This is a genomic window from Maricaulis sp., assembly GCF_017642925.1.
Classification (GTDB): domain Bacteria; phylum Pseudomonadota; class Alphaproteobacteria; order Caulobacterales; family Maricaulaceae; genus Maricaulis.
Map to the genome: position 1 here is coordinate 56175 of NZ_JAEPOL010000004.1, position 52389 is coordinate 108563.

A 52389-nucleotide genomic window follows, 5' to 3' on the forward strand; every position below is an offset into this window, starting at 1 on the left:
GCGCATAATCAAACGCCGCCAGGGTTGCGCGGACATGGGGCCGGTCGGCGCGTTCCAGGCGCGGTGTCAGCAATCCGGCCGGTGCGCCCGATGCACCACCTGCCGGTCCGGCGGCGTCGAACACGACAACCTCGCTGCCGCGCCGTGCAAAGGCGCGCGCCAGGCTGGCGCCGACAATGCCGGCACCGATGATCGCAACCTTCCGCGGCTGCGGTATTGTTGCGGCGGACGTTCCGGGAAACACGGCCTCCAGACGCTCGCGCTTGCGCCCGAAGCCGGGGCGTTTGGCGACTTCGAAGCCAGCGGCCTGAAGACCCCGCCGGACGTGGCCGGCCACGGTGAACGTACCGATCCGCGCGCCCGGCGCTGACAGCCGGCCAACCTGGTCGAGCACGTCCTGGGACCACATGGCGTCATTCTTCGCCGGCGCAAAGCCGTCGAGGAACCAGGCATCCGCCCGGAAGTCCATGTCTGCCAGTGCGGCCTCGACCGCGTCGTGAACGACGGTGATCGCGAACCCGTCCTCGGGAAACACAAGGCGATGAACACCCTTCTGCCGCGAGGGCCATTGTTTCAGCAGACGCGTCGTGAGCAGCTCAAGACCCGGCCAGGCAGCAAACGCCCGGCCGGCTTCATCGCGGCTTAGCGGGTGTTTCTCGACGGAGACGAAATCCAGCCAGGCGCCAGCCGGGCGGGTCTCCCGCCAGAGCTGCCAGAGCGCCAGCGCATTCAGCCCGGTACCAAAGCCCAGTTCGCCGACAACAAAGTGCCGCCGCCCCTGCCAGGCCTCGGGCAGGCCGCACCCGGTCAGGAAAACCGCCCGTGTCTCCTCCAGACCGTCCTCGGCGGAAAAATAGACATCGCCATAATCGGCCGCGCGCGGACCGGACGGCTCGCTCCAGTCGAGCCGGGCCGGTTCGCAAACCAGGCTCTCCTCGGTCATGACCGGCCTAGAGCGTCTGGGTGAAGCGGGCGAAGGCCATCAGACCCTCCGGCCAGGGGCCGTGTCCGCTTTCCGGCTCGAAATGCCCGGCCTCGCCGGCATTGCCGAAATGAATGCCCCAGTCGCGCGCCCAAGCTTCCGCCTTGGTGATATTGCAGGTGGGATCGTTGGAGCTGGCCAGCAGCAGGCCGGCAAAGCCGAGCGGCTGGCGCGGCACCGGATCGAAGCCGTGATCGCCATAGGTCGTCTTCAGCTCGGGGCGCTCCCAGTCCGATGCACCGACCAGAAAAGCACCCGCGATCTTGCCGGTAAGTGCCGGGGCGGCATGCGCCACGGTGAGGACACCCAGCGCATGGGCGACCAGGATCACCGGCTTTTCCGTCTCGCCGACCGCATCGACCAGCCGGTTCACCCAGGTCTCGCGCTGCGGCTGGTTCCAGTCATCCTGATCCACGCGGCGCGCCGTGGACATATTGTCCTGCCAGCGCGTCAGCCAGTGGAAGGGAGACGGATTGCCCGCACCGGGCACGATGAGAATATCGCTGTCCTTGATCTTCATGACGCCGTTCTAGCGCCGATCAGGGCAAACGCCATCCCCCCAAATGAACTGGCGCGGAACCGGTGGGTTCCGCGCCAGTTGTCCTCGTGCGGCCTTGTCGATCAGCCGACTTCGGAGGGTATCTGGTCCAGGGCTGTTTCCAGCTCGGCAAAGCTGGGCTGCATCTTGGAGGGAACGCCACCGCGGCCGATCTCGACCGAAATCTGGGCAGCATTGCCGTGCAGGTGCGCCACGAGAACGTCCTGGATGATCTTGTAGAAGCTGTGTTCCTCGTCATAGACGGCCTGCATGTAGGCCGCGAAGGGGCCGACAAAGCCGTAGGCGATGAACACGCCAAGGAAGGTCCCGACGAGGGCGCCGCCGATATAACCGCCCAGAATGGCCGGCGGGCTTTCGATCGCGCCCATCGTCTTGATGACGCCGAGCACGGCAGCCACGATGCCCAGGGCCGGCAGACCGTCGGCCATGGTCTGCATGGCGTGGGCCGGATCGGCAGCTTCGTGATGGTGCTTTTCCAGCTGCTTTTCCATCGCGTCCTCGACCTGGTGCGGGTCTTCCAGGTTCATCGTCATCATGCGCAGCGTGTCGCAGATGAAGTCGACGGCGAAATGGTCCTTCATGATCCGGGGATAGCGCGTGAAGATCGCGCTGTCCTTGGGGTTCTCGATATGGCTTTCGAGCGCAATAACCCCTTTTGTCTTCATTGTTTTTGTTAGCAGGAACAACAATGAGAGCAGGTCGGTATAGTCCTGCGCCTTCCATTTGGGGCCGGTGAAGATCTTGGCGAAATCGCCGAGGGTCTTCGTCACCGTTTTCGGCTTGTTGCCGATCAGGAAGGCGCCGACAGCCGCGCCGCCGATCATCATCATCTCGAAGGGCATGGCTTTGAGGATGACGTCGAAATGGCCGCCGGCCAGCGAGAAGCCGCCGAACACCATCACGAACACGACAATGATGCCGATAATTTGGAACATTTTGTACCGTCCACCGCTCTGGAAGGCCGTTTCTCGACCCGTTTGACCGGCACTATGACGGGACAAGCTTAATGTCCGGTTGAACGCGCGTTATGCGGGTGTTTACGGATCAGCGGCGCGGCGCCCCGGCCACAGACGTTCATTCCGGCATACCCGCTCTTTAAAAACTCATTGGACGGTCGGGAATCCGCGGTCTAGATCAGCATCATGACCCCGCCCCAGACTGCGTCCACACCCACCAGTCCCGCCGAACGGCGCCAGGCCTTCCGCCTGCTTTTCCTGTGCCTGATGGCAACCGGCATCGGCAATAACATGCTGTTCGCGATCCTGCCGCCGCTGGCGCGCGGGCTGGCCGTGCCGGAATACTGGGTCGGCGCGATCTACACGGTTTCAGCCGTCCTCTTCATGACCATGACACCGGTTTGGGGTGCGTTGTCAGACCGCCGCGGACGCAAGCCCTTCATCGTGTTCGGCCTGTGCGCCTTTGCCTGTTCGACCCTGATTTTTGCGGCCGCAGCCTGGGCCGGGGAAAGCGGCTGGATCCCGCCCTTGGGCGCAATCTTTGCCATGGCGCTGGCCCGCACCCTGTTCGGCGGGCTCGGCTCGGCAACCAATCCATCGGCACAGGCCTATGTCGCCGACCGGACCAGCCCCGGCGAGCGGACCGAGGCGCTGGCCGGACTGACAGCCGCCTTCGGCCTGGGTGCGGTCATCGGTCCCACCCTCGCGGCCACATTGGTCGAACTGGTCGGCGTGCCGATTTTCATGGTGATCATTTCGGCGATGGTGGCCTCGGGCGCTTTCGCGGTCTGGTACCGGCTGCCCGAACAGTCACCGCCCAAGCTGCAGAGCCGGCCGATCAATCCCTTTGCGCAATTTGCCTTCGGTGCCGATCCCCGCATCTTTCCGTTCGTGGCCTACGGGTGCGTCGCCTGGATCGTACAGTCGCTCAGCCTGTCCACGCTTGCCTTCTTCGTGATGGACTCGCTGCAGCTCGATGAGGCCGCGGGGTTGCAGATGTCGTCCATCGCACTGGCCGCAGGCGCGGGTGCACTGATCGTCGCCCAGCTGGTGGTGATCCCGGCCCTGCACGCCAGCCCGCGCATCCTCATGTCGCTGGGCGCAGGGATCACGATGGCCGGCTTCGCCCTGATGATCGTGGCGCCGAACTATGCCGGCATCGTCACCGCCTATATCCTCATCTCGTTCGCATTCGGACTGGCCCGCTCGGGCTTTGTCGGCGGGGCCTCGATCGCCGTTGAGCCTGAAGAACAGGGCCGGGTCGCGGGCCTGACCACAGCCACTGCCGGGCTGGGCTTCATCCTCGGCCCGGTCGGCGGCCTGTTCATGTACAACCAGCTGGGCCACCTCGTGCCCTACTATGTCGCCTTCGTGCTGGCCGCGATCACACTGGCGCTGGCCTGGTTCCATCCCGGCATCCGCCGGGTCGCCAACATCGTCGAGGTGAAGCCGGAGCCCTGAGCCAGGGCTCCGATACCAGATCGTCAAGCACGCGGACTATTGGGCCGCCGCAGCAGCGATCACTGCATCATACATGGCCTGGCCGACATAGCCGTCAGCAAGATGGCCATTGGACCGCTGGAAAGCGCGCAGCGCCGCGCGCGTATTCGGTCCGGCAAGCCCGTCCGGCGTTCCGCTGTCGAAACCCAGCGCGTTGAGCGCCGCCTGCAGTTCGCGGGTCTGGCTGCGGGTGATCGGCGGATTGTTTTCCGGCCACGGCCCTTCGAATGGCTCGCCACCGGCGATCCGGTCTGCCAGATGCGCGACACCGATCGCATAGCTGGTGGAGTTGTTGTAGCGCAGGATCACGCGGAAATTCGGGAAGGTCAGGAAGCCCGGCCCCGAACCGCCGGCCGGCAAGTCCAGCCGTGCGGCCTGCATCAGCTGGTCGGCCGACCATTCGCCGCGGGCCGGCTCGATGCCAAGCACCGCCCATTGTGACACCAGGCGCGACTGGCCGGGGTCCCAGGCGGCGAAATCAAAGCTTTCCGGCACATCCACTTCGACCACTGCAGGCTGACCCGCCCGCCATCCGGCCCGGCCGAGCAGATTGGCGGCAGACGCCAGCGCATCCGCCTCATTCGTCCAGATATTGCGGCGACCGTCGCCATCCCAGTCATGGGCGCGTTCCAGATAGGTAGACGGGATGAACTGCATCTGGCCCATCGCACCGGCCCACGAACCGGTGAGCTGGTCGCGCGTGGCATAACCATTGTCCAGCATGTGCCCGACGGCAATCAGCTCACCCTCGGCCCAGTTGCGGCGGCGGCCTTCCCAGGCCAGCGTCGCCAGCGACCGGACAATGTCGTTATTGCCGGGGATCTCGCCATAGGAACTTTCCAGCCCCCAGATCGCAATCAGGATTTCCGGACGCACCTCGAAATGCGCCGCGATGGCGTCCACAGTCTCGCGATTTTCCGCATAGGCAGCCCGGCCGTTGCGGATACGCAGGTCGGACGCCGCGATATCGAGATAGGACCAGAGCGGCCGCACGAATTCCGGCTGGCTGCGATCGCGTTCGATGATGCGCATGTCCGGCTCCAGCCCGTCCAGCATGGATGCGACGGTGTCCGGCGTCGCGCCGGACGCTTCCAGGCGGCCGCGGAAACCGGCAAGCCAGTCGGCGAAGCTTTCGCCGTCGGGCTGGGCAAAAGTGGCGGCGGTGAGGGTGGTAACAAGGGCCAGGCTGGCCAGTAGCGTGCGGATCATCCATTCCTCGTGAAGCGCAGCGGATCGAGATTGGCGATCTCGATGATAAGCTTCCGTTTCAATGCGTCCACGAAATCATGATGTTCGTTTGTTGGCGAAATGAAGGCGCCGGGGCCGGCGATCACTTCATTCTCGAAATAGGCGGCCACATCGATCGAGACGGACGGCCGGAAGGGATGCTGGCGCGCATTGTCGATCGGCAGGCCGTTGATGGTGATCATTTCGGCCTCGGCCCGGTTGCGCGCGGCCGAAAGACTGGGCCCGGCATTCTGGGGGCCATCACCCGACAGGTCGATCACCCGGCGTACGCCGTCATAGCGATTGTCCGCGATCAGGCTGACCGAATTGTCGATCGCACCACCGATTGCTGTACGCCGGCCGGAAATGAAAGGCGCTGTCGCCAGTGTGGCGGCGAAGGCCCTGGCGTCGTCCTCGGTCTCGATGACCGTCCAGGGCGCCACGACGCGCTGGAAGTCGGCATCGGCCCATTCCAGATACATCACCGCGATGCGGCCATAGCCGCCGGACTGGATCGCGGAGATCACTTCCGGATCGGCGAGCGCCGCGACATGGCCCTCACGCTGACGCCGCGCCTCGACCTCGTCGATCGAGGACGACACATCGACCGCCAGTACGAGTTCGAGATCGACCATCTCGCGGCCATCCTCGGCGTACTGGATCTCGCGGGTATACCAGTCGGGTGTCGCGGCAAGATTGCCGCCGGTCAGACAAAGGACGGCCAGGATCGAAAGGCCCGTCCGGACGGCAAGTCTCATGGCGCCAGACCCGTTTCCGACACGTTCGCGGGACGGGCCGGATCACGGCCCAGCTCTTCCGGCGACGGCAGCGCCCCCGCGATCTCGATCACCAGCTTGCGCAGGATCGCCTCGCGGAATTCGGCTTCGGTGCGGGCGGGCAGGACGAAAGCACCGGGTCCGGTGATGACGTTTTCCTCGAAATAGCCGTCGAGATTCATCTCGACGGGCCGCACCCAGCGGCCATTGCCGGTGGAGATCACCGGCAGACCGTTGACCACCACGCCGGCCGCATCAGCACGGGCCCGCGCCTGCTCCAGCGGCAGGCCCTGGTTTTGCGGCCCGTCGCCGGAGATATCGATGATGCGGCGGGGAGCCGAGTGCGCATTGCTCTCGATACGCTGCACACTGTCAGCGATCGCTGCACCGATGGCGGTGTAGTGGCCGCGTTCCAGCGGGGCAGCCGCCACGCGGGCAGCAAACTCCAGCGCGTCTTCCTCGCTGGCGATCACGGTCCAGTCGGCCGCGGCTCGCTGGAAACCGCTGTCGGCCCATTCCACATAGGTCACGGCGATCCGGCCCAGAGGCCCGCCCTGGATCGAGCGGATCACATCCTCCGAGGCCAGGGCTGCAACATAGCCTTCGCGCTGGCGGCGTGCCTCCTCCTCGTCAACGGAATAGGAGATGTCGACGGCGAGCACGAGCTCGACATCCACGTCGTAATCATAGGTGAAATCGTCGTACTGCGCGCTGGCGCCAGCCGCGAAAAGGGCCGCTGCCGCGACCCCGAAGCATACCCCGAACCCTGTCATGGCGCGCACACTATGAAGGCTTTGCGGCGCGAACAACTGACGATGTGGTAAGCTTCGCTCACGCTGTGCGCCGCAAGCCCGCCAGCAAGCCACCGACAGCGATCTGGCACACGCCGCACACGCGCTCGCGCCAGACAAGACCCGCCGGTCCGCGCACAAAGGCCCCGCCCGTCGCCCCCAACGCGGCATAGCCGGCCAGAATCGGCAGTTCAGTGCCGTGCATGATGGCCAGCATCAGAAGATAGTCGGAGCCGCCAGTCTGCCCCGGAATGATGAATTGCGGCAGCAGAGCGCCAAAGAACAGCACCGATTTGGGATTGCCCAGCTGCTTGACCAGGCCCTGGGTAAAGGCCGGTCCGGCCAGCTCCGCCACCGTTGCCGGCTGCGGCCGGGCTGCCACCTTGCGGGCATTGCGCAGGGTCGAGACCCCCAGCCAGACGAGGTAGGCCGCCCCCGCCCACTTGATCACCGTAAACAGCAGGGCCGAGCTGACGAGGACCGCCCCCAATCCGAAAACCGACAGCGCGAAATAGATCGTATTGCCCGCAAGCACGCCGGCCGCCGTCGCCACGCCCGCCCAGAAACCGCGTGCCATGCCCTGGGTGGAAACCAGCAGCACGGCCGGCCCCGGGCTCAGCGACATGGCGATGTGCATGCCCGTGAAGGCAAGGATGAGTTCGGGTGTCATGCGGCGCTCCGGCACGGTGGAGCGTTTCACCTAGGGCAGGTGTCAGCGCCAGTACACGTCCCGACCGGACCGGATGCCACAAACACGCCCGTCTGCATGCTACGGCAGCAGACCTGCCTCACCAGGAGGCAAGCCCGCTCGCCGGTTCGATTCGCCCCGGCGCGCGCACTGATATAGATTGGTTAACGAGAGTGGAAACGGGTGCATCGCCAGTGCTGCGGGGCATGGGGAAACCGGGGGAGTTCATGTTCGATATTATTACCGGACTCGGTGTGACCGGCTGGACCGGCATTGCCCTGATCTGCGCCTTGCTGGTCAGCCTGGCAGCCTGGCAGAACAGCCGTCATGCCGAGCGGGAAGACGAGCGGGATGCGCATGAACGCGCCGGGACCGCGAGCCGGTCTGCCCCCTCGAGCAGCACCGCCGCCGCGCCCCGCCCCGCTGCAGCCACCGCTACCGCCCGCACGATACAGACGCCGCCGCGCCCGGATCCCCTGCCCGCCAGTCAGCGCAGCGCGCCCGGCAATGGCGGCGACGACAATCTGTCACCCTATGAAGCCTACAGGGCCATGATCGACAAGCGGGTGCAGGACTTCGCCCGGTCCCGCGGCAGTCTCGTCCTGCCGATCGTGCATCATGAGGTGGACGAGTATATCGACACCGACACGGCCATCGAAGCGATCGACCTGATCCGCCACGCGCCGGACAATGCGCCGATCGATATTGTCCTGCACACACCGGGCGGGATCGCTTCGGCGACCCAGCAGATCCTGCATGCGCTGAAACACCATCCCGGCCGCAAGACGGCTTTCGTGCCCTATCGTGCGAAGTCGGCGGGCACGATGATTGCCCTGGCTTGCGACGAGATCGTCATGGGCACAAGTGCCGTGCTGGGTCCGATCGATCCGCAATATGCCTGGATGCCTGCGCCGATCCTGGCGGCGCTGACCGAACACAAATCGGCCGACCGCGTCAGCGACGAGATGCTGATCCTCTCGAAGATGGCCCAGCAGGCCGTCGACGAGGCCCGGCGGTTTTCCTGCGACTATGTCAACGACGCTCACAAGCAGGACGGCACGTGTGCGCTGACCAACGACCTGATCGGCGGCGGGCGCAATCATGACTATCCGATCCTGCCGCACGAGGCCGCCAGCTTCGGACTGAATATCTCGACGGCGATGCCGGAAGCCGCTTTCGGCATCTGCCAGCCGCCGCCGAAGGACGATCCCGTGCTGATTGTGTCGATGATGAACAGCCAGCCTGAACGCGATGGCGGAGCGCCGGTCGCTCCGGTCTTCCGCTGAGCCCCGCGTCAGGCGCAGATCGAGCGCACAGACGATGTTGACAGGACGCTTTGGCTCCCGTATCTCCCGCGCTCCTTTTTAACACGCTTACCAACGTGAAGGCCGAACGATGAAAGTCCGCAGCTCGATCAAATCGCTGAAGAACCGCCACCGCGATTGCCAGGTCGTGAAGCGCCGTGGCCGTATCTACGTCATCAACAAGACCGATCCGCGCTTCAAGGCTCGCGCCGGCTAGCCGGCTGCTGCCGGACCTGCCCGCAGGTTCCAGCGCGCCCATATCGACTTGTCGCCTAGCCCGTGCACCCAGGTGCGCGGGTTTTGCGTTTTGGAGGCACCAGCATGACGACCAAAGCCGTCCTGTGGGATCTGGGCAATGTCCTTCTCGACTGGTCCCCGCGCCGCTTCTACGAAAAACTCTTCCGCACGCCTGAGGAAGTCGACCACTTCCTGGGCGAGGTCTGCACGATGGACTGGCATGCGGCGCATGACCGCGGCGTGCCCATGGCCGAGAATCGCGAGCCCCTGATCGCAAAATATCCCCACTACGAAGACGCGATCCGCGCCTGGGAAACCGGCCTGGACCGCATGCTCGACGGCAGTGTTCCGGGCACGGACATCGTCATGGACACGCTGGCCGAACGCGGGGTGCCGCAATACGCGCTCACCAACCTGCCGGCAGAATGGGTGGAACCGGTCAACATGCTCTACCCGCAGATGGCGCACATGAAGGACGTCATCGTCTCGGCCCATGAAGGCGTCATCAAGCCGGACCGCCGGATCTACGAGATCACGGCCATGCGCTTGCCCTTCGCGCCTGAGGAGGTCGTGTTCTTCGATGATCGTGAGAACAATGTCACCGCAGCGCGCGAATTCGGCTTTGACGCCGAAGTGTTCCGGGGTGAAGGCCCGCTGAAAACCGCCCTTGCAGCCCGCGGACTGCTCTGATCGGCCAGACCTGCGCCGCACCGCCGCACCAAATGCTGCATCTGCGCACTATTCACCTCGCATCCTTTCGCCTTTAATGCGTACCCAGTCATCGAAAGCGGGAAGTCCGGCGTAAGACCGGGTACCGCATTCGTTCGGGAAAGCGGTCGAAAAGGGCGCGAGGAGACAAGCATGGACCTGAATTTCACCCCGGAGGAGGAGGCCTTCCGCGAGGAAGTGCGCACATTCCTCAAGGACAATCTGTCCGAGGACCTAGCCACCAAGGTTCGCAATGGGCGCGAACTGAACAAGCAGGATATCGAGAGCTGGCACGCTCTGCTGCAGACCCGCAGCTGGCTGGCGGCAACCTGGCCGGAAGAATATGGCGGCCCCGGCTGGAATGCCGTGCAGCGTCACATCTTCGAGGAAGAATGCGCCTTCGCGAACGCGCCGCGCATTGTCCCGTTCGGCCTGGGCATGCTGGGTCCGGTGCTGATCAAGTTCGGCACCGAGGAACAGAAGAAGACGATCCTGCCGCGCATCCTGTCCGGCGAGGACTGGTGGTGCCAGGGCTATTCCGAGCCCGGCGCCGGCTCCGACCTGGCGAGCCTGAAGACCCGCGCCGTGCGCGATGGCGACGACTACATCATCAATGGTCAGAAGACCTGGACCACGCTGGGCCAGTTCGCCGACAAGATTTTCTGCCTCGTGCGCACCTCGACCGAGGGCAAGCCGCAGCAGGGCATCTCCTTCGTGCTGGTGGACCTGAAGACGCCCGGGATCGAGATGCGGCCGATCAAGCTGATCGAAGGCGGCTATGAGGTGAACGAGGTCTTCTTCACCGATGTCCGCGTGCCGGTCTCCAATCGCGTCGGCGAGGAGAATCAGGGCTGGACGATCGCGAAGTATCTCCTGGGCCACGAGCGCACCAATATCGCCGGTGTGGGCGCGTCGACCGAGGCGCTGAACCAGCTCAAGGCGCTGGGCCGCAAGGTGAAGCGTTATGGCAAACCGCTAGCGGCCGATCCGCTGTTCGCGGCCAGGGTCGCCGAGGTCGAGATCGATCTGGAAGCCATGCGCATGACCAATCTGCGCATGCTGTTCGGCACGTCTGACGCCCAAGGCTCGGTGTCTTCGATGCTGAAGATCAAGGGCACGGTGATCCGCCAGGAGATCAACGATCTCGCTCGCCGTGCACTGGGCCCGGCCGCCTCGCCCTTCCCATCCGAAGACGTGATCGGCAATTACGGCATCGCGCCGCCGGAAGCGGCCGCGAACGCTGCCAACTATTTCAACAATCGCAAGCTTTCGATCTTTGGCGGATCGAACGAGATCCAGCGCAACATCATCGCCAAAGAGACGTTCGGAGCCTGATCCATGGATTTCACACCGACAGACGACCGCCGGATGATCGCGGACAGCCTGCGCCGCTTCCTGTCCGATACCTATCCGATCGAGCACCGCAACAAGGTCGCCTATGACGGGGCGTTCCACGATCCGGACGGCTGGGCCGGGCTTGCCGAGCTGGGCATCATGGGCGCGCTGGTCTCCGAGGATGATGGCGGATTCGGCGGCGCCGGCTTCGACATCACGACCGTGTTCGAGGAAATGGGTCGCAAGATCTGCCCGGAACCGCTTCTGGCCAACCTCATGGCGCTGCGCCTCTACGCCGCCTTCGGCAAGTCCGAGCGGATCGAGGCCATTGTCGCAGGTTCGGAACGTGCAGCCTTTGCTTTCGACGAAAGCGACAGCTTCGGCGATCTGGGCGAGATTTCCACCACATTCGAGGGCGGCAAGCTGACCGGTCGCAAGACCGTGGTCTATGGCGGCCAGGCTGCCGACTGGATCCTGGTTGCAGCAAAGTCCGGCGGCAAGCTGGGGCTCTACGAGGTCAAGGCGTCCGACGCCGAAGTCCTCGCCTATCCGATGATCGACGGCGGCGGTGCCGCAGAGATCGTGCTCGACGGCACCCCGTCCGAATGCATTGCAGAAGAGGCCACGGACGCCATCGAAGCCGCGCTCGACGCCGGCCGCCTGGCCCTGTGCGCCGAAGCGGTGGGCGCGATGGATGTGCTCAAGGAGATGACGCGCGACTATCTCATGCAGCGTCAGCAGTTCGGCCGCCCGATCGCGCTCTTCCAGGCACTGCAGCATCGCCTCGTCGATTTCTCCATCGAGATCGAACAGGCTCGCTCCATCGTCATCCATGCCGGCGGCAAGTTCGAGACGGAAGAACGCGCCCTGGCTGTGGCCAAGGCGAAGAACCTGATCGGCCGGGCCGGCAAGCTGGTCGCCGAAGAAGCCGTGCAGATGCATGGCGGCATCGGTATGACCTGGGAATATGCCGGTTCGCACTATGCCAAGCGCCTGATCATGATCGACCACCAGCTGGGCGATACGGAAGATCAGCTGCGCAAGGTGATGGCGCTGACGGATATCTCATCGGCCGCCTGACACGACTGCGGAGCGTCTTGCCTGACAGGCCGCGGCCCTCGCCGCGGCCTGTTTCATTTTGTCCGGACACACTGGATTTCACGACTCCCGCTCAGCGTGTACGGGATTGTGAAATCACCGAATCGACGGCCTAATTCCCGATCGGACGGGGAGGCCGATCCGGGCATGAATGAAAACATGAAAGCTGCCGGCGTCGGCCTGGCCTGCTTGGTGCTGGGCGAGTTGGCACTTCTTCTCTCGGTACCGCCGGGCTTCTTTGTGCCCGTCTGGCCCGCCGCTGGCATCGCCGTGGCAGCAACCGCGATGTGGGGCCGGCGCATGCTGGTTCCGGTCGGTCTTGCCACGCTGATTGTGGCCGCCGATCTGGCCCTGCGCCATTTCCACACGACACCGGGGGAAGCCGCAGTCTTCGCCCTGTGCGCGGCAACCGGCTCGATCCTGCAGGGCGAGGTCGGTCTGCGCGTTCTGCGCCGTATCAGCCCGGACCGGAAATGGACGCTGGAAACCGGCCGCGAGATCCTGCTGGTCACTGCAGTAGCCGGTCCGCTGGCGGCGATCCCGATGGCTCTTGCCTTTCCGGTCGGGGTCAGCCTGGCAGGTCTGGAGCCCGCTTTCAGCAACGCCCCTGTCTATCTGAAGTCCTGGCTGTCGAGTGCCATCGGAATTGTCCTGGTGACGCCGCTGGCGCTGCTGCTGGCAGAACCGGAGCAGATCAGCCGCCGACGGAAGCTGGCCGTTGTGATACCGGCAGCAATCCTCCTGGCCATCGCCATGACGGTATTCATTTTCAGCCGGGCCGACGGCGTGAACGACCGGCGGGAAGCCTTCGCGAGCCTGGTCGCGAGAGACCAGCAAGCGATCACCGAGACCCTTGACCGGCTGCGGCATCGCCTGACCCAGCTGGGCGGACTGTTCGCAGCATCGGAGACCGTGACGGAAGACGAGTTCGACGTCTTCGTGTCCATCGCCTTTTCCGGCAATGTTCAGGCTGAGGATGTCAGATGGGCGCCCCGCCTGTCCGATCCCGCCGACGCGGCGGAGATGGAGCATCAGGCCTTTGCCCTCGACGCTAATCGGCAGGTCCAGGTCTTCCCGCTTGCACAGAGCGGCGACGGTGTCGCAACCAGCATGACCGGGCTCGACATGCCCGGCATACTCGACGCCATTCTCGACGGTGCGCCCGTGGTCGCCCGCCGTTTCGAGCATGGCGCCCCGGTGCGAGCGGGAGAAGCAGGACCCCATGGCCATTCCCTTCTCATTGCCGCTCCGTCCTATGCAGGGCGGACCCCTCCGGCCAGCCGCGAGGAAAGGCTTCAGCAATTAAGCGGCGTGGCGCTTGGCCGGATCACGCTTTCCGCGCTCGTTGCGAACGCGATGTCCCGGCACGTTTCCGACTATCGGCTGGCGATCAATGATGTCTCGCCCGGTGACGCCCATTCCGTGCTCGGCGCTCCGGTTGCCCTGTCCCCGCTGAGTGTCGTCCACCAGCTCGACATCGGCGGTCTTTCACTGGAGTTCGTCTACACCGCGACACCCGGATATCTCGCCCGCAACCAGGACCTCCTGTCCTGGGCCACACTGATCACCGGGCTGGCCTTCATCACCGTGTTGAACGCGCTCACCCTGCTCAGCACCGCCCGGACCGACCTCGTCCAGCGCCTCGTCGTTCGCAAGACGGCCGAAGCGGAGAGCCTGTCGCGCAACCTCTCCCTGATTCTCGAGAACGCCGCTGACGGCATCCTGGGAATTGGCGCCGACGGTCTTGCCACCATCGTCAATCCCGCCGCCGCCCGCCTCCTGGGATACGCGCCGGAAGAACTGACAGGCACGCTCATTCACGACGTGATCCACCCGGTTGATTCCGAGGGCAGGCCGCACAGCCGCGCGGACTGCCCCATGGTTTCGGCGACACGCGAGGAGCCGGTCCGCAATGGTATCGAGCCCTTCCGCCGGCGCGACGGATCCAGTTTCACGGCCGAATTTTCCAGCGAGCCCATGCTGGACGAGCGGGGCCGTCTGCTGGGTGTCGTCACCGTGTTCCGCGACATCACCGACCGCCAGCAGGCCCAGGCCGAGCGCGAGCGTTTCATTGCCGAACTCTCCAGGGCCAACGAAGAACTGGAACGTTTCGCTTTCGCCGCGAGCCACGATCTGCAGGAGCCGTTGCGCCTGATCTCCAACTTCAATGCACTCCTGGCGCGCCGCTATGACAGTGCGCTCGACGATGCCGGGCGCAGCTATATCCAGCACTCCATCAAGGCGGCAGAACGCATGCAGGCGCTGATCGCCGACCTGCTGGCCTATGGCCGGCTGAACTATGATTCCGAACCGCGCGAGGTGGACGTCGCGCTGGGCGACATTGCCGAGGACGCGATCCGGAACCTGCAGACCGCGATCGACAAGGCACAGGCCCGGGTCGAAATCTCGGACCTGCCCTCAATTCGCGGCAGCCGGGCCCAGCTGACCCAGCTGATGCAGAACCTGATCGGCAATGCCATCAAGTATCACCGTTCCGGCAACGCCGTTCATGTCAGCGTCGATGCGCGCGAAGAGGACGACGTCTGGCGGATCAGCGTCGCCGACAATGGCATCGGCATTGCGCCGCAATACCGCGAACAGATTTTCCACCCCTTCAAGCGCCTGCACGCCAAGGACGAATATTCCGGCACCGGAATGGGGCTGGCGATTTGCCGAAAAATTATTGAGAGTCATGGAGGTGTGCTATGGGTGGAAGAGAGCCCGTCCGGTGGAAGCCTGTTCCTGTTCACACTGCCGAAAGCCATCGAACCGACACATGACCAACGCTGACAAGTCCGCCTCGAAAAGACCGCACATCCTGCTCGTCGAGGACAATGCCGGTGACGAATTCCTGGTCCTCGACGCGTTCGAGCAGGCCAGCTTCCCCTACGAGATGGAAGTCGTACGCAATGGCGAGGCTGCCCTGCAGCGCCTGCGTGGCGAAGGGGAGTTTGCCGGACAGCCCGTGCCCGATCTCGTCCTTCTGGATCTCAACCTGCCCAAGCTGGACGGCCGCGATGTGCTGCGCACCGTCAAGGGCGATGCCGATCTTGCCCAGGTGCCGGTCCTGATCCTGACGACCTCGTCCTCGCCCGACGATGTGGACACCTGCTACGCCCTGCACGCCAATGCCTACATGACCAAGCCCTTCGAGGTGGATGGCTATGAGGCGATCGTCCAGTCCATCGGGGCCTTCTGGTTCAATGTCGCGACATTGCCGCACCCCCTGCATCATGGCAGCCGGATCTCGTCTTAAATCCTCTCCACAATCTGTCTGCGGGTGCTGGACGCAGCCAGGGCAAAGGCTATCCTCTGCGCCATGATGAGCCTTTCCGCTTTCGTCCTGCTCGCGGGCCTGGTCCTGCAGGAGACGCCGCCGGCCGATGTCGAAGTCGCGCCGCGTACGGAATTCCGCACCCCGGAAGCCCGGCTGGAACAGCGGCTGGATGCGCTGGCGCAGGCGCAGACGCCGCGCGAGGCTGCACCGCTCGTCGATGAAATCCGCGCACTGTGGGCGCATTCCGGCAGCGACACGATCTCCCTGCTGATGGATCGCGGTGCCGCTGCGGAAGCGGCGGGCGATGTCGATATCGCCATCCGCATGTACGACCATGTCACACGGCTCGACCCGGATTTTGCCGAAGGCTGGCTGGCCGCCGGCCGCATGGCGGCCCGCGTCGAGGACTGGGCCTATGCGCTGGAGACGCTGAACACGGCGCTGACGCTGGAGCCACGGCGGTATGACGCCTATCTCACGCTCGGCCGGGTGCTGGAGCGGGCCGAGGAAACCGAGGCCGCGCTGGAAGCCTATGATGCAGCGCTGGCGATCTATCCGGCCCATGAGGACGCCCGGCAAGCCCGCGACCGTCTCGCCGACGCGCTCGCCGGCCGGTCCCTCTGAGGGCATGCCCCTCTGGCTTTATCTCCTTGCCGGTGCCTGTGCGCTCGCCGGTCTGGCCGCACTTCTGGCCCGTCACACGATCCGCCGCATCGAACAGGCGCACCCGCCCGGTGGCCGTTTCGCCGACATTTCGGGAACCCGGCTCCACTACCGCCGCAGCGGCGATCCGGAGCGCCCGGCCACACTGGTCCTGCACGGTGCGGCCTCCAATCTGGAAGAGCCGCACATGGCCCTGGCCGAGGCCTTTGACGGCGAGCATGTGATCTGGCTCGACCGGCCGGGTCTGGGTTGGTCGCAGCGGCCCGGCGGGACCTGGTCGCCCCGTCGCGAAGCCGAACTGATCGCGGCCTTTCTCGACCATCTCGATATTCCGGCCGCCACGGTGATCGGGCATTCCTGGGGCGGGGCCATTGCGATGCGCATGGCGATCGATCATCCGGCGCGCGTGGACGGGCTGGTCCTTGTGGCCCCGGCACTGTCGGCCTGGATCGGCACCGCCGCTTGGTTCAACTCCGCCAGTTTCTGGCCGGTGATCGGCCCGTTCCTGTCGCGCATCGCCGTACCGCTGGCCGGCCGCAGCCAGGCAACGTCGGGAGCTGTCGCGGCCTTTCGTCCCGAACCGGTTCCGGATGCCTATCTCGACCGGTCGGCGCTTCTGCTCCTGCTTCGCCCGCCGGTCTGGAAAGCCAATGCGCGGGACATGGCGATGGTCAATTCGCATCTGGAAGACCAGGAAACCGCCTACAGCACCATCGGGACACCGGCCGTGATACTCGCCGGCAAGGCCGATACCGTGGTCTGGTCGCACCGGCATGGCGGCCAGGTTGCGGCGCGCATGCCGCGCGGCGAGATGCGCTGGATTGCCGGTGCCGGCCACAACCTGCACCACCATCACCCGCAGGCCGTACTGCAGGCCGTCCACGATGTGCGCCGGCAACTGCGCGAAAGCGTGCACTCGGCTGGCGGAGCGGCTTGAGGCTGCCCGCTCGCGGATTTAGTCTCCCCGCCCGTCCCGAGAAGAGGTTTGCGACATGGCTTTCACCGACAACGTGCTTGAAGACTCCGGCCCCATCGACCAGTCCGACGCCATCGGCGGCGCCGCGCGCGAGCAGATCAAGGCCTTTGTCGCCCGGATCGAGCGTCTCGAGGAAGACAAGGCGAATGTCATGGCCGACATGAAAGAGGTCTATGCCGAAGCCAAATCCATGGGTTTCGACACCAAGATCCTCCGCAAGGTCGTGTCGCTGCGCAAGATCGACCGCCGCGAGCGCCAGGAAGCCGACGCGCTTCTGGAATTGTATCTGGGTGCCGTGGAAGGCTAAGCTGGCCGCCTCCCTGCAAAGGAGGCCCCATGTCTCGCAAGATCGACGAGAAGAAGACGAAGCGCGCCCTGCGCCGCCTCGACCGTGCCCGCAAGGCCGCGGAAGAGGCGGGGACGCCGGATCGCGAGCTGTCTGAATGGGAAGGCGAGTTCCTCGGATCGCTCGAGGAACGGCTGGAGACCTATGGCTCGGCCTTCAACGATCCGGACAAGGGCAATACCGAAGACGCGCTGTCGGCCCGCCAGGCGCTGAAGCTCCGCGAGATCGAGAAAAAGGCGAAGGGCAAGGCGCGGAAGCCGATGTCGCGGGGCAGCGGTTTCCGGCGCAAGACTGTCTCTTTTGCGCCCCGTAGCCGTGACATTCATGATGATCTGGAGCCCGATAGCGGCGACACAGGAGCTACATCGGGTGACATTTCGCCGGATCCGGTGGAAACGCCGGAAACCCGCCGCGCCCGGTTCCGGATTGTCGACCCGTCCGGGGACCCGGAGACATAGCGCGTCGACGTAGCGGCGTTTTAGCCTCCCGTTAAATCTGATCCCGGTTTGATCGCGCGCCGGCGCGGGCGTGCGGGTATCGTGTGGCGATCAAGAACACGGTATCGCCCATGCCCCACAACATCGCCCTTCTCGGCCAGCTGGAAGCTGCCCTTTTCGACGCCCTCGACGAGGCGGAAGCTGCCGGTCTCGGCACCGAAGCCGGTCGTGACGCCTTCCGCCGGGCCATGGCCTCGCTGGACACCACGGTGGAAAGCCGCACCGAGCGTCTCTACACGCCGCTCGCCGCCGATCCGCTGACCCGGGACTATGTCTCCCATCTCGACGGCCAGCTGAACGGGCTGACCACACGGATCGAGGTCCTGCGCACCCATATCGAACTCGGCCTGGAAACCGGCAGCCGGGAATTCGCCCGGCTCGACGCCTCTCTGACCCGGCTGGCGCGGCAGCTGAAAGTCCGCTTCAGCCGCGAGTCGGCGCTTATCCCTGTCTATTTCAGCTGGTGCGACCGTCACCCCGGCGACGCGCTCGCCAGCGCCTGATTCCGTCCCGCAGACGACGGACCGGGCCGGGCAGCCATGTCCGGCCCGGTCCTGTTTCGGCAGTTCCACAGCACCCCAAAGAAAACCGGGCCGGCCAAAGAAAACCGGGCCGGAAGGTGAAATCCTTCCGGCCCGGCGCTTGTGCCCCCACCCGGCCTGCCCGTGAAGTCCCGGTGGCAGGCGAGTTCTGGATGTCCGGATCAGCCCGCGGCGCGGACCCCGTCGACATCGAGATCGTATTCGCGGACCTTGCGGTAGAGCGTCGAGCGGCCGACGCCGAGGCGGCGGGCGACTTCGCTCATCCGGCCGGCATAGGTCTCGATGGCGAACTCGATCAGGTCGCGCTCGATCTCCTCGAGCGAACGCAGGTGACCGCCCTCGTCCATGATCTCGACCGGGCCGAGATCCGGCGCATTGGCCGCCATCTGCACGATCTCCCCGGCCAGCGTCTCGGCCGCCGAAGCCGGCATTTCGGCCTCGAAATCAGGCGTCAGGCCGGAGATCTGCGGGAAGTCCTCGGGCTTGAGCATGTCGCCATCCGAGAGGACGACGGCGCGGAACACCGCATTCTCCAGCTGACGCACATTGCCCGGCCAGTCATAGGCGGCCAGCAGCGCGTGCGTTTCCGGCGCGGCGTCGATGATCGACTTGTTTTCCTGGGCGTTGAAGCGGCCGATGAAATGGCGCACCAGCGCGGGAATGTCTTCCTTGCGGGCCTTCAGCGAGGGCACTTCGATCGGGAAGACGTTGAGACGATAGAACAGGTCCTCGCGGAAATTGCCCGCGGCCACCTGTTCGGCCAGATCGCGATTGGTGGCGGAGACGATCCGCACATTCACCTTGACCGGACGCTTGGAGCCGACCGGATCGACCTCGCCTTCCTGCAGGGCGCGCAGCAGCTTGACCTGCATGTCCAGCGGCAGCTCGCCGATCTCGTCGAGGAAGAGCGTGCCGCCATCGGCTTCCTGGAACTTGCCCATATGCTTGCCGACAGCGCCGGTGAAGGCCCCTTTTTCGTGACCGAACAGGGTGGATTCCACCAGGTTTTCCGGAATGGCGCCGCAGTTGACGGCGACGAAGGGACCGTCGGCACGCTTGGAGGCAGCCATGATGGATCCGGCGACCAGCTCCTTGCCGACGCCGCTTTCCCCGGTGATCAGGATCGGAATATCGGATTGCGCCGCGCGCTCACCCAGACGCACGACCTGTTTCATGGCCGGCGCGCCGGCAATCATGTCGGCAAAGCCCAGCTTGTTCGTCGCCTTGCGCGACAGACGCTGCACTTCGCCCGACAGGTTCTGCACCTTCAGGGCATTGCGGATCGACACCGCGATGCGTTCCGGGCTGGCCGGCTTGACGAAGAAATCGGAGGCCCCGGCCCGCATGGCCGCAACCACCGTCTCGATGCCGCCGGACGCCGTCAGCACGATGACCGGCAGGTCGATCTGCTTGCGTTGCAGGGCTTCCAGGGTCTCCATCCCGTCCATGCCGGGCATGATCAGGTCCAGCAGCATGACGTCGATCCCCGGGGACGCCACGCGATCCAGGGCAGCCTCGCCGCTGTCGGCGGTTTCGGCCTTGTAGCCCTGCTTCTCGATCACCGCCTGCAGAAGGCGGCGCTGTGTCGGATCGTCGTCCACGATCAGAACTGTTTTCACCATCTCACCCACGCCTTTTCGGTCGCCTTGTTTTCGCCGGGCCTTTGGCCTCGCTGTCCGTTCTGGACAGGGCGTTGATGCGAACCGTTATGGGACAGTCTTCTAAATTTCACGTTTAAGACGCGGCAACGACCGGTTAAGCATAAGCCGGGGACCCCGTCCGATTGCGGGGATGCGAGGGAGGCAGAATGCCGCCGGACAACGACACGCCTGCAGGCCGTCCTGCAGCGGACGCCGTACGCTGGCCTTTCGGGACCGGCGATGCGTTCGCACAGCTGCGTGCAGAAGATCACCGTCTGGCACTGATCCACTCCCTGCCCGGCATGGTGATCTGGCCGCTGGTGATGATGGCCCTCGCCTTTGCCTTCCAGTTCGCCGGCGGCTTCCTGTGGGCCCTGGCCGGCAGCCCCAAGGCCATCATCCATCTCGACACGGTTGCCTTTGCCGCGACGGCGCTGGCCTATTTTGCCTTCGCCGCCGTGATGTGGCGGTGGCTGCAGCGCGACGGCGCCCATCGCGGGACCTTCGCATTCTGGCCGCTGCGCGCCTCGGACATCCTGGCGACTTTCCTCGTCATGGTCTTCATGATCTTCGTCGCCGGCCATCTCACCCTGGCCTTCCACGAATTCGCCATGCTGGACCCCAGCCTGACCCTGTCGGGCGGGGCCACGCGCGACGAGGTCTCCAATGTCGACAATTTCATCCACTCGAATGCGGCGCTCTGGTCGATCATCCTGCTGACCCTGGTCGCCGCCCCGCTGGCCGAGGAGATCCTGTTTAGGGGATGGATGCTGCCCATGCTGGTCGCCCGCGGCGTGCCGGCGATGTTTGCCATCGCGATCTCGGCCCTCGCCTTCGGCCTGCTGCACACACCGCAGGGCCTGATGGTGATGACCTCGACCTTCCTTCTGGGTATCGCGCTGGGCATTGCCCGCATGGCGACCGGCCGGGTGACCGCACCGTTTCTGGGCCATGTCGCCAACAATGCCTGGGCGGTCTTCGCCGTTCCCGCCATTCTCGAACACGTTTCCGCGTGAGATTGACCTTCCCGGGGCGGAGGTCTAGCGCTAGGTCATGAACAAGAAAAACACCGCGGCCTCCCCGCGCCCGCCCGCACCGCTGATCCAGTTCGCTGGAGAAAAACCGCCGGCCCCGGACTGGTTTGCCAATGCCCTGGCCAAGCCGACCGAAGCGGGAACGGTGACGGTCGAGGGTGCGACGGTGTGCTGGAAAGCCTGGGGCCAGCGCGGTATGCCCGGGCTGATCCTGGTTCACGGCGGCGTCGCCCACAAGGACTGGTGGGACAGTATCGCGCCCTTCCTGGCCGACACGCGCCGCGTCGTGGCGCTCGACCTCACCGGCATGGGCGACAGCGATCACCGCGAGCGCTACTCGATGGACACTTACGCGCGCGAGGTTATTGCCGCCGGCGAGACCGGTGGCGCCTTCGACGCGGGCAAGCCCTTCCTGGTCGGCCATTCCTTCGGCGGTTTCGTGTCGCTGGCAACGGCCACAGATCACGGCGAGAAATTGCGCGGCGTGGCCGTGCTGGACAGCCCGATCCGGCCCGCCGACGAACAGCGCCGCTCCTCGCCGCCCAGCCGGGGCGGCACGGTCTATCCCAGCTTCCAGGCCGCCATGGAGCGCTTCCGCCTGCTGCCGGAGCAGCCCTGCGCCAACGCTTTCCTGCTGGACCATATCGCGCGCCAGAGCCTGAAACAGGCGACCCGGCCCGACGGCTCGCCCGGCTGGACCTGGAAGTTCGATCCGAAACTCTGGGACAAGCTGCACTACGACCGCCCGCCGCCGGCCCAGCTGGCCGACCGGCTGAACACGCGCGTCGCCCTGTTCCGCGGCCAGGACAGCCGTCTCGTCACCGACGAGATCTGGGCCTTCATGCGCGAGACCTTCGGTCCGGAAACCTCGATGATTTCCATCCCCGACGCCCAGCACCACCTCATCCTCGACCAGCCCATCGCCGTGGCCGCCGCACTGGAAGTCCTGACCGGCCCGGGCTGGGGGGTGTAGGACTCCCTTCTCCCCCTTCCGGGGAGAAGGTGCCGCGAAGCGGCGGATGAGGGGCGCGCGGCAGCGCCGCAAGGAGTCTCTGAGTGGCCGCTGCCGCGGCCGCCCCTCACCCTTCGTTGCTTTCAACAGGCCCCCGGCCTGTTGAATTCGCTACGCGAACCGCGCCTCAGTCCTCTCCCCGGCGGGGGAGAGGGGGAGCTGACACCGCTCCTGTTTTCCCCGAACCCGTTCCGGGGTCTGGTTGAGGAGCAAGACATAGCTGGCAGCGCGAAACCGGCCCGTTCGGCAGGCCCCGGAACATGTCCGGGGAAATTGGGTTGAGCGTATGTGAGGGAGAGGAGGGAGCTGAAGCGACAACCTCCTCCATCACCCTCCGCTTTTTCCCGGCCGGAGGCCCGGCCTTGAGCCGGGCAAAGCGCCGGGATCTGCGGGAGACTCATCGCTTGAAGCGATCTTCGGTCGGTCCCGGATCTGCAGCCTGCCTGCGCAGGCTTTCGTCCGGGAAAAATGGGGGGTGGAAGAGGGAGAACGAGCGCAACAAACACCGTCACCCTGACGAAAGTCAGGGCCCAGTTCATAGAGCGAGGCGGTCGCGAGTTCGCACTTATCCCGCACATCGCCACAGATCAGACCGAGCCCGCCTGGCGAAAATATCCCTTTACGATCTGGGTCCTGACCTTCGTCAGGATGACGGTTGATGGAGTGCAGACCCACCCTATTCCGGATGCGAGTCCAGTTCTTGGGCGACGTCTGTGGGGATGTCGGCGGGGCGGGAGGTGAAGGTGTTTTTAAGGGCACCGAAGATCGCCGCCAGAACGACGAGTGCCAGCCAGACGCCGCCGATCTGCAGCGCGCGCTGCGGCAGCGGGTCGATATAACCGAAATCGCGATAGGCCAGCCCCACCAGCGCGCCATAGACGCAAAGGGCTATCACGGCTGACCAGACGGCAAACGGTATCTTCATGGCGGCGCCCTCCCTTGACGGGAAAGCTAGCAAGCGCGGTGCCAGCTCACAACCAGCCGCGCTCGCGGGCGAGCCGGGCCGCCTCGATCCGGTTGGCCGCACCCAGTTTGGAAATCGCGCTGTGCAGGTAATTGCGCACCGTGCCCCGTGCCAGCCCCTCGGCCTTGGCGATGGCGGGACTGTCCATGCCGGCTTCTGCCAGACGCAACAGCCGCCGCTCGGTATCGGTCAGCGGATCGGCCTCGCTCCAGGCCTGTTCGGCCAGACCGGGCGCGATAACCCGTTCGCCGGCCGCGACACGGCGCACGGCTTCGGCGAGCTCGGCCGAGGGCGTGTCCTTGAGCAGATAACCGCTCACGCCGGCCTCCAGCGCGCGGCGCAGATAGCCGGGCCGGTCGAATGTGGTGACGATCAGCACACGCGTCTTCGCGCCGTCGCGGCGCAGCTGGGCGGCCAGTTCCAGACCGGTGAGACCGGGCATTTCGATATCGGTGACGAGGACGCCCGGTTCGTGGCGGCGCACCAGATCCAGCGCCTCGCGGCCGGTCGCTGCCGTGCCGGCCACGGCGATATCGCTTTCCAGCGACAACAGCGTCGCCAGCGCATCGCGCAGCATGGTCTGGTCTTCGGCAATGACGATATCGATCATGAGGCCGTGTCCTCCCTGCCCGCCGGCCAGACCGCGCGCAGGCCACTGCCCCGCCCGTCCAGCCCGCGTTCGGTGTGAAGCGTCATGCCCGCCTCGGCCAGCCGCTGGCGCAGCCCGTCCAGCCCCCGGCCGGCGAAGCGCGCGCCACCGCGGCCATCATCGGCCAGGGTGAGCACCAGGCCGTCCTTATCCGTGTGCAGGGAGATGGCGACACGGCGCGCACCGGCATGGCGCAGCACATTGGTCGCGCCTTCGCGCACCACCATGCCGAACGCCCCGGCGGCCATATCGGACAGGTTTGCGCCGGCAGGCAGATCGAGGCTCACCTCCAGCCCGGCATCGCGCAGGCGGCCGGCGATCTCGCCGGCGACCTCGGCCAGCGGACGCACCCGCAGCCCGGTGACCGCCTCGCGCACTTCGGCCAGGGCATCGCGGCCGATCTGCTGGATCGCCGTCAGTTCCGCCCGCGCCCGCTGCGGATCGGCATCGAAGAGGCGGTTGGCGAGGTCGGCCTTCAGCGTGACGACCGACAGTGTGTGGCCCAGAAGGTCGTGCAGGTCGCGGGCGATGCGCTGGCGCTCGGCCTCGACGGCGCGGGCGGCGGCATCGGCCTCCATCTCCTCGCGCACGGCCTCGCGTTCCTCGCTGCGGGCCGACCAGGCCGTCGCCGCCGCGATAATCGCGCCGAACACGAGATAGGCCAGTCCATAGAGCCAGGGCACGCCGGTTGCCAGACAGCCGGCCACCAGGGCGGCGAGCCAGGCGACAAGGCCGATGCGCTGCCACTGCCGGTCGCGGATGCGTGCCATCATGGCGACGGCAAAGATCAGATAGACCGCGGCGCCCGGATTGACCGTCAGCAGCCAGAACCCCAGGAGCTGGACCGCCAGCGCCGCCGGCAGGCTGGTCCAGTCGCGGCGGATCATGGCGAAGACGAAGAGGCAGAGGAAAAGCGCCGTCGCCACGATCGTGACGGCCAGGGTCTCGCCCACCGGCACGCCGTAGAACCAGGGCGCAAACGGCAGCACCAGATAGACCAGATAGATCCAGGGCCGGTGGGGCGAGAGATGCCGCCACCACCGGCCTTGCGTCTTCACGTTTTGCAGGCGTGCCTTCACGCGGGCTGCTCCGTCATCGCCGTGGCCTGAAGGCCCTTCTTACGGCGCAAACGGCCCAGTTCCCAGCGCATCCCGCCCGCGGCCAGCAGGTAGAGCGCGGCAACGGTCAGCGGCAGCACGTCGAAGCGGCCTTCCGGGAAGGCATACCAGAGCACGGTCACGGCAGCGACGCGCACAATGGCGTGGATCAGGCAGACGCGGCTGCCATAGGTCCAGCCGATGACCGGCCAGTGCAGCGTCATGCCGATCGCCAGGCTGAGCGGGGCGGCGTCCGGCGAGATGCCCAGAACGACGAAATGTATCGGCCACAGCATGTTGATCGACATCACCGACAACAGGCCGACACCGGCGATCGGCGATTTCGACTTCATGAAGGGCGAGGCGAGGGGTTTCTGCAGCAGGAGGCCCAGCGGGAAGATCATGCCGGACATGGCCGCGGCGGTCAGCGCCCAGTCTGCCGCCGGCAGGTAGCGGCTGAGCACGGCGAGGGCGATCCAGTAGATGGCGCCCGCCACGGGCAGGGAAATACCGCCGCCGGCGTCGAGATAATACTGGTCCTTGACGGCCTGCAGCTGGGTTTTGAAATCGTCGGTCATGAGAGGCTCCGGTGTTCGTGTCCGGAGCCACTCTCGCGCAGCAGCGGTCCGGGCGGCAGAAACAGGTCTCACCGATCGCGCATGACAGGTGTCATGCCGCACAGTGCGCGGCCGGCGGCAGCCCGCATCTTGGCGGGCCGCGCAACGCGTGCTATCCGCTCGGGCACATGGCATCTTTTTGACAGGGGTTGCAGCAATGGCGGCTGATCACGTTCGCGGCGAGATGGACATTTCCCAGCACAAGTCCACGTTCGACGGTTTCATGGCCGTCAGCACCTGGGGCTCTCTGCTCACCGGCGTGACGGTGCTCTACCTCACGCTCGCCTTTGCCGTCGGCCTGGACTGGCTCGCCTCGCTGATCGGCGTCGCCATTGTCGGCGTCATCGCCGGCCTCGTCCTGCAGATGAAGATGAGCTGGTATGTGACCGTGGGCGGCCTGTTCGTGTTCGGACTGGTCTGCGGCGGCGTGGTGCAGCTCTTCAGCCTCGCGCTCGGCGGTTAAATCTGCCTCGCCGGCAGCGCTATACTGCACTGCACAAAGAAATTTTTCTGCAGGCCTTCCCCTTCGGGAAGAATTCGACCATGCTCGCCGCAAACAAGCCAAAAAGCGGCGGGAGACCATGCGAATTGCTATTCTGAAGGAGCGACATGCGGGTGAGACCCGCGTGGCCGCGACCCCTGAAACTGTCAAGAAATTCGTCGGTGCCGGCCATGAGGTCGCCATCGAGAAGGGCGCCGGCGTGGCTGCGGCCATTCCGGACGACGCCTTCGCCGAGGCCGGTGCGACCATCGGCACGGCAGCGGCAACGCTGAAGGGCGCCGAGGCGCTGTTCGGCGTGCGCACACCGGACGAGGCGACGCTCGCCAAGCTGAAGGGCGTGCTGCTCGTCTGCCATCTCGAACCGCACGGCAATACCGCGAAAGCCGAGGCCCTGGCCAAGGCCGGGATCGACGCGCTGGCGATGGAATTCGTGCCGCGCATCACCCGCGCCCAGGCGATGGACGCCCTGTCCTCCCAGGCCAATCTCGCCGGCTATCGCTCGGTGATCGAAGCCGCGCAGCTCTACGGCCGCGCCTTCCCGATGATGATGACGGCGGCCGGCACGGTCGCCCCGGCCAAGGCCTTCGTCATGGGGGTCGGTGTTGCCGGCCTGCAGGCCATCGCCACGGCCCGCCGCCTCGGAGCCGTCGTCACCGCCACGGATGTCCGTCCGGCGGTGAAGGAACAGGTCGCCTCGCTGGGTGCGAAATTCATCGCGGTCGAGGACGAGGAATTCAAGCAGGCCGAGACGGCCGGCGGCTATGCCAAGGAAATGTCCAAGGAATACCAGGCGAAACAGGCCGAGCTCATCGCCAGCCATATCGCCAAGCAGGACGTGGTTGTCACCACCGCCCTGATCCCCGGACGCCCGGCACCGAAACTCGTCTCCAAGGCGATGGTGGAAAGCATGAAGCCCGGTTCGGTGATCATCGACCTGGCCGCGCCCACGGGCGGCAATTGCGAGCTGACCAAGGCCGACGAGGTGGTCGAGCACAAGGGCGTGAAGATCGCCGGCTTTGCCAACCTGCCGGCCCGGCTCGCCGCCGACAGTTCCGCGCTCTACGCGAAAAACCTCGCCAACCTGCTGCCGCTGCTCGTCGACGAGGAGGGCAAGAAGGCGCCGCACTGGGACGATGAAGTCATCCAGGGCATGGCGCTGACCAAGGGCGGCGAGGTGGTGCACCCGAGCCTGGTGAAGGAAGGCGCGTGATAGTCGCACTCCTCCGCAACGTCCTGTCGTGGCTGGCGGCCGCGGCCATTGCGATTGGAGTGATCCTGCTGTTCATCGGTGTGTTCTCCGGAATTCTGCTGTCGACCGAACCGCTTGACCAATTCGGCCAGCAGCCCGGCCTCAGCGCCGACGCTAAACTTGTCACTTTCGCCGGAGGCATTTCAGCCCTTCTCATTGGCGCTGTTCTGCTCTTCGGCCGGAGCCAAATTGGAGGTTTCAATGGAAGCCGTTGATCCCGTCATCTTCCGCCTGGCGATCTTCGTCCTGGCGGTCTTCGTGGGCTATTACGTCGTCTGGTCGGTGACCCCGGCCCTGCACACGCCGCTGATGGCCGTCACCAATGCCATTTCCTCGGTCATCATTGTCGGCGCCCTTCTGGCCGCCACGGCCACGGCCGGCAGCGAGGTCGCAGGCCAGGCCGCGTCCGGCGGCGGTGCGGGCTTCTCGCGCGGGCTGGGCTTCGTCGCCATCATCCTGGCGAGCGTGAACATTTTCGGGGGCTTCCTGGTCACCCGGCGCATGCTGGCCATGTACAAGAAGAAGGAGCGCTAGACATGTCCGTCAATCTGGCTGCCCTCCTCTATCTCGTCTCCGGCATTCTCTTCATCCTGGCCCTGCGCGGCCTGTCGAGCCCGGAAACCGCCCGCCGCGGCAATCTGTTCGGCATGGCCGGCATGGCGCTGGCGATCGTCACCACCCTGCTCGCCGTCGATCTCGACGCACTGTCGCTGGTGCTGATCGTGGCCGGTATCGCCATCGGCGGCGGTGTCGGTGCGGTGATCGCACGGCGCGTGCCGATGACCGCGATGCCGCAACTGGTCGCCGCCTTCCACTCGCTGGTCGGCATGGCGGCCGTACTGGTCGCCGCGGCCGCGCTCTACGCGCCGAACGCCTTCCACATCGCCGACGCGCTGGGCAATCTCAAACAGCTCTCCCTGTTCGAACTGTCGCTGGGCACCGCGATCGGCGCCATCACCTTCTCCGGTTCGGTGATCGCCTTTGCCAAGCTGAACGGCAACATGTCCGGCGCGCCGATCATCCTGCCCGCCCGGCACATCCTGAACATCGCCATCGGCGTCTTCATCGCCCTGATGATCGCCTTCCTGATGGCCTCGGGCGGCGATGCGAAACTCGCCTTCTGGCTGATCACCGTCGCAGCCCTCGTGCTGGGCATCACGCTGATCATCCCGATCGGCGGCGCCGACATGCCGGTGGTGGTGTCGATGCTGAACTCCTATTCCGGCTGGGCCGCGGCCGCGCTCGGCTTCACGCTGGAGAATACGGCACTGCTGGTCACCGGCGCGCTGGTCGGTTCGTCCGGTGCGATCCTGTCCTACATCATGTGCAAGGGCATGAACCGCTCCTTCATCTCGGTCATCCTGGGCGGGTTCGGCGCCGACAGCGCCGCAGCCGGCGATGCCGGTCCGCAGGGCAATGCCAAGATGGGCTCGGCCGACGACGCCGCCTTCGTGATGAAGAATGCCGGCAAGGTCATCATCGTGCCGGGCTATGGCATGGCCGTCGCCCAGGCGCAGCACGCGCTGAAGGAAATGGCCGACATGCTCAAGGAGGAAGGCGTCGAGGTCTCCTACGCCATCCACCCGGTCGCCGGCCGCATGCCGGGCCACATGAACGTCCTCCTGGCCGAGGCCCAGGTGCCCTATGACGAGGTGTTCGAGCTGGAGGACATCAACTCCTCCTTCTCCAATGCCGACGTCGCCTTCGTGATCGGCGCCAATGACGTCACCAATCCGGCCGCCGAGGACGACCCCGGCTCACCGATCTACGGCATGCCCGTCCTGCAGGTCTGGAAGGCCCGCACCGTCTTCTTCGTGAAACGCTCGCTGGGCTCCGGCTATGCCGGGGTGGAGAACCCGCTCTTCTTCCGCGACAACACGATGATGCTGCTGGGCGACGCCAAGAAAATGGTCGAGAGCATCGTCAAGGCACTCGACTGACGGATCCCGGGAAGCGGCGCGACGATGTGACCGCTTCCCGTTCCGCCCCCGTCACGCATGATGCCCGCGCGCCGGATCGGAAGGGGCATGTCATGCATACGGTTCTGGGCTGGTTCTGCTTTCTCGTCCTGTCGGCGACAGCCGGTCTGCATGTCTATTGGGGACTGGGCGGCCTCTGGCCGGCCGATAATGCAGCGGCGCTGTCGCGCACCGTGATCGGCACGCACAGCGGTGTCATGCCGCCGGCCGGAGTGACGCTCGTCGTTGCGGTCCTGATCTTCGCCGCCGGCAGTTTCGCTTTCGCGCGTGGGGTCCTGGCCTGGGACTCGCTGATCCTGCTGCGGGTGCCGCTGGCGGGCCTGGCCCTGATTTTCCTGCTGCGCGGCGCGGTGACCTATATGCCCGGCCCCTTCGCACAGGCCGCCGAACCCTTCGCCCACCTCAACGCGGTCTATTTCTCGCCGCTCATCCTCGCACTGGGCGCCGCCTTCGCCGCGCTGGCCCTGTCGCCTCGGCAATAGGGTCGGACGCTGGTTCTAGAGCAGTGCGGGGACCACGCTTCGCACCAGGAAGACCGCGAATAACACCATCAGCACCGATACCAGATTGCCGACGAGGAAGTAGTTCTTCATCTCGTCATGGTCCGGGCTCTCATCGCTCATCCGGTTGGCCAGCTTGACCGCGGCGAACAGGGTCAACACGTGCGGATAGCCCATCAGCAGACCGGCATAGAGCATCAACCTCTCCAGCACGCCCTTCACCGTCTCGATATCGAACCAGCGTCCCGTCTCCCGCTCGCCGGGCAACGCCAGCCGCAGCCAGCGGAAGAGGAAAAGGCCGGCGACCTCCATCACCAGGAAGATGCCGGCCGCAGCTGCGCTTTCAGCGATCATCATCCCTCCTCCGACGGGGAGGCCAGTCCCCGATCCAGAATCGTCAGCAGCGCCGATTGCAGCGCCCGGTACTCTTCGACGAGCAGCGTCCTGCGGCGGCGGTAGACGCTGGTGCGATCGCGGTCGAGCCGGTCGGCGGCTACGCTGTCGTCCGGCTCTTCCAGCAGAACCGCCGCATAGGGTCGCTCGATGTCGTTCCAGCGCGCCAGCAGACCTTCCAGCGCCAGCAGAATGTCTGCGGCAGCAGCCGTGAGCGTCGCATCCACCAGCTCAATCGTGCAGCGTGTCCTGCGGCGCTTCTGGGTCGGCTTTTCGGTCAGTAGCTGGCGTGCCCGCGTCAGGCCCGGCCCGAGCATGCCGTGGGCGATGTCCGGGTTTATCGGCGTTTCGATACCGCCCTCCAGTATGACATAATGCAGGTCGATCGGCGGATCGGCCTCAAGGCACAGCGCATCAAGAGCAAAAACGATGCGCATGGCAGCTTCCGCCGAAGCGACGACGCCCTGGAATTCGTCGCCCAGCGTGACCGTGAGCGGAGAACGGATATCGTCGGCCTGCGTGTCGTTGATCGTGGCGACAACGCCGGCCAGCCAGTCTCGAACCCGCCCCGCCTCGCGCCGAGAACTCGCCGTCACATCGCCCATAAGGATAATATTATTTTGCATCATTTGAGCAAAATATCACAATGTGCATATTATCTGCAACACATCTAACCCACACTAGCGACGCCGCGATAGACAAAGCCCGCGATCCGGGGCGTGCGCGGCGTATAGGCGGCATCCATCGTGTCGATGTGAAACCCGCCCTGTGCGATCAGCCGGTCCATCGGACGGGCGAGATGGCAGCCGCCGCCGATCCGCTTCCAGACCGGTTCGATGCGTCTTTGCCAGCGCGCGACGCCGGCGTCCGGCGCCAGCCCGTGTTCCAGGAAGATCAGCCGCCCGCCCGGCCGGAGCACCCGCCGCATCTCGGCGAGCGCGGCCGGCGCGTCGGGAATGGTGCACAGGGTGAAGGTCAAAAGCACGGTGTCGACGCTGTTATCGTCCAGCGGCAGGGCCTCGCCGGGCGCGTCGAGCAATTCCACCGGCACAGCCTGGCGCGCAATGGCCCGGCGCGCCTTTACCCGCATGCCCGCTGACGGCTCGACACCGATCACCCGTTCAACGCGTGCGGCGTCGTAGAAAGGCAGGTTCGTGCCCGATCCCAGACCGACTTCCAGCACCACGCCGCCGGCCTGCGGCACCATGGCCCGGCGGTGTTTCTCGATCGGCCGCGCGCCGCAGGCACAGGCGATCAGGTTGGGCAGGATGCGTTCGTCGTAAAACCCCATCACTCCATCCTGTGAAAATGGAAGGGCACGGTTTCCACGCGCCCGTCCGGGCGGCGCATGTCGAGAAAGGCTTTCAGCCCCGTCTCGCCATCGCGCTCCAGCACCAGGCCCGAGAAGATCACGCGATCGCCGTCCAGTGCAAGAAACCCGAAACTCACCTGTTCACCGTTTTCCTCCCAACCGGTGAAGTCGCGGTTGAAGTGCTTCACGTGATAGCCGAACGCCCCGTCGGGATTGTGGCCGATCATCAGCATTTCGGAGAATTGCAGCGCGCCGTCGGCACTGTACTGGAAGGCGCCGACCAGCTCGCCGGACGCGGTGCGCATCCAGCATTCCGACATCTCGCCCGCAAAGCCGGGCCCGGCCCAGCACCCTTCCAGCCAGCCAAGTGCAGCGAGAACCTCGTCCGGCTCGCTCGCCTTCGACGGCGCCGAGAGCAGGCCCAGCCAGACCGTCGCAATCAGAAAGACACGCATTTGAAACCCTCCGGCAGCCCGCACTGCCCGTCTGGCAGCGACGGCGTTGACACTAGGCCATAATCGGGAGAAAGGCGTTCCATGCCTTGCGACATTCTTGCGTTGCGCAAAGCGCGCGCCATACTTGACCGCGCAGACGTGTTCGGCCGACTTGCGCCCTTCGATCCGCGCTGGGTCGGCTCGATCCCGCTGGATGTGCATGGACCGGACGCCGATGCCGATATTGCCTGCACCGCCGGACCGGATCTCGCTGTCTTTCGCGACGCCCTGATCGCCGCTTTTCCCGATGCAGCCGTCGCCGACAATGAGCATGCCGGCGAAGCCTCGGTGATCGCCCGGCTGACGCTGGAGGGCATGCCGGTGGAGATTTTCGGCCGCTGCCGCCCGGTGGAAACCCATGAAAGCTATATCCACTGGCTGGCCGAGGATCGCCTTCTGACCCTAGCCGAAGACCGGTTTCGCGACGATATCCGCGCCGCCAAGGCCGGCGGGCTGAAGACCGAACCGGCCTTTGCCCGGGTGCTGGGCCTGGGTGGCGATCCCTTTGCCGAACTCCTCAAGCTCGCCTCACCCGGCGACGACGCCCTGCGAACGCTGATCAGCCGGGCCGGCTATGCCACGAAGGGCACAGCGCCCTAGCTGCCGCCCGGTCCCGGGTCGGTGCCGGTGCGCAGCCAGCCGGTGATCGAGACCCGCGCGGCGCGCACCTTGTCGCCGACACGCGTCACGGCGTGCGGCTGCGGCACCTTGAACATGGACAGTGTATTGCCGCGCGGCACGAAGGCCGTCTCGACACTGCCGCCGGGGCCGTAGAATTCCAGCAACCCGCCCCAGCCCTTTTTCCAGCCATCGGACAGGGTGAGCACATAGGCCGCGACCCGGTTCTTGCCGGTCACGCCATCATCATGCGTGGTCAGGAAGTGACCGCGCGTATAGCGGGTCAGCTGGGCATCGGCGAAGGCGATGTCCGGCGCGCCGAGGATGGTGCGCATGGGATCGAGAAAGCGGTCGGAATTGATCAGCTCGAACAGGTCGCACAACGCCGGCACTTCCCGGCGCAGCTCGCCGCGGTGCCATTTGTCGTAGATCGAGTAGGTGTCGTAGAGATAGCCGAAGCCGCGCCTGGCTTCGGCATCGACATGGCGCTGGAACTCGGCCTTCTGGGCCGGAGACTGCTGTCCCATCGCCGCGGAATCGAGATCGAGATGGCGGCCATTGAGCTTGGTCACCAGCGTCCAGCGCGGCACCGTATCGATAGCCGCACGCGCGGCCGCCAGCGTGTCATCGTCCAGCAGGCTTTCCACCTGGCAGCGCGTGGTGTCCGCCATCGCCTGGCGCGGCGTTTCGATATCCAGAGTGGGCGAAAGTGCAGACATGTCTTCCTCGTTCCGGGCCGTGCGGCTAGCTCTGGTTTTTGAGTGGTCGCATTTTCGAACCGCAAAACCGGTCCCCACTTTTGCTGAAAATGCTCTAAGCACAACCGGCGCAGCGTGGCGTTGCCGGATCAATCTCCAGCCGCCGCGCTTCGATCGTTTCACCGCATTCCACGCACCAGCCGTATTCGTCATTCTCCAGCCGTTCGAGCGCGGCGTCGATGCGACGTATTTCCTGCGCCCGCCGGGCCTCGGCCGCCTTGGCCATCGCCTGCACCTGCAGGGAATCCTGGCGCGACAAGCGCCCGACCGATTGCTGGTCGAGCGCCACGGGCTGCCGGTCCTCGCGCGCAGCCACGGACAAGTCCCGCAATTCCTCGCGCAGCGCGAGAAGCCGCGATCTCGCAGTTTCCGGCTCGATGGACATGATCTCCCCGACTGTCTTGCAGCGCTCACTATCGCCCCGCAGGCGGCGCGCCCCAAGACCGCGCTGCAGCCGCCGGTCCTGACCGCGAGAGGAACCGGGAGGGACGTTTTGCTGTTCAATACCGGTGGATCACTGCGCGGCGCACCTCTAGTTTCGCAGGACACGATACTGAGGGGCATCATGTCAGAGACCATTCTCGCCTTGGACAGCGTCTCCAAGACGTTCAACGGCAAGCCCGCCGTCCGCGATGTCAGTTTTTCCGTGGAACGCGGCCAGATTACCGGTTTCCTGGGGCCGAACGGCGCCGGCAAGACCACCAGCCTGCGCATGTCGCTGGGCATTCTCACGCCCGACCGCGGCACGGTTTCGCTGTTCGGCGGCCCGCCGCGTCCGGCGGCGCTCGACCGCGTCGGCTTCCTGCCGGAAGAGCGGGGTATCTATCGCAAGATGAAGGTGATCGATGTGATCGTCTTCTTCGCCCGGCTGAAGGGCGTCGCCCCCGCCGAGGCACGCCGCCGCGGCCTCCAGATGCTCGAGGAATTCGGCCTCGCCGAGGTCGCCGAGAGCAAGGTGAAGACCCTGTCCAAGGGCATGGCGCAGAAGGTCCAGATCATCTCGACCCTGGTGCACGAGCCGGAATTCATCATTCTCGACGAACCCTTCTCCGGCCTCGACCCGGTGAACCAGTATGCGCTGGAGCAGGTGGTGCGCCGGCAGGCCGAGGCCGGGCGTACCGTGCTGTTCTCGACCCACGTGATGGAACACGCCGAACGCCTGTGCGACAAGATCGTGCTGATCGCCAAGGGCCGGAAGGCTTTCGACGGCACGGTCGCCGAGGCGCTGGGCCAGGTACCGCGCCGCGTGACGCTGGAGATCGTCTCCGATCATGATCTTTCCAAGGTGCTGGCCGGCAAGGGCGAGGTTCACCGCGAGACCCAGGGCGAACACGAGGTCTGGATCGTCGATCTGGGTCCCGGTGTCGATGCCCAGGACATTCTCAAGGCCTGTGTCGATGCCGATGTGAAGCTGACCCGGTTCGAACCGGTGCGCGCCCATCTGCATGATGCCTTTGTCCATCTCGTCGGCCGCGAAGCCGCCGCCCCGGAAGCGGAGACCGTCTGATGCGCAATATCTATCTCATCGCCCGCCGCGAATTCCTGTCCTATGTCGCGACCTGGGGCTTCTGGCTGTCGCTGCTCTCCGTGCCGCTCTTCATGGCGCTGGGCTTCGGCATGCCGATCCTGATCGAGAACTCCCAGCCGACCCGCTACTACGTGCTGGTCGACGAGACCGGTGGCCGTCTGGAAGAGGCCGTGTTCGAACAGATCGACCGGTCCCGCGAGGACCAGGCCGAGCAGGCGCGCGAAGCGGCGCGCGAAATCCTCGGCGACAATCCGCAGCTCGGGGAAGCGTTCGACAATTCGATGCAGCTGGACAATGACGGCTATATCCGCGTCGAGGCCGGCACGACCGATCTCAACGAGTTGCGGCCCTATCTGACCGGCGATGCCGAGCTGGAAACCGCCGACGGCCCGCAACCGCTCTTTGCCGCCATCTTCCTCAGCGAACCCGTGCCGGGCCGTGTCGAGATGGCCTACTGGAGCACCAATCTGACCGATCGCGACCTGCGCCGCGATATCCGCGACGCCCTGCGCGATTACATGCATTTGCGCCATCTGGTGGAGAATGGCGTCGACCCGGCGCTGATCGAGGCGGCCGAAGACCTTGAGCCCGTGGTGCGCGAGCTCAATCCGGAACGCACCGACGAGGCCGCCGAAGTCACCGAAAGCGAACGCCTGCCCATCGTGATGGGTGTGGCGACCGCCTTCGGCCTGTGGATCGTGATCTTCTCGGTGGTGAACATGCTGCTCACCGCGATGATCGAGGAGAAGGGCAACAAGGTGCTGGAGATGATGCTGGCCTCGGCCCGGCATCACGAGATCCTCACCGGCAAGCTGCTCGGCGTGGCGGCCGTCTCCGCCACCCTGCTGATCTTCTGGGGCGGCCTCGCCTCGATCGGCGGACTGGCGATCCAGCAATTGATGGCGGCCGCCGACATTCCGGCTGCGGAAATCCTGGCCGCCCTGTTCGATCCGGCACTGCTGGGCCCGGCGATCGGCTATTTCATCGTCGGCTATCTGATGTATGGCGCGGTCTTCCTGGCGATCGGTTCGCTGTGCGAGACGATCCAGGACGCCCAGACGCTGATGAGCCCGATGATGCTGGTGATGATGATGCCGCTCTTCCTGGTGATGATGGCCATCGACGCGCCCGATTCGCCTATCGTGGCGATCGCCAGCTGGATCCCGCTGTGGACCCCCTTCATCATGCTGGTCCGCCTGCCCCAGGATATCGGCATGATCGAGATCATCGGCTCGACCCTCGGCATGGTGGTCACCGCCATGATCGTGATCTGGGGTGCAGGCGTCCTGTTCCGCATGGGCGCCCTCAACCAAGCCAACCAGGACACGGTGAAGAGCTGGTTCCAGTTCGGCGGCAAGAAAAAGGCGGCGGGGTAGGGCGGCGCGGCGCCTGCCGCACACCCCTTTCCGTCAACGCCACCAACAACCGTCATTCCGGCGAAGGCCGGAACCCAGGTCATAGGATCGGGTTGAGCCAAGTTTGGCACGATGCTGTTCTGAGATCTGGGTCCTGACTTTCGTCAGGATGACGGATTGTGGGGGCAGCAGAAACCTCGCCCTGACGGACCGCAATGCCCAAAAGGAAAACGCCGCGCCCCGGATCCGGGACGCGGCGTTTTCGCGAAACCTGTATCAAGGTCTGGCGACCCTAGCGGCGACCGCCACGCTTCGCGATGAGACCCTCGCGCTGCGCCCGCTTGCGGGCCAGCTTGCGCGCACGGCGAATGGCTTCAGCCTTTTGGCGAGCCTTCTTCTCCGACGGCTTTTCATAATGATTGCGGCGCTTCATCTCGCGGAAAGTACCTTCCCGCTGCATCTTCTTTTTCAGCGCGCGGAGCGCTTGCTCCACATTATTGTCGCGCACAACGATCTGTACGATGGCTCTCTCTCCATTATCTGGACGCAAGGACCATCCTCACGCCGCTAGTTCGCCAGAGGCGGGGCTACTACCAGAGCTGCGACGCCGTGTCCACTCTGTCAGCGCACACGGGCGTAGTGACGCGCAGGCGCGTCTGGTCTAGGAATGACGCATGACCGATGCCGCTTCTGACACCCGATTTCGCAAGTCTACCACACGCGAGGCCCTGCTGCAGCCCATGCTGGCCCATGCGGCCTTCGATGGCTGGACGGCAGACAGTTTCCGCGCGGCCTGCGCCGATGCCGGGATCGATGAGGGCCAGGCCCGCCTGGCCTGCCCGCGCGGCGAGCTGGACATGCTGGTGCACTGGTCACGGCGCCTGGACGAGGCCGTGCTGGACGCAGTAAAGGCGGCAAACCTCGCCGAGATGAAGATCCGCGAGCGCGTGCGCTTTGGCGTCACGGCGCGCCTGGAAGCGCTCTCGGGACATGAGGAAGCCGCCCGCCGGGCCCGCGCCCGCCTGATGCTGCCGGACGCCGCTGCAGAGGGGCCGCAATTGCTGTGGGCGACGGCAGACACGATCTGGCGCGCGATCGGCGACACCTCGACCGACGTCAATTTCTACTCGAAGCGGACGATTCTCTCCGGCGTTTTCGGCACGACCCTGGTCGCCTGGCTCAATGAGAGCGATGCCGCAAAGCCCGAAGCCCGCGCCTTTCTCGACCGCCGCATCCAGAATGTGATGGATTTCGAGAAGACCAAGGCCCAGCTGACCAAGATGACCGCCGACCTGCCCGACCTCGCCGGCCTGCTCGGCAAGCTGCGCTACGGCCCGGGACCGCGGGTATAGCTTAGTTAGCTAACCCTCCCACCGCGGAGAAGCGTACCAGGCCTGCTCGGCGGGCACCTGGACAAGGTCGCGCTCGGGCCAGCGCAGGGCGGTGAGATGGCCGCCGAAGACGCAGCCGGTATCCACACAGACGACATTGTTGTGCTCGCGCACATCGGGTTCGGCGACATGGCCGTGCACAACGGTCGCTGTGCCGGAATAATTGCGCGCCCAGTTGCGGCGGACGGGCAGGCCGTGCAGGTCCCGCTCGCCCGTCACTTCACCGAACATGGCAAAGGCCCGCACCCGGGTCGTGTCCTCGCCATGCATGTCGGCATGAACGCCGGCATGGGCGACCACCAGCTCACCGCCATCGAGCAGGAGGTGGTGCGGCAGGCTGTCGATGAAGGCCGCGACCTGACGGCAGAAGGCGTCACTCTCGCGGCGGAACTGGGCGATCGTGGCGTCGAGCCCGTGGCTCACCTTCACATCGCGTCCGGCCAGCCAGCGGCGGAACTTGTCGTCATGATTGCCGACCACGCAATAGCCCGCCCCGGTCTCCACCAGATGCATGGCCAGACGCATCACGTCCGGCGTACGCGGTCCCCGGTCGACCAGATCGCCCAGTAGGACCGCCTTGCGTCCCTCGGGATGCCTGATGCGGTAGTCGCGTGAGCCGGCCACGCCCTCATAGCGCACCTCATAGCCCAGCCGGTGCAGCAGCCGCTCCAGCTCGCCGGCACAGCCATGCACATCCCCGATCAGATCGAACGGGCCGCTGTCATCGATGAAACGGTCGGGTGCGGTGGGATTTGCCATCATGTCCATGCCCCCAATATGGGGCCCGGGACAGCCGAGTGCGAACCCCTAAAGCGGGGAGAGCCGGTTTACATGGCCCATCTTGCGGCCGGCGCGCACGGCGCGCTTGCCATAAAGATGCAGGCGGGCCTGCGGATCGGCCGCAAGCGCCGCCCAGTCATTGGCGTCCTCGCCGATCAGATTCGTCATCACACAGGCCGAGTGCGGCGACGGATCGCCCAGCGGCCAGCCGGCCACGGCGCGCATATGCTGTTCGAACTGGCCGCAGCCGCAGGCATCCATGGTCCAGTGGCCGGTATTGTGGACGCGCGGCGCGATCTCGTTGACCACCAGCCCGTCGGGACCGAGGTCGAAAAGCTCGACCGCGAAGACACCGACATGCTGCAGCCCGCCGCCGATGGCGCGGGCGATCTCCAGCGCGCGGGCCTGGGTCGCCGCATCGACGCCGGTTGCGGGTGCGTGGGTCTGTTTGAGAATGCCGTCGCCGTGGATGTTCTCGCCCAGCGGCCAGGCCTTCACCATGCCGTCGACCGAGCGGGCCGCCACAACGGACAGCTCGCGCGTGAAGGCGGCGGCGCCTTCCAGGATGGCCGGCTTTTCACCGATCGCGTGCCAGGCTTTCGCGGCATCGCCCGGCTCGCGGATCCAGGCCTGGCCCTTGCCGTCATACCCAAAGCGCCGGGTCTTGAGCACAGCCGGCAGACCGATCTGCGCAATGGCTGCTTCAAGACTCTCGAGATCGTCAACGGCGGCGAAGGGCACGGTGGCCACGCCGGCCTCGTTGATGAAGGTTTTCTCGACCAGGCGGTCCTGGGTCAGCTCCAGCGAACGGGCGCCCGGACGCAGATGCGAGACGCGCGCCGCGATCCCGACCGTCGCGACGGGCACGTTCTCGAATTCATAGGTCACCGCATCGCAACGCTCGGCAAAGGCCTGGACGGCGCCTTCATCATCCCAGGGCGCGCAGAAGGACCGGGCCGCCACCCGTGAAGCCGGACAGTCCGGCTCGGGCTCGTAGACGTGGACGTCGAAGCCCAGCGCTGCGCCGGCCGTGGCCAGCATGCGGCCGAGCTGTCCGCCGCCGAGAATGCCGATCACCGAACCGGGCGAGAGCGGAGCTGTCGTCATGGAAGATCAGTCCTCGACCGTCACCGGTACGCTGTCGGTCTGGGCCTGGCGCCAGTGTGCCAGCCGACCGGCGACCCCGTCATCGGACAGGGAGAGAATGGACGCCGCGAGAAGCCCGGCATTGGTGGCGCCGGCCTCGCCGATCGCCAGCGTGCCCACCGGTACGCCGGCCGGCATCTGGACGATGGACAGGAGGCTGTCCTGACCGCTCAGCGCCTTGGACTTCACCGGCACGCCCAGCACCGGCAGGGTTGTCATGGATGCGATCATGCCCGGCAGGTGAGCCGCACCGCCGGCACCGGCGATGATCACCTTGATCCCGCGATCGCGCGCACCCTTGGCGAACTCGACCAGCCGGTCCGGCGTGCGGTGCGCCGAGACGACCTGGGCTTCGTAGTTCACGCCGAGATCGCGCAGCAGGCCGGCCGCCTTCTTCATGGTCGGCCAGTCGGACCGTGAACCCATGACGATGGCGACATCGGCAGGGCTGGCAGCGGCGGCCATATCGGGTGAGGACGGCGAAAGATCGCTCATGACGCTTCCTGAACGAAGAAAAGGAAGCGCGGGACCTTAACCACAGCGCGAGGAAGGTCAAGGCGCCTTTCAAGACAGGGCAATTCTTTCCGGGCTTGAGGGTTTCTTAACCACACTTGTTCACGTTTCGGGAGGATTGGAATCGGAGTGGATCGGCGCATGCGCATCGGCCCCTTGAACACGACCGGCAATGTCTCCCGCAGCGGGCGGGCGGATCCGGCCCGGAAGGGCGACGCGGCAGGCTCTGCTGCGGCGCCGCGGGATTCCGCCTCGATCATGGGCGTTCCCGAAAGCGAACTGACACCGAATGTCCAGCGCGCCCTCCTCTCGCTGATGGGCGAGGTCGATCAGCTGCGCAAGGAGACCGAGCGCCTGCGCGGCCGCGTGCGCGAACTCGAATCGCTGGCCGATCACGATGTCTTGCTGCCGGTGCTGAACCGCCGCGCCTTCCTGCGCGAGGTCTCAAAAGCCCTGGCCCTGGCCGAACGCCACGAAGCGCCGTCCTCGCTGGTCTATATGGACCTGAACGGCTTCAAGGACATCAATGACCGCTTCGGTCATGCCGCCGGCGACGCCGCGTTGCACCATGTGGCCGGCCTGCTGGCGGCCCATGTGCGCGAGACCGACGCGGTCGGCCGTCTGGGCGGGGACGAGTTCGGTCTGGTTCTGACCCTGACCGGTCATGAAGGTGCGCAAGCCAAGGCCCAGGAACTCGTCGACATCATCGAGACGACGCCCTTCATACACAAGGGTCACGAGCTGAGCGTGGGTGCAGCCTGGGGCTGCCATCCGCTGCAGGCCGGCCACAAGGCCGAAGAGGCGATGGCCCAGGCCGACGCCGCCATGTATGCGCGCAAGCAGGCCCAGAAGTCCCAGGCGGACCGCCGCCAAGCCTGAGCGCCAGGCCCTGACGGGGATCAGGCGATGATGTCGGGCGTGATCTGATCCTCAAGCCGGGCGATCTCGTCCTTCAGCCTGAGTTTTTCCTTCTTGAGACGGGCAATCTTCAGCTGGTCGACGACACCATTGTCGGACAGCATGTCGACCTCCCTGTTCAACTCGTCATGCTGCTCGCGCAGCGCAGTGAGCTGTTCAAGAAGGGCCTGTTGCTCCTGGGAATCTCCGTCCATTCCTGAGCCGTCTCTTTCCGGTTGTCGAACAGGATCCGTCGGCTTGCCGGCGCCGCCTTGCAGGCGTCGGGCCGGTGTGACGCGACGAAGCCATGATACTAGCGGCTTTCGACCGGCAGATAAATCCGCAAAGGACGTTGCGGACGCGAAGACACACTCAGCGCCGCCCGCCCTCCAGATCCTCGCCCCAGCGGCGGGTTGAGTCCCAGTCCAGCCCGAACAGGTCGAGGGCCCGGCCGACCGACTGGTCGACCAGATCGTCGATGGTTTCCGGCTTGGCATAGAAGGCCGGCAGCGGCGGACAGATCACCGCACCCATCTCGGTCAGGGTCTCCATCGTGCGGATATGGCCGAGATGGAACGGCGTCTCGCGGACCATCAGCACAAGGCGGCGGCGCTCCTTGAGAACGACATCGGCGGCGCGTGTGAGCAGGCTGGATGTCACACCGGTGGCGATTTCGGACATGGTGCGCACCGAGCATGGCGCGATCAGCATGCCGCGCGTCCGGAAGGAGCCGGACGCGATCGGCGCGCCGACATCGGGCATCTTGTAGACATGGTCCGCCCGGGCCCGGAAGTCGCGGATCGACAAATCCGTCTCGTAACCGAGGGTCATTTCGGCCGCTTTCGAGGCCACCAGATGGCTCTCGATTCCCATCGTCCGGAGCGCATCCAACGCCCTGATTCCATAGACAATTCCGGAGGCGCCCGAGACACCCACGATCATCCGGTCCGGCTTCACCATCCCCTAACCTCGAAACGTTTCGTGAATAGACATAATGCGTGGACGTGTTTCAATCGAGTGTTCCACTTCACAAAGAGGAGACGTCTCCATGTCCATCGAAGCCCGCATTCGTGAGCTCGACGCCCGTCACACGCGTCTGGATTCTCAAATCGACGAACTGAAAAAGCATTCGTCGGCGGACTCGCTGGAAGTCGCCCGGCTGAAGAAGGAAAAACTTCTGCTCAAGGAGCAGATCCAGTCCCTCCGAACGACCACGCATCAGTCTCTGGCCGGATGATCCGGACGAACTGATGCGAACCCGACTGACACGCAAAGCAGGGGGCGGCTTTCGAGCCGCCCTTTTTGCAGGTTAGACTGCGTGTCCTGAAACGGAGACTATCATGCGTGCCCTTGCAGCCCTCCTGCCCCTCGCCCTGATCGCGGCTCCGCCTGCGCTGGCGCAAAAGGACGTTTCGCCCTGCCAGGCCGGCCGGCTGGCGCTGGATGCCGGCGAGAGTGCGCAGGCGATCGAGGATCTGGAGGCCTGCCTGTCCAGCGAGGACCTGGAGCCGGATCGCGAGGTCGGTGTCTATGCCGGCCTGGGTGCCGCGTTTCTTGCAGAGCAGCGTTACGAGGACGCGCTGAACGCCTATAATTTCGCCTTCGCGATTGCCGAAACCCAGCGCGCCGAAGTGATCGAGCCGACGCTGTGGCGCAATCGCGGGATCGCCCGGACCGAACTTGGCCAGCTCGAGGAAGCGCTGTCCGATCTGCGGCGTGCCGCCGCCGAGATGCCGGACGATGTGATGACCCAGCTGACCCTGGGCATCGTCTACCAGGACATGGACCGCGCAGCCGACGCCGTGGTTGCCTATGACCACGTTGTCCGGCTGGAACCGTCCTGGACAGGCGCGTGGATCAACCGGTCGAGCGCCCTGCTGGATGCCGGCATGACCGGCGCGGCCGTCGACGATGCGCGCCGGGCGGTCGAGCTGGAGCCGGAAAGCGGCACGACGCTGAACATGCTGTGCTGGACCCTGATCCAGGACGGGCGTGCCCGCACGGCGCTGCCCTTGTGCGAACAGGCCGTCGCACTGGAACCCGAATCCGGCGCGATCGTGCATTCCCACGCCTCGGCGCTGGAGGCCCTCGGCCGGATGGACGAGGCTCTGCCGCTGTATCGCCGGGCCTGGCAATTGGCGCCGGACGATCCGGAGATTGCCCAGGACTATCAGCGCACACACAATCCCTGACCGTCCTGCCGCCCCGGCATCCGGCCAGGGGCCATTGCAACACGCCGCTGCTCGTGCAAGGTCAGCGATCCCGCGTGGGCGCAACGCGCCCGTTTGGAACAAGAGGACCACATCATGGGTGACCGCGTTGCCATCGTAACCGGTGGAGCCAACGGCATCGGCAAGGCCTGTGCGCGCCGTCTGAGCGAGGATGGCTGCCAGGTCGTCATCGCCGATATCGACCAGCAGGCCGGCGAGGCGCTGGCCGACGAGCTGGGCGCCGAGAAGGGCAAGGCCCTGTTCGTGTCGTGCGATGTGTCGGACCGGCTGTCGGTCAACAATCTCCTGTCCGAGACGCGGGCGACCTTCGACCGGCTGGACGTGCTGGTGAACAATGCCGGCATCGTCGCCAAGGGTGACATTCTCGATCTGTCCGACGGCGATTTCGACCGTGTCATGGGCGTCAACCTGAAAGGCGCCTTCCTGGTCGCACGCGAAGCCGCGCGCCAGATGGTCGACCAGATCGAGGAAGGCGGGGAGCGCGTCGAGGACGCCCGCCGCCGCTATGCCATCATCAACATGTCCTCGGTCAACGGCGTCGTCGCCATTCCCGACCAGCTCGCCTATTGCGTCACCAAGGGTGCGATCGATCAGCTGACCAAGTCGATGGCGCTGGCGCTGGCCAAGCACGGCATCCGCGTCAACGCGATCGGCCCGGGCAGCATCAATACCGATGTGCTCAAATCCGTAAACGACAATCCCGAAGCCATGGCGAAGATCATGTCGCGCACGCCGCTGCAGCGGATCGGCGATCCCGACGAAGTCGCCTCGGTCGCCTCTTTCCTGGCCTCGCGCGATGCCAGCTATGTCACCGGCACGACGCTCTATGTCGATGGCGGCCGCCTGGCCCTGAACTACACGGTGAGCTGAGGTCGGGCGGCCGCTCCGGGATGTACAGCCGTCCACCCGACAGCGCGCTCGAGCCCTTCATCGAATGCGTCTGGTTCAATCCCGGCCAGACCGGCGGCATCAGCGTGCGCGAGCGCGTGCTGCCCACCGGCCAGGCCCATATCGCCATCCGCCCGTCAGGCCCCGGCTTCCGCTTCTTCGAGCATGCTGCGGACCCTGCCGGGCGCGACATGGGGCACGCGATCGCCGGCGGCATGCGTAGCACGCCCTACTTCAAGGACACCTCCGCCGAAACCCCGAGTTTCGGCGCCCTGATGAGGCCCGGCGCAGCAGGTCTGGTACTGGGCAAGCCGGCCGGCATGCTGGCCGAACGCCATCTTCCGCTTTCTGTCTTCTGGCCGGAACAGGACCTCGCCCGGCTTGAAGACGCGATGCGCGCGGCAGCCTGCGCGGAAGACGCGCTTCAAGCCCTGGAGACAGAACTGCAGAAGCGGGTTCGCGGTCATGACGGGATCGCTCCCGGCGTCGCCACCGCCCTCCGGGCGATCGCGCGCGGGAAGTCCGTCGGCGATCTGGTGCACCAGTCCGGCGTCAGCCACCGGCACTTCGTCAGGCTGTTCCGTAACGCTGTCGGTCTGTCGCCGAAGCTCTACAGCCGCGTGGTCCGGCTCGGCCACGTCGTTCTGGCGCTGCGTCCGGAAGAGGCCCCGGACTGGGCCGGCCTTGCCGCCGATGCCGGCTATTTCGACCAGTCGCACTTCATACGCGATTTCCGGGCCCATACCGGTCTGGCGCCCGCCGCCTATCACCGCCGCCTGTCCGAACGCGCCTTCCATGTCGCGGACTGAGGCCGTCAGATTTTTACAATACGGCCGCAGCAGGCCGGGCTAGCTTCCGCTTGCCTGCCCAGGAGACCGACATGGCGATCCACGAACTCTACCCCTATATCCACGCCCGCAATGCCGACGAGGCTATCGCCTTCTACAAGACGGCTTTCGGGGTGACCGAGAAATTCCGGCTGGTTGAACCGTCGGGCCGGATCGGCCATGCCGAACTGGCCTTCGGCGACACCACGCTGATGATCTGTGACGAGTTTCCTGAATACGACGCACGGGCGCCGCGCGAAGGGGAAACCTGTCCCTTTGTGCTGCACATCCATGTCGATGACTGTGATGCCGTGATCGAGCGGGCGATGGCTGCCGGGGCGGTTCTTCTGCGCGAAGCCCAGGACATGTTCTATGGCGAGCGGTCCGGGCTGATACGCGATCCGTTCGGCTATTCCTGGCTGGTGGGCAATTCCTTCGAGGAGGTCGAACCGGCCGAGATGCAGCGGCGCTATACTGCGCTCCTGTCTGACGATCCGGCATGAAAAAGGGGCGGCTTGCGGCCGCCCCTCTCCATTTTCGGGCCTGTCCGGCAGATCAGTCCTGCTTGGAACCGCCGAACAGGGTTTCCAGGTCGATATCATCCGGATTGAACTCGTCGCTCGGCTTTTCCAGCTCTTCCTGGGCCTTGAGCGTGTCGTTGAGCATTTCCGGATTTTCTTCTTCCAGCTTGCGGCGGCGCGCCGAGGCCTTCTTCACCTGATCGTCGAGATCGATCTGGGTGCACAGGCCCAGCGAGACCGGGTCGGTCGGCTTGATATTGGCCGAGTTCCAGTGCGTGCGCTCGCGCACCGCCTGGATCGTCGTCTTGGTCGTGCCGATCAGCTTGGAGATCTGGGCGTCGGACAGTTCCGGGTGGTTGCGCACCAGCCAGGCAATCGCGTCCGGACGGTTCTGGCGGCGCGACAGCGGCGTATAGCGCGGACCGCGGCGCTTGGCCGGTGTGTGCAGGTCGGCGTATTTCGGCTTTACCACCTTCATGCGGTAGTCGCTGTTGCTTTCCGCCTTCTCGATTTCTTCCCGGGTCAGCTGCCCGTTGGAGATCGGGTCGGCGCCACGCACGCCCACGGCCACGTCGCCATCGGCGATGCCCTTCACTTCCAGCGGGTGCAGGCCGCAGAAACCGGCAATCTGGTCGAAGGTGAGCGAGGTATTATCGACGAGCCAGACCGCCGTGGCTTTCGGCATCAGGATCTCGGTCATGGATTCAATCTCCCTGGGAGAAACAAAAAAAGCCCGACGCGGCGGCCGGGCTTGGGCTTCCGACGCTTCGGTTCGGGATAGCCCGTACACGAAGCGATTTAGGGGATTTATACCGCAATCGGACGCCGCTGCAAAGCGGCTGCCCCGGCCAATTGTCAGCACGTCAGCAGGATTTTGCCGGAATGCGCGCCGCCGTCGAGCCGCTCATGGGCGGCGCGCACATCGTCCAGCGCGAAGCGGCTGTCGATCACCGGCGCCAGGCGGCCGGCCGCGACCCAGGGCCACACCGTTTCGCGCACCGCACGCGCCAGCCGCGCCTTCTCGGCGTCGGGACGGGCCCGCAGGGTCGAACCGGTCAGTACGATCCGCTTGAGCATGACCCGCATCAGATCGACCTCGACCCGGCTGCCCTTCAGGAAGGCGATCAAGACAATGCGGGCACCGGCATTGGCGCAATTGATGTTCTTCTGGACGTAGTCGCCGCCCACCATGTCCAGGATGACATCGGCCCCGCCGGCATCCTTCACGACGGTCTCGAAGTCGGCCTCGCGGTAGTTGATGGCGATATCGGCCCCCAGGCGCTCGCACAGCGCAACCTTCTCTGCCGTCCCGGCTGTCGCGATCACGCGCGCGCCATGGGCCTTGGCCATCTGGATGGCCGTCGTGCCGATCCCGCTCGTCCCGCCATGAACCAGCAATGTCTCGTCCGGCGACAATGCCCCGATCTTGAACACATTCGTCCACACGGTCAGCACGGTCTCGGGCAGTCCTGCAGCGTCGGCGAGATCGATTCCCGCCGGTGCCGGCAGGACCGAGCCGGCGGGCGCGATGACATAGTCGGAATAGCCGCCGCCCGCGACCAGCGCACAAACGGGATCGCCCACGGCGAGCCCGTCGACGCCGGAGCCGAGTGCCTCGACATGGCCGGACACTTCCAGGCCCAACCCCTCAGGCGCGCCGGCCGGTGCGGGATAGAAGCCGAGGCGCTCGATCTGGTCCGGCCGGTTGACGCCGCAGGCGGTATTGCGGATCAGCACCTGGCCGGGCCCGGGCGGTGCCACAGGACGCGTGACCACATCCAGCACATCCGGCCCGCCAGGCTCGCGAGCGATCACGATACGGGTGGTTCCGGCAGTTTGCGTGGGCTGGGTCATGGGACTCTATCCGGCTTCGCGCTATGCTCGCGCATCGCAGTGTGGAGGCCCCCATGTTTCACGATGACGATATGCCTGCAAGCGCCCGGGCAAAGAATGCCATCATCCCCGGCGAGGATCTCAGTGCCCTTTCCCTGGAAGATCTTGCCGAGCGGCGTGCCCTGCTCGAGGCCGAATTGCGCCGCATCGACACCATGACGGACAAGAAACAGGCCGGGCGCAGCGCTGCGGACGCCGTGTTTAAGTTTTGATCAACAGTTTCCGGCAGATTGGCCCGAGCCTTGCTACGAATCGGACCAGATGTTTGCGGACCGAAACTGGACACGTGATGACTGACAATACGCCGAACCTCTTTCCCGCCGGCGGTGCGCCGGCAGCCCGGGCCCAGGACTTCGCCAATTCGGAGATGTTCCAGAAACTCTTCCGGGAAGGTATGGACCTGGTCGAGGAGACGGCAGCCTATCTGGACGGACCGGGGCGCGACGACTCCAAGTCGCTCGACCGCGCCGGCGCCCTGTCCTATGCCACCGAGAGCATGAAACTGACCACGCGCCTGATGCAGGCTGCGTCCTGGCTGCTGGCCCAGCGGGCCGTGTCCGAGGGCGAGATGTCGGCCCAGGATGCCACGGACGGCAAATACCGCCTGTCCCGTGACCGGCCGACCGACGGGCTGTGGCCGGAGGGCGAAACGCCTCCGGCGGTGCTGATGGATCTCGTGCGCCGCTCGCGTTCGCTCTATGACCGCCTCAAGCGCATCGACGACAATCTCTATGTCGACGGGCCGCTGGAGATGGACACCAATCCGGTTGCCGACCAGATGGCCATGCTGCGCGGCGCCTTCGGCGACCGCTGACGCCACGTCCATCCATGCCCGCGGGCAAAGAAAAAGGCGCGCTCCTTTGCGGAGCGCGCCTTTTGTCTTGGCGTCTTCGACGGACGGCTTACACGAAGCCCTTGAACTTGTCCTTGAAGCGCGACACACGGCCGCCGCGGTCCATCAGCTGCTGATTGCCGCCGGTCCAGGCCGGGTGGGACGTCGGATCGATGTCCAGGGTGAGCACGTCGCCTTCCTTGCCCCAGGTCGACTTCGTCTGGAACTCGCTACCGTCCGTCATCTTCACGGTGATGACGTGGTACTCGGGATGGATATCCTTTTTCATCGGTCCGGCTTTCTTTTGATCCGCCGCGCCACCCGATTACGTTGCCGGGCACGCAGCTCATATAAACTCAGGAGCGCGGGTCTATACAGGAAGGGCAGCGCCAGAGCAACCACCGCCATGTGTTGCCGGGACAGGGCCCTCGGGCTTGCCTGCCCGGGCGATTGACACGATCCTCCCGCCACATCGACATGAGGGGAGAAGAGCTTGAAAAATCTGATCTGCGGCCTCGCCCTGCTGGTTGCCGCAACAGCGCCCAGTCTGGCCCAGGGCACCACCGCCGGCAGCGACAGCAATGGCGCCACGCCCATCCATTTCGGCACCTCCTACGAGATATCCGCTTCCGTTCTCGGCGAGACACGGACCGTGAATGTCTGGCTGCCGCCACATCACGACACGGCCGAAACGCCCTACACCGTGCTCTACCTGATCGATGGCGGTGTCGAGCAGGACTTCCCCCATATCGCCGGCCTCGCCCAGCTTGGCGTGATTTCCTGGCAGTATGAGCCGCTGATCGTGGTCGGCATCGAGACCACCGAACGTATCCACGAGCTGACGCCCGCGCCCGCGGACGCGCGCTATCAAACCCAGTTCGACACGTCCGGCGGAGCGGCCGCCTTCCGGGCCTATATCGCGCAGGATGTCATTCCCTTCATCGAGGCAAACTATCGCGTCGGCGAGCGCCGCGCCGTGATCGGGGAAAGCCTCGCCGGTCTGTTCATCGTCGACACCCTGCTCGAACAGCCGGACCTGTTTGACGACTATATCTCGGTCTCGCCCAGCCTGTGGTGGGACGATCAGGCCGTGGCCGAACGGGCCACCGAACGCCTCGCCGCCGCCGACCATTCGGACACACGTGTCTATCTCACGATGGGCGATGAGGGCGGCACGATGCAGGCCGGGCTCGACAAGCTTCTCGCAGCCCTCGAAGCGGTCGAAGGCACGCCGGAGTACCGCTATGTCGACCGCCGCGAAACCGAGACCCATTCGACGATCTATCACGGCGCTGCGCTCGATGCCCTGCGCTGGCTCTACGCCCGCCCGCCTTATGATTATGGCGAAGTCCCCTGGTATCTGATCGAGGGTGGTCAGCCGGAGGCCGGGCCCGATGAGGCGAGTGAGTAGCGGCCGGACGGCTCCACCCCGACACCCGCGAACAGCACCGGAGGACAGACCATGCCCGCAATCCGTCGGTCGGCCGCGGCCGATACCGAGGCCCTGACCGGAATCTGGCGCTCCGCCGTGAAAGCAACGCACGACTTTCTCAGCGAGACCGATTTCCGTGAAATCGAGACGCTCGTCGCCGAACAGTATATTCCCAACGCGTCGCTATGGGTGGCCGTGGATGCGACCGACCGGCCGCTCGGCTTCATGGGCATGACCGGCAGCCATGTCGACTCGCTCTTCGTCGCGCCGGACCAGCGCGGGACCGGCCTGGGAACCGCCCTCATGGATCATGCCCGGAAAACGGCCGGCCTGCCGCTGTCCGTCGACGTGAACGAGCAGAATTCTCAGGCGGTCGGTTTCTACGAGCGCCTAGGCTTCGAACAGTTCGACCGGTCGCCACTGGACGATGCCGGACGGCCCTATCCGATCCTGCACATGCGCAAGGCTGTCGGCTGACCCGAGTGCCCGACAGCGCACATTGACATACACATCGACCATACACATCATCGAACCGCACCATCTGGACTGGCCGACGATGAAGTATGAGCAACCCGCACCCCGCAAACGCGTCAATCTGACCGTGCGCGAAGACATCATGGCGGAAGCACGCGCGCTGGGCCTGAACACCTCCCGCGCGGCAGAAGCCGGCATCGAAGCGGCCGTCCGCGAGGAGAAGGGCCGCCGCTGGCGCGAGGAAAACCGCGAAGCGATCGAGGCACACAATCGCCGGATCGAGCGGGAAGGCCCCTTGCTCGGCACACCATGGTGGGCCCAGCCCAGAGACGACTAGGTGGCGCGCTTCGATGTCTACCGTCCGACCGGTCTGCCAGCACGGCTCGCCGTGGATGTGCAATCGGATGTCCTGAGCGATCTCGACAGCCGCGTCGTGATCCCGCTTCGCCCGTTCGATCCGTCAGCGGGAGAAGCAGTCTACAGGCTGATGCCCGCGCTCGGTATCGAAGGTCAGGACTACCTGCTCGTAACGACCGATATCGCCATGGTGCCGAACCGTCTTCTGGGACGCCCGATCGCGAATATCGAGACAGAACACCGCGACACCATCACCGCCGCGATGGACTTCCTGTTTCAGGGCTATTGATCCCGCATTCTCCTAACGCGAGGTCAGTTTCAGCTCGATGCGGCGGTTGCGGGCATTGGCCTCGGCCGACCGGCCTTCCGCGATCGGATGGTTCTCGCCGAAACCGGCGGCGACCAGGCGCTCGGACGGCACGCCGAGATCCTCGAACCATTGTACGACCGAGATCGCACGCGCGGCCGAGAGGTGCCAGTTCGACGGATAAGTCGTGCGGATCGGCACCGGATCGGTATGCCCGTCAATGCGGATCACCCAGTCGATATCGCCCGGGATCTCGTCGGTCAGCTGGATAATGGCATCGGCGATGGGCCGCAGGCTTTCGCGCCCCTCGCTCGACAGTGCCGCCGAGCCGGACGGGAAGAGCACATCGGTCTCGAACACGAAGCGGTCGCCGACGATGCGGACGCCGGTGCGGTTGCCGAGAATCTCGCGCAGCCGGCCGAAGAAGTCGGACCGGTAGACCGCCAGTTCGGCCGCACGCTCGGCAAGGGCGGCGTTGAGACGCTCACCCAGATTGATCACCTGGGCCTCGGCCTCCTCGGCGCGTTGTTCGGAGGCCTCCAGCGCGGCGTTGAGCGAAGCGATCTGGTCGCGCAGCACTTGCATCTGCTGGTTCAGCAAGGCGAGCGCACGGCGGCTCTCCTCCGACATTTCCTCTTCCGCCGCGAGATCGGACTGCAGGCTTTCCACCCGGCCCGTCGCGAGAGTCAGCGCGTCTTCCAGCGCATCGCGCTCTTCGCGCAGGCCGGTGATGCGCACTTCCAGCGCCGCATTCTCGTCGCGGGTCAGATTGAGCTCGTCGGCGAGTTGGGACAGGCGGGCATTGAGATCGGCAAGCTGGTCGTCCCGGCTGGTCAGCGCGCGCGACAGCGCGAACTGGCCGGCGACGAAGATCGACAACAGGAAGACGATGACCAGCAGCAATGTCGCCAGGGCATCGACGAAGCCGGGCCAGTGATCGCCGTTATCGGCCTCCTGGAAACGCGCAAACCGGGGCGAAGCCATGGCTTATTCCCCTCCCCGCTCCCGCGATTGCAGGGCGCGGATGAACACCCGCAGCTCGTCGCGCAGGGCCCGCACGCCCTCCTCGTTCGACGCCCGGCTGTCTTCGGCAAAGCGCTGCAGCGTGGTGTCGAGCTGGCGGGTATGGCGCTCCAGCGTATGGGCCAGCCGGTCGAGGGTTTCAGCCGTCTGCTCCAGAAGGGCGCCGACATAGGCCGAGGAGACCTCGCCATCGCCGGCCGCGGCCGGACCGGCAGCCGCCAGGCGCGAGATCGACGACAGCCATTCCTCGATCTCGTTGTAGAAGCGATTCTGGGCGCGGCTGGCCTGCAGATCGAGAAAGCCGATCACCAGCGAGCCGGCCAGACCGAACAGGGAGGAGGCGAACGCCGTACCCATGCCCTGGATCGGGTCTTCGATAGCCGACATCAGGCGCAGCACGTCGGCTTCTGCACCCGTCGAGCTCTCCGTCACCGCCCGCACGGCTTCGCCGACATCCGAGACGACCTGCAACAGGCCCCAGAACGTGCCGAGCAGGCCGAGGAAGATCAGCAGGCGGCCGAAATAGCGGGTGAAGGCGCCAGCTTCCGACATCCGGGCACCGACAGAGTCGAGCACGGTGCGCACCGAGCCGGCCGACAGCGAGACCCGGCCATCGGCCTGGCCGATCATCGAGGCCATCGGCGCGATGAGTGCGGGCGGGCGCGGCAGGCTGGCGGGGTCTTCCGATGAACGGAAACGCACGAGCCAGCGGGC

General features: G+C 65.5%; 66 protein-coding genes (2 of these 66 running past the window's edge). 37 read left to right on the forward strand and 29 right to left on the reverse strand.

Annotated features, from left to right (window positions below):
* The 3 genes from mnmD to motA all read right to left on the reverse strand — a co-directional run.
* Window positions 1-943, reverse strand: partial view of a tRNA (5-methylaminomethyl-2-thiouridine)(34)-methyltransferase MnmD gene (mnmD, locus tag JJ918_RS04370; RefSeq protein ID WP_291883778.1) — the 5' portion only. It extends 794 nt beyond the left edge of the window; only the first 943 of its 1737 coding nucleotides appear in the window; the start codon lies at window positions 941-943; its stop codon lies off the left edge, out of view.
* A 7-nt stretch (window positions 944-950) separates the two neighbouring features.
* On the reverse strand, window positions 951-1502 hold the full coding sequence (locus tag JJ918_RS04375) for an alpha/beta hydrolase (RefSeq protein ID WP_291883779.1): 552 nt from the start codon (window positions 1500-1502) through the stop codon (window positions 951-953).
* A 101-nt stretch (window positions 1503-1603) separates the two neighbouring features.
* Window positions 1604-2476 carry a flagellar motor stator protein MotA gene (gene motA, locus JJ918_RS04380; protein WP_291883781.1) on the reverse strand — a complete coding sequence of 291 codons (873 nt, stop codon included), beginning with the start codon at window positions 2474-2476 and terminating at the stop codon, window positions 1604-1606.
* A gap of 207 nt (window positions 2477-2683) precedes the next feature.
* Between motA and JJ918_RS04385 the strand changes: the two genes are divergently transcribed.
* Window positions 2684-3958 carry an MFS transporter gene (locus JJ918_RS04385; RefSeq protein ID WP_291883783.1) on the forward strand — a complete coding sequence of 425 codons (1275 nt, stop codon included), beginning with the start codon at window positions 2684-2686 and terminating at the stop codon, window positions 3956-3958.
* A 36-nt stretch (window positions 3959-3994) separates the two neighbouring features.
* Here JJ918_RS04385 and JJ918_RS04390 read toward each other — a convergent pair whose 3' ends face one another.
* Genes JJ918_RS04390 through JJ918_RS04405 form a run of 4 tightly spaced genes read right to left on the reverse strand, consistent with a single transcriptional unit; the run spans window position 3995 to window position 7461 of the window.
* Window positions 3995-5206, reverse strand: a complete 1212-nt coding sequence (locus JJ918_RS04390) for a lytic murein transglycosylase (protein ID WP_291883785.1) — start codon at window positions 5204-5206, stop codon at window positions 3995-3997.
* Complete coding sequence (locus JJ918_RS04395) at window positions 5203-5982, reverse strand: DUF1194 domain-containing protein (protein ID WP_291883787.1); 780 nt, start codon at window positions 5980-5982, stop codon at window positions 5203-5205. The genes JJ918_RS04390 and JJ918_RS04395 overlap by 4 nt, the downstream gene beginning before the upstream one ends.
* Window positions 5979-6773 carry a DUF1194 domain-containing protein gene (locus tag JJ918_RS04400; protein WP_291883789.1) on the reverse strand — a complete coding sequence of 265 codons (795 nt, stop codon included), beginning with the start codon at window positions 6771-6773 and terminating at the stop codon, window positions 5979-5981. Before JJ918_RS04400 ends, JJ918_RS04395 begins: the two co-directional genes overlap by 4 nt.
* Window positions 6774-6831: 58 nt before the next feature.
* Window positions 6832-7461: a LysE family translocator gene (locus JJ918_RS04405; protein ID WP_291883791.1), complete on the reverse strand. Its 630-nt coding sequence runs from the start codon at window positions 7459-7461 to the stop codon at window positions 6832-6834.
* A 245-nt stretch (window positions 7462-7706) separates the two neighbouring features.
* On the opposite strand from JJ918_RS04405, the gene JJ918_RS04410 reads away from it, so the two are divergent.
* The 12 genes from JJ918_RS04410 to JJ918_RS04465 all read left to right on the forward strand — a co-directional run bounded on the left by JJ918_RS04410 (window position 7707) and on the right by JJ918_RS04465 (window position 18423).
* On the forward strand, window positions 7707-8765 hold the full coding sequence (locus tag JJ918_RS04410) for a hypothetical protein (protein ID WP_291883793.1): 1059 nt from the start codon (window positions 7707-7709) through the stop codon (window positions 8763-8765).
* A 109-nt stretch (window positions 8766-8874) separates the two neighbouring features.
* Entirely contained in the window at window positions 8875-9000 is a 126-nt protein-coding gene (gene ykgO, locus JJ918_RS04415; protein WP_075188610.1) for a type B 50S ribosomal protein L36, read from the forward strand.
* 104 nt (window positions 9001-9104) lie between these two features.
* Entirely contained in the window at window positions 9105-9710 is a 606-nt protein-coding gene (locus JJ918_RS04420) for an HAD family phosphatase (RefSeq protein WP_291883797.1), read from the forward strand.
* A 171-nt stretch (window positions 9711-9881) separates the two neighbouring features.
* A complete protein-coding gene (locus JJ918_RS04425; RefSeq protein ID WP_291883800.1) occupies window positions 9882-11063 on the forward strand; it encodes an acyl-CoA dehydrogenase family protein in 1182 nt (393 codons plus the stop codon).
* Between the two features lie 3 nt (window positions 11064-11066).
* Entirely contained in the window at window positions 11067-12143 is a 1077-nt protein-coding gene (locus JJ918_RS04430) for an acyl-CoA dehydrogenase (RefSeq protein ID WP_291883803.1), read from the forward strand.
* 177 nt (window positions 12144-12320) lie between these two features.
* Window positions 12321-14951 carry an ATP-binding protein gene (locus tag JJ918_RS04435; protein ID WP_291883805.1) on the forward strand — a complete coding sequence of 877 codons (2631 nt, stop codon included), beginning with the start codon at window positions 12321-12323 and terminating at the stop codon, window positions 14949-14951.
* Window positions 14938-15417 (forward strand): response regulator, encoded by a 480-nt coding sequence (locus tag JJ918_RS04440; protein ID WP_291883806.1) that lies wholly within the window; start codon window positions 14938-14940, stop codon window positions 15415-15417. The genes JJ918_RS04435 and JJ918_RS04440 overlap by 14 nt, the downstream gene beginning before the upstream one ends.
* A 63-nt stretch (window positions 15418-15480) precedes the next feature.
* A complete protein-coding gene (locus JJ918_RS04445; RefSeq protein WP_291883808.1) occupies window positions 15481-16062 on the forward strand; it encodes a tetratricopeptide repeat protein in 582 nt (193 codons plus the stop codon).
* A gap of 4 nt (window positions 16063-16066) precedes the next feature.
* Window positions 16067-17038, forward strand: a complete 972-nt coding sequence (locus tag JJ918_RS04450; RefSeq protein WP_291883810.1) for an alpha/beta hydrolase — start codon at window positions 16067-16069, stop codon at window positions 17036-17038.
* 55 nt (window positions 17039-17093) lie between these two features.
* On the forward strand, window positions 17094-17384 hold the full coding sequence (locus JJ918_RS04455; protein ID WP_291883812.1) for a DUF2312 domain-containing protein: 291 nt from the start codon (window positions 17094-17096) through the stop codon (window positions 17382-17384).
* A 29-nt stretch (window positions 17385-17413) separates the two neighbouring features.
* Window positions 17414-17881, forward strand: a complete 468-nt coding sequence (locus JJ918_RS04460; RefSeq protein ID WP_291883814.1) for a hypothetical protein — start codon at window positions 17414-17416, stop codon at window positions 17879-17881.
* 110 nt (window positions 17882-17991) lie between these two features.
* A complete protein-coding gene (locus tag JJ918_RS04465) occupies window positions 17992-18423 on the forward strand; it encodes a hypothetical protein (protein ID WP_291883817.1) in 432 nt (143 codons plus the stop codon).
* A gap of 200 nt (window positions 18424-18623) precedes the next feature.
* Here the strand turns inward: JJ918_RS04465 and JJ918_RS04470 are convergent, their stop codons facing one another.
* Window positions 18624-20084 carry a sigma-54 dependent transcriptional regulator gene (locus JJ918_RS04470; RefSeq protein ID WP_291883819.1) on the reverse strand — a complete coding sequence of 487 codons (1461 nt, stop codon included), beginning with the start codon at window positions 20082-20084 and terminating at the stop codon, window positions 18624-18626.
* Window positions 20085-20269: 185 nt separating this feature from the next.
* Between JJ918_RS04470 and JJ918_RS04475 the strand changes: the two genes are divergently transcribed.
* Together JJ918_RS04475 and JJ918_RS04480 are read left to right on the forward strand one after the other, a co-directional pair.
* Window positions 20270-21118, forward strand: coding sequence for a CPBP family intramembrane glutamic endopeptidase (locus JJ918_RS04475; RefSeq protein WP_291883821.1), 849 nt, complete (start codon window positions 20270-20272; stop codon window positions 21116-21118).
* A gap of 37 nt (window positions 21119-21155) precedes the next feature.
* Window positions 21156-22109, forward strand: a complete 954-nt coding sequence (locus JJ918_RS04480; protein WP_291883824.1) for an alpha/beta hydrolase — start codon at window positions 21156-21158, stop codon at window positions 22107-22109.
* A gap of 715 nt (window positions 22110-22824) precedes the next feature.
* Here JJ918_RS04480 and JJ918_RS04485 read toward each other — a convergent pair.
* From JJ918_RS04485 to JJ918_RS04500, 4 genes are read right to left on the reverse strand one after another with little or no spacing between them, the layout of a single operon-like run.
* Entirely contained in the window at window positions 22825-23073 is a 249-nt protein-coding gene (locus tag JJ918_RS04485) for a hypothetical protein (protein ID WP_291883826.1), read from the reverse strand.
* Window positions 23074-23119: 46 nt separating this feature from the next.
* Window positions 23120-23722, reverse strand: a complete 603-nt coding sequence (locus JJ918_RS04490) for a response regulator transcription factor (RefSeq protein ID WP_291883829.1) — start codon at window positions 23720-23722, stop codon at window positions 23120-23122.
* Entirely contained in the window at window positions 23719-24840 is a 1122-nt protein-coding gene (locus JJ918_RS04495) for a sensor histidine kinase (protein WP_291883831.1), read from the reverse strand. Before JJ918_RS04495 ends, JJ918_RS04490 begins: the two co-directional genes overlap by 4 nt.
* The gene (locus JJ918_RS04500) at window positions 24837-25436 is read right to left on the reverse strand and encodes a hypothetical protein (protein ID WP_291883834.1); all 600 of its coding nucleotides are present in this window, start codon (window positions 25434-25436) and stop codon (window positions 24837-24839) included. Before JJ918_RS04500 ends, JJ918_RS04495 begins: the two co-directional genes overlap by 4 nt.
* A 196-nt stretch (window positions 25437-25632) precedes the next feature.
* Between JJ918_RS04500 and JJ918_RS04505 the strand changes: the two genes are divergently transcribed.
* From JJ918_RS04505 to JJ918_RS04530, 6 genes are all read left to right on the forward strand, one after another.
* Window positions 25633-25938, forward strand: a complete 306-nt coding sequence (locus tag JJ918_RS04505) for an aa3-type cytochrome c oxidase subunit IV (RefSeq protein WP_291883836.1) — start codon at window positions 25633-25635, stop codon at window positions 25936-25938.
* 118 nt (window positions 25939-26056) lie between these two features.
* The gene (locus tag JJ918_RS04510) at window positions 26057-27187 is read left to right on the forward strand and encodes a Re/Si-specific NAD(P)(+) transhydrogenase subunit alpha (protein WP_291883839.1); all 1131 of its coding nucleotides are present in this window, start codon (window positions 26057-26059) and stop codon (window positions 27185-27187) included.
* Window positions 27184-27441, forward strand: a complete 258-nt coding sequence (locus JJ918_RS04515; protein ID WP_291883841.1) for a hypothetical protein — start codon at window positions 27184-27186, stop codon at window positions 27439-27441. Before JJ918_RS04510 ends, JJ918_RS04515 begins: the two co-directional genes overlap by 4 nt.
* Complete coding sequence (locus tag JJ918_RS04520; RefSeq protein ID WP_271186975.1) at window positions 27428-27760, forward strand: proton-translocating transhydrogenase family protein; 333 nt, start codon at window positions 27428-27430, stop codon at window positions 27758-27760. The genes JJ918_RS04515 and JJ918_RS04520 overlap by 14 nt, the downstream gene beginning before the upstream one ends.
* A 2-nt stretch (window positions 27761-27762) precedes the next feature.
* Window positions 27763-29166 carry an NAD(P)(+) transhydrogenase (Re/Si-specific) subunit beta gene (locus tag JJ918_RS04525; protein WP_291883846.1) on the forward strand — a complete coding sequence of 468 codons (1404 nt, stop codon included), beginning with the start codon at window positions 27763-27765 and terminating at the stop codon, window positions 29164-29166.
* Between the two features lie 92 nt (window positions 29167-29258).
* Window positions 29259-29687, forward strand: a complete 429-nt coding sequence (locus tag JJ918_RS04530) for a DUF3995 domain-containing protein (RefSeq protein WP_291883848.1) — start codon at window positions 29259-29261, stop codon at window positions 29685-29687.
* A gap of 15 nt (window positions 29688-29702) precedes the next feature.
* Here JJ918_RS04530 and JJ918_RS04535 read toward each other — a convergent pair whose 3' ends face one another.
* The 4 genes from JJ918_RS04535 to JJ918_RS04550 all read right to left on the reverse strand — a co-directional run bounded on the left by JJ918_RS04535 (window position 29703) and on the right by JJ918_RS04550 (window position 31865).
* Complete coding sequence (locus tag JJ918_RS04535; protein ID WP_271186972.1) at window positions 29703-30062, reverse strand: hypothetical protein; 360 nt, start codon at window positions 30060-30062, stop codon at window positions 29703-29705.
* Complete coding sequence (locus tag JJ918_RS04540) at window positions 30059-30703, reverse strand: SatD family protein (RefSeq protein ID WP_291883852.1); 645 nt, start codon at window positions 30701-30703, stop codon at window positions 30059-30061. Before JJ918_RS04540 ends, JJ918_RS04535 begins: the two co-directional genes overlap by 4 nt.
* Before the next feature lie 65 nt (window positions 30704-30768).
* Window positions 30769-31389 carry a class I SAM-dependent methyltransferase gene (locus tag JJ918_RS04545; protein ID WP_291883855.1) on the reverse strand — a complete coding sequence of 207 codons (621 nt, stop codon included), beginning with the start codon at window positions 31387-31389 and terminating at the stop codon, window positions 30769-30771.
* Window positions 31389-31865 carry a DUF6265 family protein gene (locus JJ918_RS04550; RefSeq protein WP_291883858.1) on the reverse strand — a complete coding sequence of 159 codons (477 nt, stop codon included), beginning with the start codon at window positions 31863-31865 and terminating at the stop codon, window positions 31389-31391. Before JJ918_RS04550 ends, JJ918_RS04545 begins: the two co-directional genes overlap by 1 nt.
* 81 nt (window positions 31866-31946) lie before the next feature.
* Here JJ918_RS04550 and JJ918_RS04555 point away from each other — a divergent pair, with 81 nt between their 5' ends.
* Window positions 31947-32504, forward strand: coding sequence for a DUF4269 domain-containing protein (locus JJ918_RS04555; protein WP_291883860.1), 558 nt, complete (start codon window positions 31947-31949; stop codon window positions 32502-32504).
* Here JJ918_RS04555 and JJ918_RS04560 read toward each other — a convergent pair.
* Together JJ918_RS04560 and JJ918_RS04565 are read right to left on the reverse strand one after the other, a co-directional pair.
* Window positions 32501-33241: a 2OG-Fe(II) oxygenase family protein gene (locus JJ918_RS04560; protein ID WP_291883863.1), complete on the reverse strand. Its 741-nt coding sequence runs from the start codon at window positions 33239-33241 to the stop codon at window positions 32501-32503. The two genes, JJ918_RS04555 and JJ918_RS04560, sit on opposite strands and share 4 nt — an antisense overlap.
* Before the next feature lie 94 nt (window positions 33242-33335).
* Window positions 33336-33665: a TraR/DksA C4-type zinc finger protein gene (locus tag JJ918_RS04565; RefSeq protein ID WP_291883865.1), complete on the reverse strand. Its 330-nt coding sequence runs from the start codon at window positions 33663-33665 to the stop codon at window positions 33336-33338.
* Window positions 33666-33845: 180 nt separating this feature from the next.
* On the opposite strand from JJ918_RS04565, the gene JJ918_RS04570 reads away from it, so the two are divergent.
* The gene (locus JJ918_RS04570; RefSeq protein ID WP_291883867.1) at window positions 33846-34787 is read left to right on the forward strand and encodes an ABC transporter ATP-binding protein; all 942 of its coding nucleotides are present in this window, start codon (window positions 33846-33848) and stop codon (window positions 34785-34787) included.
* Window positions 34787-36184 carry an ABC transporter permease gene (locus JJ918_RS04575; RefSeq protein ID WP_291883869.1) on the forward strand — a complete coding sequence of 466 codons (1398 nt, stop codon included), beginning with the start codon at window positions 34787-34789 and terminating at the stop codon, window positions 36182-36184. Before JJ918_RS04570 ends, JJ918_RS04575 begins: the two co-directional genes overlap by 1 nt.
* Before the next feature lie 271 nt (window positions 36185-36455).
* Here JJ918_RS04575 and rpsU read toward each other — a convergent pair whose 3' ends face one another.
* Window positions 36456-36713, reverse strand: a complete 258-nt coding sequence (rpsU, locus tag JJ918_RS04580) for a 30S ribosomal protein S21 (RefSeq protein WP_366917239.1) — start codon at window positions 36711-36713, stop codon at window positions 36456-36458.
* 124 nt (window positions 36714-36837) lie between these two features.
* Here rpsU and JJ918_RS04585 point away from each other — a divergent pair, with 124 nt between their 5' ends.
* On the forward strand, window positions 36838-37515 hold the full coding sequence (locus tag JJ918_RS04585; RefSeq protein ID WP_291883873.1) for a COQ9 family protein: 678 nt from the start codon (window positions 36838-36840) through the stop codon (window positions 37513-37515).
* 9 nt (window positions 37516-37524) lie between these two features.
* On the opposite strand, the gene JJ918_RS04590 is transcribed toward JJ918_RS04585, so the two are convergent.
* From JJ918_RS04590 to purE, 3 genes are read right to left on the reverse strand one after another with little or no spacing between them, the layout of a single operon-like run.
* A complete protein-coding gene (locus JJ918_RS04590; protein ID WP_291883877.1) occupies window positions 37525-38316 on the reverse strand; it encodes a metallophosphoesterase in 792 nt (263 codons plus the stop codon).
* A 45-nt stretch (window positions 38317-38361) separates the two neighbouring features.
* The gene (locus JJ918_RS04595) at window positions 38362-39441 is read right to left on the reverse strand and encodes a 5-(carboxyamino)imidazole ribonucleotide synthase (protein ID WP_291883880.1); all 1080 of its coding nucleotides are present in this window, start codon (window positions 39439-39441) and stop codon (window positions 38362-38364) included.
* 6 nt (window positions 39442-39447) lie between these two features.
* Window positions 39448-39945 (reverse strand): 5-(carboxyamino)imidazole ribonucleotide mutase, encoded by a 498-nt coding sequence (gene purE / locus JJ918_RS04600; RefSeq protein ID WP_291884194.1) that lies wholly within the window; start codon window positions 39943-39945, stop codon window positions 39448-39450.
* A 189-nt stretch (window positions 39946-40134) separates the two neighbouring features.
* Here purE and JJ918_RS04605 point away from each other — a divergent pair, with 189 nt between their 5' ends.
* On the forward strand, window positions 40135-40872 hold the full coding sequence (locus JJ918_RS04605) for a GGDEF domain-containing protein (protein ID WP_291883882.1): 738 nt from the start codon (window positions 40135-40137) through the stop codon (window positions 40870-40872).
* A 20-nt stretch (window positions 40873-40892) separates the two neighbouring features.
* Here JJ918_RS04605 and JJ918_RS04610 read toward each other — a convergent pair whose 3' ends face one another.
* Complete coding sequence (locus tag JJ918_RS04610; protein WP_291883884.1) at window positions 40893-41105, reverse strand: YdcH family protein; 213 nt, start codon at window positions 41103-41105, stop codon at window positions 40893-40895.
* Window positions 41106-41262: 157 nt separating this feature from the next.
* Window positions 41263-41850: a UbiX family flavin prenyltransferase gene (locus tag JJ918_RS04615; protein WP_291883886.1), complete on the reverse strand. Its 588-nt coding sequence runs from the start codon at window positions 41848-41850 to the stop codon at window positions 41263-41265.
* A gap of 88 nt (window positions 41851-41938) precedes the next feature.
* Between JJ918_RS04615 and JJ918_RS04620 the strand changes: the two genes are divergently transcribed.
* The 5 genes from JJ918_RS04620 (at window position 41939) to JJ918_RS04640 (ending at window position 45339) form a co-directional block, all read left to right on the forward strand.
* Entirely contained in the window at window positions 41939-42127 is a 189-nt protein-coding gene (locus JJ918_RS04620; protein WP_271186958.1) for a DUF465 domain-containing protein, read from the forward strand.
* A gap of 103 nt (window positions 42128-42230) precedes the next feature.
* A complete protein-coding gene (locus tag JJ918_RS04625; protein ID WP_291883891.1) occupies window positions 42231-43082 on the forward strand; it encodes a tetratricopeptide repeat protein in 852 nt (283 codons plus the stop codon).
* A 114-nt stretch (window positions 43083-43196) separates the two neighbouring features.
* Complete coding sequence (locus JJ918_RS04630; RefSeq protein ID WP_291883893.1) at window positions 43197-43991, forward strand: SDR family NAD(P)-dependent oxidoreductase; 795 nt, start codon at window positions 43197-43199, stop codon at window positions 43989-43991.
* Between the two features lie 20 nt (window positions 43992-44011).
* Window positions 44012-44818, forward strand: a complete 807-nt coding sequence (locus JJ918_RS04635; protein WP_291883896.1) for an AraC family transcriptional regulator — start codon at window positions 44012-44014, stop codon at window positions 44816-44818.
* A 71-nt stretch (window positions 44819-44889) separates the two neighbouring features.
* The gene (locus tag JJ918_RS04640) at window positions 44890-45339 is read left to right on the forward strand and encodes a VOC family protein (RefSeq protein ID WP_291883899.1); all 450 of its coding nucleotides are present in this window, start codon (window positions 44890-44892) and stop codon (window positions 45337-45339) included.
* A 52-nt stretch (window positions 45340-45391) separates the two neighbouring features.
* Here JJ918_RS04640 and JJ918_RS04645 read toward each other — a convergent pair whose 3' ends face one another.
* Window positions 45392-46057: a DUF1013 domain-containing protein gene (locus JJ918_RS04645; RefSeq protein ID WP_291883902.1), complete on the reverse strand. Its 666-nt coding sequence runs from the start codon at window positions 46055-46057 to the stop codon at window positions 45392-45394.
* A gap of 155 nt (window positions 46058-46212) precedes the next feature.
* Window positions 46213-47211, reverse strand: a complete 999-nt coding sequence (locus JJ918_RS04650; RefSeq protein WP_291883905.1) for an NAD(P)H-quinone oxidoreductase — start codon at window positions 47209-47211, stop codon at window positions 46213-46215.
* 53 nt (window positions 47212-47264) lie between these two features.
* Here JJ918_RS04650 and JJ918_RS04655 point away from each other — a divergent pair, with 53 nt between their 5' ends.
* The gene (locus JJ918_RS04655) at window positions 47265-47462 is read left to right on the forward strand and encodes a DUF1192 domain-containing protein (protein ID WP_291883908.1); all 198 of its coding nucleotides are present in this window, start codon (window positions 47265-47267) and stop codon (window positions 47460-47462) included.
* Window positions 47463-47539: 77 nt separating this feature from the next.
* On the forward strand, window positions 47540-48064 hold the full coding sequence (locus JJ918_RS04660) for a DUF1465 family protein (RefSeq protein ID WP_291883910.1): 525 nt from the start codon (window positions 47540-47542) through the stop codon (window positions 48062-48064).
* 88 nt (window positions 48065-48152) lie between these two features.
* Here the strand turns inward: JJ918_RS04660 and rpmE are convergent, their stop codons facing one another.
* Window positions 48153-48371 (reverse strand): 50S ribosomal protein L31, encoded by a 219-nt coding sequence (gene rpmE / locus JJ918_RS04665; RefSeq protein WP_203291512.1) that lies wholly within the window; start codon window positions 48369-48371, stop codon window positions 48153-48155.
* A gap of 204 nt (window positions 48372-48575) precedes the next feature.
* Here rpmE and JJ918_RS04670 point away from each other — a divergent pair, with 204 nt between their 5' ends.
* The 4 genes from JJ918_RS04670 to JJ918_RS04685 are packed head-to-tail and all read left to right on the forward strand — an operon-like array spanning window position 48576 to window position 50634.
* Window positions 48576-49493, forward strand: a complete 918-nt coding sequence (locus tag JJ918_RS04670; RefSeq protein WP_291883917.1) for an alpha/beta hydrolase-fold protein — start codon at window positions 48576-48578, stop codon at window positions 49491-49493.
* 51 nt (window positions 49494-49544) lie between these two features.
* A complete protein-coding gene (locus JJ918_RS04675; protein ID WP_291883920.1) occupies window positions 49545-49991 on the forward strand; it encodes an acetyltransferase in 447 nt (148 codons plus the stop codon).
* 22 nt (window positions 49992-50013) lie between these two features.
* Complete coding sequence (locus JJ918_RS04680; protein WP_291883922.1) at window positions 50014-50325, forward strand: type II toxin-antitoxin system CcdA family antitoxin; 312 nt, start codon at window positions 50014-50016, stop codon at window positions 50323-50325.
* Window positions 50326-50634: a CcdB family protein gene (locus JJ918_RS04685; RefSeq protein WP_291883924.1), complete on the forward strand. Its 309-nt coding sequence runs from the start codon at window positions 50326-50328 to the stop codon at window positions 50632-50634. It abuts the gene before it with no gap.
* A gap of 12 nt (window positions 50635-50646) precedes the next feature.
* On the opposite strand, the gene JJ918_RS04690 is transcribed toward JJ918_RS04685, so the two are convergent.
* Entirely contained in the window at window positions 50647-51636 is a 990-nt protein-coding gene (locus JJ918_RS04690) for a peptidoglycan-binding protein (protein ID WP_291883926.1), read from the reverse strand.
* A gap of 3 nt (window positions 51637-51639) precedes the next feature.
* A protein-coding gene (locus tag JJ918_RS04695; RefSeq protein WP_291883934.1) for a hypothetical protein crosses the window boundary here: on the reverse strand, window positions 51640-52389 show its 3' portion. 243 nt of this gene lie beyond the right edge of the window; the window shows 750 of its 993 coding nt (coding positions 244-993); its start codon lies off the right edge, out of view — the gene reads right to left on this strand; its stop codon occupies window positions 51640-51642.

Coding starts and splice junctions, on each gene's coding strand:
- JJ918_RS04375 (WP_291883779.1), bottom strand. CDS start 1,502: ATGAAGATCAAGGACAGCGATATTCTCATCGTGCCCGGTGCGGGCAAT.
- motA (WP_291883781.1), bottom strand. CDS start 2,476: ATGTTCCAAATTATCGGCATCATTGTCGTGTTCGTGATGGTGTTCGGC.
- JJ918_RS04385 (WP_291883783.1), top strand. CDS start 2,684: ATGACCCCGCCCCAGACTGCGTCCACACCCACCAGTCCCGCCGAACGG.
- JJ918_RS04390 (WP_291883785.1), bottom strand. CDS start 5,206: ATGATCCGCACGCTACTGGCCAGCCTGGCCCTTGTTACCACCCTCACC.
- JJ918_RS04395 (WP_291883787.1), bottom strand. CDS start 5,982: ATGAGACTTGCCGTCCGGACGGGCCTTTCGATCCTGGCCGTCCTTTGT.
- JJ918_RS04400 (WP_291883789.1), bottom strand. CDS start 6,773: ATGACAGGGTTCGGGGTATGCTTCGGGGTCGCGGCAGCGGCCCTTTTC.
- JJ918_RS04405 (WP_291883791.1), bottom strand. CDS start 7,461: ATGACACCCGAACTCATCCTTGCCTTCACGGGCATGCACATCGCCATG.
- JJ918_RS04410 (WP_291883793.1), top strand. CDS start 7,707: ATGTTCGATATTATTACCGGACTCGGTGTGACCGGCTGGACCGGCATT.
- ykgO (WP_075188610.1), top strand. CDS start 8,875: ATGAAAGTCCGCAGCTCGATCAAATCGCTGAAGAACCGCCACCGCGAT.
- JJ918_RS04420 (WP_291883797.1), top strand. CDS start 9,105: ATGACGACCAAAGCCGTCCTGTGGGATCTGGGCAATGTCCTTCTCGAC.
- JJ918_RS04425 (WP_291883800.1), top strand. CDS start 9,882: ATGGACCTGAATTTCACCCCGGAGGAGGAGGCCTTCCGCGAGGAAGTG.
- JJ918_RS04430 (WP_291883803.1), top strand. CDS start 11,067: ATGGATTTCACACCGACAGACGACCGCCGGATGATCGCGGACAGCCTG.
- JJ918_RS04435 (WP_291883805.1), top strand. CDS start 12,321: ATGAAAGCTGCCGGCGTCGGCCTGGCCTGCTTGGTGCTGGGCGAGTTG.
- JJ918_RS04440 (WP_291883806.1), top strand. CDS start 14,938: ATGACCAACGCTGACAAGTCCGCCTCGAAAAGACCGCACATCCTGCTC.
- JJ918_RS04445 (WP_291883808.1), top strand. CDS start 15,481: ATGATGAGCCTTTCCGCTTTCGTCCTGCTCGCGGGCCTGGTCCTGCAG.
- JJ918_RS04450 (WP_291883810.1), top strand. CDS start 16,067: ATGCCCCTCTGGCTTTATCTCCTTGCCGGTGCCTGTGCGCTCGCCGGT.
- JJ918_RS04455 (WP_291883812.1), top strand. CDS start 17,094: ATGGCTTTCACCGACAACGTGCTTGAAGACTCCGGCCCCATCGACCAG.
- JJ918_RS04460 (WP_291883814.1), top strand. CDS start 17,414: ATGTCTCGCAAGATCGACGAGAAGAAGACGAAGCGCGCCCTGCGCCGC.
- JJ918_RS04465 (WP_291883817.1), top strand. CDS start 17,992: ATGCCCCACAACATCGCCCTTCTCGGCCAGCTGGAAGCTGCCCTTTTC.
- JJ918_RS04470 (WP_291883819.1), bottom strand. CDS start 20,084: ATGGTGAAAACAGTTCTGATCGTGGACGACGATCCGACACAGCGCCGC.
- JJ918_RS04475 (WP_291883821.1), top strand. CDS start 20,270: ATGCCGCCGGACAACGACACGCCTGCAGGCCGTCCTGCAGCGGACGCC.
- JJ918_RS04480 (WP_291883824.1), top strand. CDS start 21,156: ATGAACAAGAAAAACACCGCGGCCTCCCCGCGCCCGCCCGCACCGCTG.
- JJ918_RS04485 (WP_291883826.1), bottom strand. CDS start 23,073: ATGAAGATACCGTTTGCCGTCTGGTCAGCCGTGATAGCCCTTTGCGTC.
- JJ918_RS04490 (WP_291883829.1), bottom strand. CDS start 23,722: ATGATCGATATCGTCATTGCCGAAGACCAGACCATGCTGCGCGATGCG.
- JJ918_RS04500 (WP_291883834.1), bottom strand. CDS start 25,436: ATGACCGACGATTTCAAAACCCAGCTGCAGGCCGTCAAGGACCAGTAT.
- JJ918_RS04505 (WP_291883836.1), top strand. CDS start 25,633: ATGGCGGCTGATCACGTTCGCGGCGAGATGGACATTTCCCAGCACAAG.
- JJ918_RS04510 (WP_291883839.1), top strand. CDS start 26,057: ATGCGAATTGCTATTCTGAAGGAGCGACATGCGGGTGAGACCCGCGTG.
- JJ918_RS04520 (WP_271186975.1), top strand. CDS start 27,428: ATGGAAGCCGTTGATCCCGTCATCTTCCGCCTGGCGATCTTCGTCCTG.
- JJ918_RS04525 (WP_291883846.1), top strand. CDS start 27,763: ATGTCCGTCAATCTGGCTGCCCTCCTCTATCTCGTCTCCGGCATTCTC.
- JJ918_RS04530 (WP_291883848.1), top strand. CDS start 29,259: ATGCATACGGTTCTGGGCTGGTTCTGCTTTCTCGTCCTGTCGGCGACA.
- JJ918_RS04535 (WP_271186972.1), bottom strand. CDS start 30,062: ATGATGATCGCTGAAAGCGCAGCTGCGGCCGGCATCTTCCTGGTGATG.
- JJ918_RS04540 (WP_291883852.1), bottom strand. CDS start 30,703: ATGGGCGATGTGACGGCGAGTTCTCGGCGCGAGGCGGGGCGGGTTCGA.
- JJ918_RS04545 (WP_291883855.1), bottom strand. CDS start 31,389: ATGGGGTTTTACGACGAACGCATCCTGCCCAACCTGATCGCCTGTGCC.
- JJ918_RS04550 (WP_291883858.1), bottom strand. CDS start 31,865: ATGCGTGTCTTTCTGATTGCGACGGTCTGGCTGGGCCTGCTCTCGGCG.
- JJ918_RS04555 (WP_291883860.1), top strand. CDS start 31,947: ATGCCTTGCGACATTCTTGCGTTGCGCAAAGCGCGCGCCATACTTGAC.
- JJ918_RS04560 (WP_291883863.1), bottom strand. CDS start 33,241: ATGTCTGCACTTTCGCCCACTCTGGATATCGAAACGCCGCGCCAGGCG.
- JJ918_RS04565 (WP_291883865.1), bottom strand. CDS start 33,665: ATGTCCATCGAGCCGGAAACTGCGAGATCGCGGCTTCTCGCGCTGCGC.
- JJ918_RS04570 (WP_291883867.1), top strand. CDS start 33,846: ATGTCAGAGACCATTCTCGCCTTGGACAGCGTCTCCAAGACGTTCAAC.
- JJ918_RS04575 (WP_291883869.1), top strand. CDS start 34,787: ATGCGCAATATCTATCTCATCGCCCGCCGCGAATTCCTGTCCTATGTC.
- JJ918_RS04585 (WP_291883873.1), top strand. CDS start 36,838: ATGACCGATGCCGCTTCTGACACCCGATTTCGCAAGTCTACCACACGC.
- JJ918_RS04590 (WP_291883877.1), bottom strand. CDS start 38,316: ATGATGGCAAATCCCACCGCACCCGACCGTTTCATCGATGACAGCGGC.
- JJ918_RS04595 (WP_291883880.1), bottom strand. CDS start 39,441: ATGACGACAGCTCCGCTCTCGCCCGGTTCGGTGATCGGCATTCTCGGC.
- purE (WP_291884194.1), bottom strand. CDS start 39,945: ATGGCCGCCGCTGCCAGCCCTGCCGATGTCGCCATCGTCATGGGTTCA.
- JJ918_RS04605 (WP_291883882.1), top strand. CDS start 40,135: ATGCGCATCGGCCCCTTGAACACGACCGGCAATGTCTCCCGCAGCGGG.
- JJ918_RS04610 (WP_291883884.1), bottom strand. CDS start 41,105: ATGGACGGAGATTCCCAGGAGCAACAGGCCCTTCTTGAACAGCTCACT.
- JJ918_RS04615 (WP_291883886.1), bottom strand. CDS start 41,850: ATGGTGAAGCCGGACCGGATGATCGTGGGTGTCTCGGGCGCCTCCGGA.
- JJ918_RS04620 (WP_271186958.1), top strand. CDS start 41,939: ATGTCCATCGAAGCCCGCATTCGTGAGCTCGACGCCCGTCACACGCGT.
- JJ918_RS04625 (WP_291883891.1), top strand. CDS start 42,231: ATGCGTGCCCTTGCAGCCCTCCTGCCCCTCGCCCTGATCGCGGCTCCG.
- JJ918_RS04630 (WP_291883893.1), top strand. CDS start 43,197: ATGGGTGACCGCGTTGCCATCGTAACCGGTGGAGCCAACGGCATCGGC.
- JJ918_RS04635 (WP_291883896.1), top strand. CDS start 44,012: ATGTACAGCCGTCCACCCGACAGCGCGCTCGAGCCCTTCATCGAATGC.
- JJ918_RS04640 (WP_291883899.1), top strand. CDS start 44,890: ATGGCGATCCACGAACTCTACCCCTATATCCACGCCCGCAATGCCGAC.
- JJ918_RS04645 (WP_291883902.1), bottom strand. CDS start 46,057: ATGACCGAGATCCTGATGCCGAAAGCCACGGCGGTCTGGCTCGTCGAT.
- JJ918_RS04650 (WP_291883905.1), bottom strand. CDS start 47,211: ATGACCCAGCCCACGCAAACTGCCGGAACCACCCGTATCGTGATCGCT.
- JJ918_RS04655 (WP_291883908.1), top strand. CDS start 47,265: ATGTTTCACGATGACGATATGCCTGCAAGCGCCCGGGCAAAGAATGCC.
- JJ918_RS04660 (WP_291883910.1), top strand. CDS start 47,540: ATGACTGACAATACGCCGAACCTCTTTCCCGCCGGCGGTGCGCCGGCA.
- rpmE (WP_203291512.1), bottom strand. CDS start 48,371: ATGAAAAAGGATATCCATCCCGAGTACCACGTCATCACCGTGAAGATG.
- JJ918_RS04675 (WP_291883920.1), top strand. CDS start 49,545: ATGCCCGCAATCCGTCGGTCGGCCGCGGCCGATACCGAGGCCCTGACC.
- JJ918_RS04690 (WP_291883926.1), bottom strand. CDS start 51,636: ATGGCTTCGCCCCGGTTTGCGCGTTTCCAGGAGGCCGATAACGGCGAT.